This is a genomic window from Pseudomonas sp. NFPP24 (assembly GCF_900112095.1).
In the GTDB taxonomy this organism is placed as follows: Bacteria; Pseudomonadota; Gammaproteobacteria; order Pseudomonadales; family Pseudomonadaceae; genus Aquipseudomonas; species Aquipseudomonas extremorientalis.
Map to the genome: position 1 here is coordinate 377160 of NZ_FOKD01000005.1, position 56677 is coordinate 433836.

General features: G+C 62.3%; 51 protein-coding genes, 1 tRNA gene and 1 pseudogene (2 of these 53 only partly in view). 22 read left to right on the forward strand and 31 right to left on the reverse strand.

All coding sequences use genetic code 11. The annotated features are described in order from the left end of the window. Both BM026_RS13350 and BM026_RS13355 read right to left on the reverse strand, forming a co-directional pair. Positions 1–1218 carry the 5' portion of an aldehyde dehydrogenase family protein gene (locus tag BM026_RS13350; protein WP_093528945.1) on the reverse strand. The gene continues 273 nt to the left of window position 1, outside the view, so 1218 of the gene's 1491 nt are visible here — the first part of the coding sequence; it begins with the start codon at positions 1216–1218; the stop codon falls past the left edge of the window. 11 nt (positions 1219–1229) lie between these two features. After that, on the reverse strand, positions 1230–2771 hold the full coding sequence (locus BM026_RS13355; protein WP_092246169.1) for an acetolactate synthase large subunit: 1542 nt from the start codon (positions 2769–2771) through the stop codon (positions 1230–1232). 212 nt (positions 2772–2983) lie between these two features. Between BM026_RS13355 and BM026_RS13360 the strand changes: the two genes are divergently transcribed. After that, complete coding sequence (locus BM026_RS13360) at positions 2984–3742, forward strand: IclR family transcriptional regulator (protein ID WP_071491536.1); 759 nt, start codon at positions 2984–2986, stop codon at positions 3740–3742. Between the two features lie 27 nt (positions 3743–3769). Here BM026_RS13360 and BM026_RS13365 read toward each other — a convergent pair whose 3' ends face one another. From BM026_RS13365 to BM026_RS13380, 4 genes are all read right to left on the reverse strand, one after another. Then, complete coding sequence (locus BM026_RS13365; RefSeq protein WP_175507948.1) at positions 3770–5083, reverse strand: alginate export family protein; 1314 nt, start codon at positions 5081–5083, stop codon at positions 3770–3772. Positions 5084–5086: 3 nt separating this feature from the next. Then, entirely contained in the window at positions 5087–6511 is a 1425-nt protein-coding gene (locus BM026_RS13370) for an aldehyde dehydrogenase family protein (RefSeq protein ID WP_092246172.1), read from the reverse strand. 78 nt (positions 6512–6589) lie between these two features. Beyond that, entirely contained in the window at positions 6590–8038 is a 1449-nt protein-coding gene (locus tag BM026_RS13375) for an APC family permease (RefSeq protein ID WP_093127876.1), read from the reverse strand. A gap of 207 nt (positions 8039–8245) precedes the next feature. Continuing rightward, positions 8246–9220 carry a helix-turn-helix domain-containing protein gene (locus tag BM026_RS13380; RefSeq protein ID WP_071489614.1) on the reverse strand — a complete coding sequence of 325 codons (975 nt, stop codon included), beginning with the start codon at positions 9218–9220 and terminating at the stop codon, positions 8246–8248. 205 nt (positions 9221–9425) lie between these two features. On the opposite strand from BM026_RS13380, the gene BM026_RS13385 reads away from it, so the two are divergent. The 3 genes from BM026_RS13385 (at position 9426) to BM026_RS13395 (ending at position 12921) form a co-directional block, all read left to right on the forward strand. Beyond that, positions 9426–10802, forward strand: coding sequence for an aspartate aminotransferase family protein (locus BM026_RS13385; RefSeq protein ID WP_071489615.1), 1377 nt, complete (start codon positions 9426–9428; stop codon positions 10800–10802). A gap of 15 nt (positions 10803–10817) precedes the next feature. Further along, positions 10818–12272: an aldehyde dehydrogenase family protein gene (locus BM026_RS13390; RefSeq protein WP_092249855.1), complete on the forward strand. Its 1455-nt coding sequence runs from the start codon at positions 10818–10820 to the stop codon at positions 12270–12272. A gap of 85 nt (positions 12273–12357) precedes the next feature. Further along, positions 12358–12921, forward strand: coding sequence for a cytochrome b (locus BM026_RS13395; protein ID WP_092249831.1), 564 nt, complete (start codon positions 12358–12360; stop codon positions 12919–12921). 41 nt (positions 12922–12962) lie between these two features. Here BM026_RS13395 and BM026_RS13400 read toward each other — a convergent pair whose 3' ends face one another. After that, a complete protein-coding gene (locus tag BM026_RS13400) occupies positions 12963–14300 on the reverse strand; it encodes an alginate export family protein (RefSeq protein ID WP_092249828.1) in 1338 nt (445 codons plus the stop codon). A gap of 206 nt (positions 14301–14506) precedes the next feature. On the opposite strand from BM026_RS13400, the gene BM026_RS13405 reads away from it, so the two are divergent. The 12 genes from BM026_RS13405 to BM026_RS13460 all read left to right on the forward strand — a co-directional run bounded on the left by BM026_RS13405 (position 14507) and on the right by BM026_RS13460 (position 23571). Then, the gene (locus BM026_RS13405; protein ID WP_071489618.1) at positions 14507–14899 is read left to right on the forward strand and encodes a DUF6152 family protein; all 393 of its coding nucleotides are present in this window, start codon (positions 14507–14509) and stop codon (positions 14897–14899) included. Between the two features lie 61 nt (positions 14900–14960). Then, positions 14961–15707 (forward strand): hypothetical protein, encoded by a 747-nt coding sequence (locus tag BM026_RS13410; RefSeq protein WP_071489619.1) that lies wholly within the window; start codon positions 14961–14963, stop codon positions 15705–15707. Positions 15708–15717: 10 nt separating this feature from the next. Further along, positions 15718–17205: an alpha/beta hydrolase domain-containing protein gene (locus BM026_RS13415; RefSeq protein ID WP_092249825.1), complete on the forward strand. Its 1488-nt coding sequence runs from the start codon at positions 15718–15720 to the stop codon at positions 17203–17205. A 21-nt stretch (positions 17206–17226) separates the two neighbouring features. Beyond that, positions 17227–17703 (forward strand): DUF6644 family protein, encoded by a 477-nt coding sequence (locus tag BM026_RS13420; RefSeq protein ID WP_092249822.1) that lies wholly within the window; start codon positions 17227–17229, stop codon positions 17701–17703. A 32-nt stretch (positions 17704–17735) separates the two neighbouring features. Further along, entirely contained in the window at positions 17736–18224 is a 489-nt protein-coding gene (locus BM026_RS13425; RefSeq protein ID WP_071489621.1) for a DUF6644 family protein, read from the forward strand. Continuing rightward, positions 18224–18925 (forward strand): DUF6162 family protein, encoded by a 702-nt coding sequence (locus BM026_RS13430; protein ID WP_092249819.1) that lies wholly within the window; start codon positions 18224–18226, stop codon positions 18923–18925. Before BM026_RS13425 ends, BM026_RS13430 begins: the two co-directional genes overlap by 1 nt. Next, positions 18922–19869 (forward strand): metal ABC transporter solute-binding protein, Zn/Mn family, encoded by a 948-nt coding sequence (locus BM026_RS13435; protein ID WP_071489623.1) that lies wholly within the window; start codon positions 18922–18924, stop codon positions 19867–19869. The genes BM026_RS13430 and BM026_RS13435 overlap by 4 nt, the downstream gene beginning before the upstream one ends. Continuing rightward, a complete protein-coding gene (locus BM026_RS13440) occupies positions 19869–20537 on the forward strand; it encodes a metal ABC transporter ATP-binding protein (RefSeq protein WP_093513775.1) in 669 nt (222 codons plus the stop codon). The genes BM026_RS13435 and BM026_RS13440 overlap by 1 nt, the downstream gene beginning before the upstream one ends. Continuing rightward, the gene (locus BM026_RS13445; protein WP_092249810.1) at positions 20534–21439 is read left to right on the forward strand and encodes a metal ABC transporter permease; all 906 of its coding nucleotides are present in this window, start codon (positions 20534–20536) and stop codon (positions 21437–21439) included. Before BM026_RS13440 ends, BM026_RS13445 begins: the two co-directional genes overlap by 4 nt. Continuing rightward, entirely contained in the window at positions 21436–22374 is a 939-nt protein-coding gene (locus BM026_RS13450; RefSeq protein WP_256575521.1) for a metal ABC transporter solute-binding protein, Zn/Mn family, read from the forward strand. The genes BM026_RS13445 and BM026_RS13450 overlap by 4 nt, the downstream gene beginning before the upstream one ends. 13 nt (positions 22375–22387) lie before the next feature. Next, entirely contained in the window at positions 22388–22711 is a 324-nt protein-coding gene (locus BM026_RS13455) for a hypothetical protein (RefSeq protein ID WP_071489626.1), read from the forward strand. Positions 22712–22719: 8 nt separating this feature from the next. Then, positions 22720–23571, forward strand: a complete 852-nt coding sequence (locus tag BM026_RS13460; RefSeq protein ID WP_071489627.1) for a DUF4198 domain-containing protein — start codon at positions 22720–22722, stop codon at positions 23569–23571. On the opposite strand, the gene BM026_RS13465 is transcribed toward BM026_RS13460, so the two are convergent. Then, positions 23565–24314, reverse strand: a complete 750-nt coding sequence (locus BM026_RS13465; protein WP_093528948.1) for a creatininase family protein — start codon at positions 24312–24314, stop codon at positions 23565–23567. The two genes, BM026_RS13460 and BM026_RS13465, sit on opposite strands and share 7 nt — an antisense overlap. Positions 24315–24333: 19 nt before the next feature. Next, on the reverse strand, positions 24334–25665 hold the full coding sequence (locus BM026_RS13470; RefSeq protein ID WP_092249803.1) for an MFS transporter: 1332 nt from the start codon (positions 25663–25665) through the stop codon (positions 24334–24336). Between the two features lie 137 nt (positions 25666–25802). Here BM026_RS13470 and BM026_RS13475 point away from each other — a divergent pair, with 137 nt between their 5' ends. Then, a complete protein-coding gene (locus BM026_RS13475) occupies positions 25803–26735 on the forward strand; it encodes a LysR family transcriptional regulator (protein WP_093127843.1) in 933 nt (310 codons plus the stop codon). Here BM026_RS13475 and BM026_RS13480 read toward each other — a convergent pair. Both BM026_RS13480 and BM026_RS13485 read right to left on the reverse strand, forming a co-directional pair. Beyond that, positions 26720–28084, reverse strand: coding sequence for an ArnT family glycosyltransferase (locus BM026_RS13480; RefSeq protein ID WP_093528951.1), 1365 nt, complete (start codon positions 28082–28084; stop codon positions 26720–26722). The genes BM026_RS13475 and BM026_RS13480 overlap by 16 nt on opposite strands. A 404-nt stretch (positions 28085–28488) precedes the next feature. Further along, positions 28489–29439 carry a LysR family transcriptional regulator gene (locus BM026_RS13485; protein WP_093513780.1) on the reverse strand — a complete coding sequence of 317 codons (951 nt, stop codon included), beginning with the start codon at positions 29437–29439 and terminating at the stop codon, positions 28489–28491. Positions 29440–29537: 98 nt separating this feature from the next. Between BM026_RS13485 and BM026_RS13490 the strand changes: the two are divergent. Continuing rightward, positions 29538–30752, forward strand: a pseudogene (locus BM026_RS13490) (MFS transporter). A 187-nt stretch (positions 30753–30939) separates the two neighbouring features. Here BM026_RS13490 and BM026_RS13495 read toward each other — a convergent pair. The 5 genes from BM026_RS13495 to BM026_RS13515 all read right to left on the reverse strand — a co-directional run bounded on the left by BM026_RS13495 (position 30940) and on the right by BM026_RS13515 (position 34655). Then, positions 30940–31015 (reverse strand) — tRNA-Gly (locus BM026_RS13495). A gap of 63 nt (positions 31016–31078) precedes the next feature. Further along, complete coding sequence (gene pgsA / locus BM026_RS13500) at positions 31079–31639, reverse strand: CDP-diacylglycerol--glycerol-3-phosphate 3-phosphatidyltransferase (protein ID WP_003232771.1); 561 nt, start codon at positions 31637–31639, stop codon at positions 31079–31081. A 32-nt stretch (positions 31640–31671) separates the two neighbouring features. Further along, positions 31672–33495: an excinuclease ABC subunit UvrC gene (gene uvrC, locus BM026_RS13505; RefSeq protein ID WP_092249788.1), complete on the reverse strand. Its 1824-nt coding sequence runs from the start codon at positions 33493–33495 to the stop codon at positions 31672–31674. A gap of 1 nt (position 33496) precedes the next feature. Further along, entirely contained in the window at positions 33497–34138 is a 642-nt protein-coding gene (gene uvrY / locus BM026_RS13510) for a response regulator transcription factor GacA (protein ID WP_003190387.1), read from the reverse strand. Positions 34139–34289: 151 nt separating this feature from the next. Continuing rightward, complete coding sequence (locus BM026_RS13515) at positions 34290–34655, reverse strand: helix-turn-helix domain-containing protein (protein ID WP_092249785.1); 366 nt, start codon at positions 34653–34655, stop codon at positions 34290–34292. An 82-nt stretch (positions 34656–34737) separates the two neighbouring features. On the opposite strand from BM026_RS13515, the gene BM026_RS13520 reads away from it, so the two are divergent. Then, positions 34738–34977 carry a DNA-binding protein gene (locus BM026_RS13520; protein ID WP_071489635.1) on the forward strand — a complete coding sequence of 80 codons (240 nt, stop codon included), beginning with the start codon at positions 34738–34740 and terminating at the stop codon, positions 34975–34977. A 35-nt stretch (positions 34978–35012) separates the two neighbouring features. Here the strand turns inward: BM026_RS13520 and BM026_RS13525 are convergent, their stop codons facing one another. After that, positions 35013–35444, reverse strand: a complete 432-nt coding sequence (locus BM026_RS13525) for a GNAT family N-acetyltransferase (RefSeq protein WP_092249782.1) — start codon at positions 35442–35444, stop codon at positions 35013–35015. Beyond that, positions 35445–36194 (reverse strand): carbon-nitrogen hydrolase family protein, encoded by a 750-nt coding sequence (locus BM026_RS13530; RefSeq protein ID WP_092249779.1) that lies wholly within the window; start codon positions 36192–36194, stop codon positions 35445–35447. A gap of 608 nt (positions 36195–36802) precedes the next feature. On the opposite strand from BM026_RS13530, the gene BM026_RS13535 reads away from it, so the two are divergent. After that, positions 36803–37873, forward strand: a complete 1071-nt coding sequence (locus tag BM026_RS13535; protein ID WP_092249776.1) for a 3-deoxy-7-phosphoheptulonate synthase — start codon at positions 36803–36805, stop codon at positions 37871–37873. Between the two features lie 15 nt (positions 37874–37888). Here BM026_RS13535 and BM026_RS13540 read toward each other — a convergent pair whose 3' ends face one another. From BM026_RS13540 to BM026_RS13565, 6 genes are all read right to left on the reverse strand, one after another. Further along, positions 37889–38587: an NAD(P)H-dependent oxidoreductase gene (locus BM026_RS13540; protein ID WP_093127286.1), complete on the reverse strand. Its 699-nt coding sequence runs from the start codon at positions 38585–38587 to the stop codon at positions 37889–37891. A 9-nt stretch (positions 38588–38596) separates the two neighbouring features. Continuing rightward, on the reverse strand, positions 38597–40204 hold the full coding sequence (locus tag BM026_RS13545) for a 5-guanidino-2-oxopentanoate decarboxylase (RefSeq protein ID WP_092249770.1): 1608 nt from the start codon (positions 40202–40204) through the stop codon (positions 38597–38599). Then, complete coding sequence (locus BM026_RS13550; protein WP_093528954.1) at positions 40194–42302, reverse strand: acetate--CoA ligase family protein; 2109 nt, start codon at positions 42300–42302, stop codon at positions 40194–40196. The genes BM026_RS13545 and BM026_RS13550 overlap by 11 nt, the downstream gene beginning before the upstream one ends. An 18-nt stretch (positions 42303–42320) precedes the next feature. Then, a complete protein-coding gene (locus tag BM026_RS13555) occupies positions 42321–43481 on the reverse strand; it encodes an acyl-CoA dehydrogenase family protein (protein WP_093127277.1) in 1161 nt (386 codons plus the stop codon). Between the two features lie 27 nt (positions 43482–43508). Next, entirely contained in the window at positions 43509–44300 is a 792-nt protein-coding gene (locus BM026_RS13560) for an enoyl-CoA hydratase/isomerase family protein (protein ID WP_093528957.1), read from the reverse strand. Between the two features lie 150 nt (positions 44301–44450). After that, the gene (locus BM026_RS13565; RefSeq protein WP_092249758.1) at positions 44451–45089 is read right to left on the reverse strand and encodes a TetR family transcriptional regulator C-terminal domain-containing protein; all 639 of its coding nucleotides are present in this window, start codon (positions 45087–45089) and stop codon (positions 44451–44453) included. Between the two features lie 186 nt (positions 45090–45275). On the opposite strand from BM026_RS13565, the gene dkgB reads away from it, so the two are divergent. After that, positions 45276–46091 (forward strand): 2,5-didehydrogluconate reductase DkgB, encoded by an 816-nt coding sequence (dkgB, locus tag BM026_RS13570; protein WP_092249755.1) that lies wholly within the window; start codon positions 45276–45278, stop codon positions 46089–46091. Here dkgB and BM026_RS13575 read toward each other — a convergent pair. The 6 genes from BM026_RS13575 to BM026_RS13605 all read right to left on the reverse strand — a co-directional run bounded on the left by BM026_RS13575 (position 46088) and on the right by BM026_RS13605 (position 55418). Further along, positions 46088–46510, reverse strand: coding sequence for an ANTAR domain-containing protein (locus BM026_RS13575; protein WP_092249752.1), 423 nt, complete (start codon positions 46508–46510; stop codon positions 46088–46090). The genes dkgB and BM026_RS13575 overlap by 4 nt on opposite strands. A gap of 134 nt (positions 46511–46644) precedes the next feature. After that, positions 46645–50259 carry a transporter substrate-binding domain-containing protein gene (locus BM026_RS13580; RefSeq protein WP_093528960.1) on the reverse strand — a complete coding sequence of 1205 codons (3615 nt, stop codon included), beginning with the start codon at positions 50257–50259 and terminating at the stop codon, positions 46645–46647. A 1-nt stretch (position 50260) separates the two neighbouring features. Beyond that, positions 50261–50887 (reverse strand): response regulator transcription factor, encoded by a 627-nt coding sequence (locus BM026_RS13585; protein ID WP_092249746.1) that lies wholly within the window; start codon positions 50885–50887, stop codon positions 50261–50263. A gap of 301 nt (positions 50888–51188) precedes the next feature. Next, a complete protein-coding gene (locus BM026_RS13590; RefSeq protein WP_092249743.1) occupies positions 51189–51905 on the reverse strand; it encodes an MgtC/SapB family protein in 717 nt (238 codons plus the stop codon). A 16-nt stretch (positions 51906–51921) separates the two neighbouring features. After that, the gene (gene mgtA, locus BM026_RS13595; RefSeq protein WP_093528963.1) at positions 51922–54627 is read right to left on the reverse strand and encodes a magnesium-translocating P-type ATPase; all 2706 of its coding nucleotides are present in this window, start codon (positions 54625–54627) and stop codon (positions 51922–51924) included. Positions 54628–55073: 446 nt separating this feature from the next. Then, positions 55074–55418 (reverse strand): FKBP-type peptidyl-prolyl cis-trans isomerase, encoded by a 345-nt coding sequence (locus BM026_RS13605; RefSeq protein ID WP_093528966.1) that lies wholly within the window; start codon positions 55416–55418, stop codon positions 55074–55076. Between the two features lie 398 nt (positions 55419–55816). Between BM026_RS13605 and BM026_RS13610 the strand changes: the two genes are divergently transcribed. Continuing rightward, the gene (locus BM026_RS13610; protein WP_093528969.1) at positions 55817–56062 is read left to right on the forward strand and encodes a DUF6124 family protein; all 246 of its coding nucleotides are present in this window, start codon (positions 55817–55819) and stop codon (positions 56060–56062) included. Between the two features lie 170 nt (positions 56063–56232). Here the strand turns inward: BM026_RS13610 and BM026_RS13615 are convergent, their stop codons facing one another. Beyond that, positions 56233–56677 carry the 3' portion of a transglycosylase SLT domain-containing protein gene (locus tag BM026_RS13615; RefSeq protein WP_093528972.1) on the reverse strand. 176 nt of this gene lie beyond the right edge of the window, so 445 of the gene's 621 nt are visible here — the last part of the coding sequence; its start codon lies beyond the right edge, outside the window; its stop codon occupies positions 56233–56235.

Consider the following 56677-nt stretch of genomic DNA (forward strand, 5'->3'; position numbering starts at 1 on the left):
CGTCAGCACCGGGCCGAAGATTTCTTCGCGGGCGACGCAGGCCGCCTCGGCGCGATCCAGGAACACACTGGGCGCAATGAAGTGGCCACGCTCCAGGTGGGCCGGACGCCCGCCACCGCAGATCAGTTCGGCGCCCTCTTCCTGGCCGCGTTGCAGGTAGCCCTTGACCGTCGCCAGCTGGCGCCCGGAAACCAGCGGGCCCATGCTGCTGGCCGGGTCCAGGCCACTGCCGAGGACATGGGCGGCGGCGTGCCGTTCGAGTTCTTCGAGGACCTGGTCCAGCACGCTGGCGTGCACGTACAACCGCGAAGCGGCGGTGCACACCTGGCCCTGGTTGTAGAAAATGCCATCGGCGGCGCCTTTGGCGGCGCGCACGATATCGGCGTCGGGCAGGATGATGTTCGGCGACTTGCCGCCCAGTTCCAGCGAGACCTTTTTCATGTTGCGCGTGGCCGCTTGCGCGATCAGCCGGCCGACCTGGGTCGAGCCGGTAAAGGCGATCTTGTCCACATCGGGATGCTCCGCCAGCGGCGCACCGGTTTCGGCGCCAAGGCCGGTGACCAGGTTGACCACGCCGGCCGGGAACCCCGCCGCCTCGATCAACTGCACCAGGCGGATCGCAACCAGCGGCGTTTGTTCGGCAGGCTTGAGCACCGCGACGCAACCGGTGGCCAGCGCCGGGCCGAGCTTCCACACGCACATGTTCAGCGGGAAGTTCCACGGCACGATCAGCGCGCAGACCCCCACCGGTTCACGCAGGGTGTAGTTGAGCATCGGCGCGCCGCTGGCCGGTGAAACGGGCAAGGTGCTGCCTTCGATCTTGGTCGGCCAGCCGGCGAAGTAACGCAGGATGGTGGCGGCGCTGGCCGCTTCACCGCGCGCTGCAGCAATCGGCTTGCCGTTTTCCAGGGTGATCAGCTGCGCCAGTTCTTCGCGGTGCTGGTCCAACAGGTCCGCCAGGCGGAACAGCAGGAGGCCGCGCTGGGCCGGTGACTGCAACGACCAGGCGCCGTTGAACGCCGAACGCGCGGCGGCAACGGCGGCGTCCACGTCCCGTGCACCGCCCTGGGCCACTTCGGTCAGGGTGTCTTCGGTGGCCGGGTTTTCCACCGCAAAACGGCGGCCATCGGCAGCATCCTGCCAACTGCCACCGATAAACAGGCGCCCCGGCTGGGACAGAAAAGCCTGGACGGCGGGTAGTACTTCAAACAGCTTCATGGTCGACTCCTTCACAGCGCCATTTCGATCAGGCAAGGCCCGCCGTCGGCATTTGCATTGGCCAGCGCCCGTTGCAGTTCGGCATTGGTGTGCACCGTGCTGGCTGGCACGCCGTAGCCTTTGGCCAGGGCTTTCCAGTCAATGCGCGGGCTGTCGAGCACCGTCAGCTTCAGGGCTTCGGGTCCCAGTTCGGTCATGCCGAAACGACGCAACTCGTTCTGCAGAATCGCGTAGCGGTGGTTGGCGGCAATCAGGATCACCACTGGCAGTTGCTCGCGGGCAATGCTCCACAGGGTTTGAATGGTGTACTGGGCACTGCCGTCCGATTGCAGGCAGTACACGCGGTTGCCGCGCTCGGCCAGGGCGGCGCCGAAGCCCACCGGGATACCCTGGCCGATCGCGCCACCGGTGTTGGTCAGTACCCGGTGCCGAGCGGCGCGGGCCGAAGCGGTGAAGAACGGATAGCCGCAGGTGCCGCCTTCCACGGAGACAATGCTGTCGTCCGGCAGGGCGGCAGCCAGCAACTGGCCCACCGACTGTGGGGTCAGCTCGGCGTGACCGGGCGGCAGTTCGATGCCCTGGGGCGTCGGCACATAAGCGGGTGCATCCAGGGCGTCGGCCAATGCCGTCAGCGCGCCGGCCACATCGTCACCGACATCGGCCAACGCCAGCAGGCGCTCACGTTCGGCCAGGCGCGACGGGATGCCTTCGTAGCCGAAGTAGCTGATGGGCTCCGGCACGCCGGCGCACACCACCAGGTCGTATTGTTCGAGGATTTCAATCGCCACTTCCGGGAAGTACGGCAGGCGGTCCAGGTCCGGCAGGCCACCGCCACGGTAGCTCAGGCGTGGAAAGGTCTCGGCGAACAGACGCACGCCCGGCAGTTGCGCCAGGCGCCCCGCCGCTTCCAGGCCGGCAACCGACAAGCCTTCGTCGCCGACGATAAACACCAGGCGCAGGCCGTCACGCAGGGCCTTGGCCACGTTCTCGATGCGGTCGCCGGCAAAGCGCCGGACCGGCGGGCGGATCGGGGCGAATACACCGCTGTGGGTCACGGCATGGGCTTGCAGGTCCATGGGCAGGATCAAACTGGCGATCTGCCCCTTGGCCTGCCAGGCCGCGCGCATGGCTTCCTGCAGATCCTCGCCCACCCCCGACGCCGTGCGCGAGGTGCGCACCCAGCCGGAGACCGCGCCTGCCAGGGCCTGGATGTCACTGGCCAGCGGCGGGTCGTAGTTGACGTGCCAGGAGGCGTGATCGCCGATCACGTTGACGATGGGAGTGTTGGCGCGCCGTGCGTTGTGCAGGTTGGCGATGCCGTTGGCGAACCCGGGCCCCAGATGGGTCAGGGTCATGGCCGGTTTGCCGGCAATCCGGCCATAGCCGTCCGCCGCGCCGGTGCAGACCCCTTCAAACAACGACAACACCGGCTTGAGTGCAGGTGCGCTGGCCATCGCCGCCACCAATGGAATTTCGGTGGTTCCGGGATTGGCGAAGCAGTACTCGATACCGCTTGCCGCAGCCGCATTCACTATCAGTTGCGCACCATTCATTTTCAGCCCTCTTGCTTGAGCGTTTGCAGTGATGAGATTTATCACACACAAAAATTCAATCAACAAGCATTTTATTTTGATTTGTCTCATTTAGTGAGATTTATGTGATTTTTTTGCGACCTCAAAAGCACAAAAGATTGCGTTTTTCTTTCACTGCGGTAGTGTTGCGCCAGCGGAACGCAGCACGTGCCCCTCCCCTTTTTAGGAACGAAATGAGCAGCCTGAGCAAATTGCTGAGCGTCCTGGACCTGTTCGGCCCACAGACATTGAAGATCGACCCCGACACCATCGCCGAGCGCATGGGCCTGTCACGGGCCACCGTGTACCGCTACGTCAAGGACTTGTGCGATGCCGGCCTGCTGACCCGCGTGGATGCCGGCAGCTACGGCCTGGGCCCACGGGTGATCGAGCTGGACTGGAAGATGCGCCAGTACGACCCGATCCTGCTCGCCGGGCGCGAGCTGATGCACGAGTTGTCCGCGCAAACGGGCCTGGCGGTGTTTGCCAGCGTGTTTTATGACGGGCGCATCATCAACACCTACATCGCCGAGCCCACCGACACCTATCACTTTGCGTTCGGGCGTGGGCAACCGTTGCCGTTCTTTCGCGGCGCGCAGTCGAAGGTGTTGATCGCCTACCAGAAAGGCCGTCGCCTGCAACGCCTGTTCGACGAGCACCTGGCCAACGACCCCGCCAGCCCCTACGACTGGGCGGGGTTCAACAAGGCCGCGAAAAAGATCCGCAAGGACGGCTACTGCCTGACCCACGATGAGCTCAACCTGGGCCTGACCGGTATCGCCGCGCCCATCATCCAGACCGACCTGGACGAAGTGGTCGGCAGCCTGTCGGCCGTCGGCAGCACGCAAAGCTTCAAGCTGCTGCGCCAGGAAACCGTGATAGAGATGGTCATGGACACCACGCGACGGATCGCCGACAACATGCGCAACCCGCCTACCACCAGAACGGCATAGGTATCCCAACGCCGTACCCAGCCATGCTCAGAACGGCACGGCCACGGTCACCTGGCTGTACACATTGGTGCCATTGCCCCCCACCTGATTACCGCCCGTGGTCGCGTCCTTCTCGGGCTTGTACAGGCCAACCAGCGGGGTGACGATCAGGTGCGGGTTGACCGCCCATTCGGCATACAGGTCCAGTTCCCGGGCAGTGAGGTTGATTGCATCGCGCTTGCGCACGGTGTCGAAATCGAAGAACAGCGCGCCCAGGGTCAGGGTTTCCAGCGGGGTCGCCTTCAACCCGACATGCTGGACCCGTGTATTGCTGTTGAACGGCCCCGAGTAGTTGCTGGCGACTTCGCCTTGCAGCCAGGTGCCGTACCCCAGGCTCTGGCCGGTGAACAACGAGTCCCACTTCTGTGAGTAGCGCGCATAACGGTACGTGAGTTTGGGCGACCAGGCGCTATCGGCAAAAGTGTAGCCTGCCTCGCCGTACCAGGCGTTTTGCGGGCCGGCGTCCTTGTCCTGCCAGGCGTACTCGAATGCCAGGCTGACGTTCTTGACGCCCGCATCGCCCTCACCGCGCACGCTGTAGACATTCATGCCCTTGCGCTGGCGCTGGAAGTCACTGGCCCATTGATCGTTCAGGTTGATGCCGTGGATCCAGGTCAGCCCGATCGTCCCCGGCTGGGCGGTGTAGTCCAGCGTACCGGCGGCCAGTTCGGTTTCGGCCTGGGCGCGGTTGTCGGACTTCAACCACAGCAGGCTGCCATGCAGGCCGTCCTGCCCACCCAGGCGCACATACGCGGTCTGGTCGAACGCATGCCGCGCCGCCAGGTAGAACGCCCCCCCGCGGTTCAGCTTGCCATCGGCGGGGCCCTTGCCCAGGTTCGGCCCGTCATCGTTGATCAGGAACCCACGACCCAGCTTGACCACCTGGCGCCCAGCGGAAATATCCACGCCGTTCTTGCCCAGCGCCGGGAACAGATCGTCGGACCGCCAGCCGAGGTACGCGTCTTCAATCTTGGTGGTGCGCTCGGTGCCCAGGGTGTTGCCTGCCGGGTCGCCATCGCCCCAGGTAGCGGAACTGAGCAGTGCAAAGGCACCGTACGCGGTGCCGTTGCCGGCGAGGGCCTGGTCGCCACTCAAGCCATACTTGATAAAACCCTCGCGCCAGGTAGAACCGCCGGGAGTGCCGTCGTAGTTCTTGCGGCTGTTGAATTGCCCGAACACCGCGGTCATGTCGGCGTTGAGGTGACGACTGTCATCGCTGTACAGCTCATAGGCATGCGCGGACGGGAAGGCGCAAAGCACCAGGGTGCACGCCAGCGCGGGGCCGATAAGTGGAGGGTGCATGGCTCAGGCTCCTTGTGCTGGCTTGCGAACAAACAGCAATTGCTGACCGGTGAACTCCAGCAGGCCTTCCAGGCCGAACTCGACGCCAAACCCGGACATCTTGCTGCCGCCAAACGGCGTGTTCGGCTGGATCTGCGCATGACAGTTGACCCACGCCACCCCACTCTCCAGGCGGCTGGCCAGGAGCTGGGCCTGTTCGACATCCGGCCCCCACACCGAGCCGCCCAGGCCCATGTCACCGGCATTGGCGCGCCGCAGCACGTCTTCCACGTCGCGGTAGGCGATCAGCGGCAGCACGGGGCCGAACTGTTCTTCGTCGACCAGGCGCTGACCGTCGGTGACGTCGGCCACCAGGGTGGGGGGATAGAAAAAACCGGGGTGATCCAGGCGTGCGCCGCCGCACAGCACCCGCCCGCCGTTGGCCCGTGCGTCGTCGACCAGGGCTTCCACCAGCGCCAGCTGTTCCAGGTTCTGCACCGGACCGAAGGTGACCCCGGCCTCCAGGCCATCCCCCACCACCTGGCGCGCCGCGATCTGCGTCAGCGCCTCGGCGAAGGCCTGGTATTGCGACTCGTGGATATACAGGCGCTTGAGGGCGGCGCAGGTCTGCCCCATGTTGAGAAACGCCGCCTGGAAGATCGCCTCGGCCACCTCTTGCACCGGCGTGCCCGGCAGGATGATCGCCGCGTCGTTGCCGCCCAGCTCCAGGGTCAGGCGCTTGAGGTTACTGGCAGCGCCGCGCATCACGCTTTGCCCGGTGGCAGTGGAGCCGGTGAAGACAATCTTCTGGATGCCTGGATGCGCCGTGATCGCGCTGCCGAAGCCTTGCTCGCCCGTCACGCAATTGATCACGCCGTGGGGCACATGGCGGGCGATGATGTCGACCAGGCCCAGGGTGCTCAGCGGCGTCAGGCTCGACGGTTTGCTGATCACGCAATTACCGGCCCGCAATGCCGGCATGATGTGCCACACGGCGATCATGAACGGCCAGTTCCACGGCGTGATCGAGGCCACTATGCCCAAGGGTTTGCGGTGCAACTCGATGCGTTGGGTGGGGGTGTCTTCCACCAGCTCCACGGCAATGTCTTGCCCCGCCGCGTAGCGGGTCCAGGCGGCCGCGCCCATGACTTCGGAAAACGCCAGTTCCAGCGGTTTGCCTTGTTCCTGCACGATCAGCCGGGCCAGTGCATCGGCCTCCCGTTCGATATCCGCCGCAATCGCCAGCAGGCGTGCGCTGCGGTCGGCGTGGCTGCTGTGGCGCCAGCTTTTGAACGCCACCTGCGCGGCCTCCACCGCCTGGTCGAGTTGCCCCAAAGAACCTGCCGGGCAGTGGGCGAACACCGCCCCGGTGGCCGGGTTGACCACTTCGAACCGCCCCTGCTCACCGGCCACCAGGGCCCCGTTGATAAGCATCTTGTAGTTGTGCATTTGCAACCTTCCTTTCACACGCTGGCGGGCCTGGCCGAAGGACGGCAGGCCGGTTTTATCTGGATGATCGGGTGTGGCTCAGAGCTTGTGGCTGCCCAACGCGTGGAAGCGCTGCGGCGAGAGTTTGCGCAAGCGTGCGGCGAGGTAAACCCCGATGATCAGGGCCACGGGGATGATCGCGCACAGGCCATAGGACAGGAGCTTGCTGGCCCCGGTCAGCACGTCGAAGTGCACCACCGCCAGCACCAGCACCGACACCAGGGCCAGGCTGGAGAAAACGGGGAGGATACGCCCACGCCAGAGCCCGACGTTCAGTTCGGGATGACGCTGGAAGTACACGCACACCGCCACCGACGTCAGCGCCATCAGCAGGATGACGCACAGCGTCGCCAGGTTGGACAGCCAGGCGAACAGTTGCAGGATCGGATCGGCATCCATGGCGGCAAAAATCAGCACCACCACTGCTGCGATCAGGCTCTGCAAGGCCGAGCCCATGTGCGGGCTCTGGTGTACGCGATGGGTGGTGCCCAGCAGGCTGTGCAGCAACCCATCGCGGCCAATCGCATAGAAGTAACGCGCGGCGGCGTTGTGGAACGCCAGCAGTCCGGCATAGATACTCACCATGAACAGCACGCGGATGACCTGGGTCAGCTGCGGACCGACAAAATGGTCGGACATGCCGTAGATAAAGGTCGTCGGATCCTGCAAGGACTGCAACAGCGGCACGATCTTGTCCGCGCCGACGCCCACCACCATCGACCATACCGACAACGCGTAGAACCCGCCGATCAGCAGCACCGAACAGTAGGTGGCAATCGGAATGGTGCGTTGCGGGTTCTTCGCCTCTTCGCCGTAGATGGTCGTGGCCTCGAAGCCGATGAACGCCGCGAAGCAGAACAGCAGGCCAATGGACGGCGTGCCGCTGAATACGTGATGGCTGCTGAACGACGCCAGGTTGACGCCACTGTCTCCGCCTGACCTGAGGATCGCGAAATCCAGGATCAGGATCGCCAGGTACTCGGCAATCACCACCACCGACAACACCCGCGCCGACAGGTCGATCTTGCGATAGCCCAGTATCGCCACGCTGGCCATCGCCAGCAGCGAGTACGCCCACCACGGCAACTCCAGGCCGAACACACTGGCCATGGTGCCGCTGACCACCCCGCCGAACATGCCATACAAGCCGACCTGCAAGATGTTGTAGGCAAACATCGCCAGCACCCCCGCCGCCCCGCCGGCCAAGCCACCCAGGCCACGGGAGGTAAAGGCATAAAAGCCGCCTGCATTGGTCAGGTGCTTGGACATGGTGGTGTAACCCACCGAGAACGCCAGCAGCACCAGCAGGGCCAGGATCAGCAATGCCGGGGTACCGGCGCCGTTGCCGAGCATGATGCCAATCGGGAAGCCACCGGCGATCACGCTCAACGGGCTCGCCGCCGAAACCACAAAGAAAATGATGAAGCCCACGCCCAGGGCGCCACGCTTGAGCTCCGTGGAGGGGGTGACCGGGAGAGATACGCTCATGTTGTTGACCTTATTGTATGAGGCAGTCGCTGTTGGATCGGCGCAGTCAACCGCTCACCGTCACCGAGTCGCTTATCGTTGTTGTTGCACGCTGGAATCGATCCTATGCCTGCCAACGAACGTCGCGGTAGCCCAAATCGGTCACGCACGTCCTCACCTTGCGCAAGCAGCGAAGGTGCTCTCAGGTCGTTCAAAATCGGTGAAGGTTCAGCCGCGCGCAAAACCGCTGATGGCGGCGCGGGCCGTCTGGGACGGCAGCTCGGCGAACAGTTCCTGGTACTCCGCGGCAAAATGGCTCAGGTGGTAAAAACCCCACTGGGCAGCGGCATCGCCGATGGAGAGGTCGCAGGCACGGGTCGACATCAAGGCCCGGCGCACGCCGTTGAGCCGCACCGAGCGCAGGTAGTTCAGCGGCGTGGTCTCGGCCACCGCACGGAAGCTGTTCTGCACGGTGCGCCGACTCACCTGGAGCCGCTGGCACAACTCGATCACGCTGGGCACGTTGATCATTTCCGTGGTGGTCAGGCGGTGGCATTTCTCGACAATGAAACTGCGCGTAGAGCTGGGGCTGCGCTGCTGCTTGTCACAGGCCGGGTCGGTCATCAGTTGCAGCAGCTCACCGAGCATCGCCTGTTCCAGCACCATCTCTCGCTCCCGATCGCGCGTGCTGTCGAGGTCATCGTCGGCCAGGGCCTGGGAGAACAACGCGAGCAATCGGCGGCGAGCCTGGGCGAAACGCTGGGGCGACACCTTGATCACCGGCTGGCGCAGCAGCAGGTTGAGTTCCTTCGCCGACGCGGTCTGCTCCAGCGCCTGCTCGAACAGCTCACGCTCGAAGGTGATGGACAGCAGCTCCATGCCCATCGGCATGTGGAACATGAACTCCTCGCCACCGTGCAGGAAGAACAGGCTGCTGTCGTCCACGTCGCGCCCCTGCATGCGGATCGAACCGGGCACGTTGATCGGCACCGCGAAGCACATCTTGCCCCGAGGGGCCACGCCGTTCTGCACCACACGCTGGTTGATCTGTTCGAGGAACAAGTGGCAGCCGGCGGTCGTCAGCTGCATCAGTGTGCTTTCGGCGGAGCCGGCGGTCAGCTGGCTGTAGTCCTGGCTCCACTGCTGGACGGTGGCTGCATGCACATGGATATCGCGAAAATGGCTGATCGTCTGATTTTTCATGGAGTCGCAAGCCTCTGCCAGAAATTCTTGTTTTTTGATCGCCGCTGCGCTCGATAGTCGCACATAGCACACGTCCTGCAAATCGTTTATGGGACAGCCGGCGGGCTGGAGCAGGCACGTGTATAGGTGCCGATTCGGGATACCGGTCTGGAACGCGCACCGGAGATGATCGGCACACGTAAATCGACCTGTCAGAGAGACCGTCATGAGTGAAGCCACACTAGAATCCCTGCACTTCGCGGATGCCCCGCGCATCCTCTCCAGCGCCCTGCCCGGCCCCAAGGCCAGCGAAGCCCTGGCGTTGTCGGCGCGCACCGAGTCGATGGCCCGTGGCGGCGGGCGCATGCCGGTGGCCATGGACCGTGCGTTCGGCGCAACCTTCAAGGACCCGGACGGCAATACCTACATTGACCTGTCCGCCGGTGTCGGCGTCAGCAGCGTGGGCCGTTGCCACCCCAAAGTGGTGCAGGCCATCCGCGAACAGTCCGAAGTGCTGATGCATGCCCTGGAAATCAACAGCACCCGGCGCACCGAGCTGGCCGCCAAGATGTCCGAGATCGCGCCGGACGGCTTGCGTGGCGACTGCATCACCTTTTTCACCCAAAGCGGCAGCGATGCACTGGAAGCCGCGATCAAGTTCGCCAAGCGCATCACCGGGCGGCACCAGATCATTGCTTTCCACGGCGGCTACCACGGCGTGTGGAACGCGTCGGGCGCGCTGACCACCGGCACTGCCTACCGCAAAGGCTACGGCGCGCAGATGGGCGGTGTGATTCACGCGCCCTACCCGTATGCCTACCGCTTCCCGTTCGACACCACCCACAAGAGCGCCGAGCAGATCGCCGGCGACTACGTGGACTACCTGCTGAACACGCCCTACACCGCCGCCGATGATGTGGCCGCAGTGATCGTGGAACCGGTACAGGGCGAAGGCGGCTACGTGCCGCCTTCGCCGGAGTTCCTGCAACTGCTGCGCAAGGCCTGCGACCGCAGCGGCACCTTGCTGATCGTCGATGAAGTGCAATCCGGCGCCGGGCGCACCGGCAAGATGTGGGCGGTGGAACACTCGGGCGTGAAACCGGACATGCTCACCTTCGGCAAAGGCATCGGCAGCGATCTGCCGATGGCCGGCCTGATCATGCGCTCGGACCTGGCGGCAAAGATTCCCGATGGCTCGATGCCCAACACGTTCGCCGCCAACTCGCTGTCGGCGGCCGTGGCGCTGACCAACATCAGCATCCTGCAGGACCCGGAACTGGACCTGCTCAACCGTGCCCATGCGCTGGGCCTGGAAGCCCAGGCCTACATTCGCGGCTTCAACAGCCCACTGGTCGGCGAAGTGCGCGGGCGCGGCCTGATGATCGGTATCGAATTGGTCGAAGACCCAGTCACCAAGGCGCCCCTGGCGGGTGAAAAGATCGGCCAGCTCATGGGCTACCTGCTCAACCACGGCGTGCTGATGATTCCCTGCGGTCGCTACAGCAACGTGATGCGCGTGATGCCGTCGCTGACCATCTCCCGTTCGCTGTTCTTCAAGGCACTGGACATCTTCGGCGACGCCCTGGCCGCCCTCAAGGCATGACTCATGGAGCGCAACATGACTGAACACTTGAATCACTTCATCGCCGGCGCGTCGCTTGAAGCCTCCGATGGACGCCGCATCGACCTTATCGATCCGGTCACGGAACAGGTCTACGCCCGTTCGGCACGCGGCACGGCCGACGACGTCAACCGCGCCGTGGGTGCTGCGCTCGAGCAACTCGAACGGGGCGCCTGGAGCCAACTCGACGGCGCCCAGCGTGGCCGGCTGCTGTCGAAACTGGCGGATCTGGTAGAGCGCGACAGCGAACGGCTCGCCGACCTTGACGCCAACGCCATCGGCCGCTCCCCCATCGAGCCGCGCCGCATGGACCTGCCCAATGCGATCGCCCACCTGCGCGCCGCTGCCGGCTGGGCCAACCAGCTCGAAGGACGCACCATCCCCACCGGCGGCTACTTCGGCACCCGCACCCTCTCGTACACCGTACGCGAGCCGGTGGGCGTGGTCGGCGCCATCGTGCCGTGGAACTCGCCATTGATGATCACGGTCTGGAAGCTCGCCGCGTTGCTGGCGGCAGGCTGCACCGTGGTGGTCAAGCCATCGGAAGAGACCCCGCAGTCGGCCTTGCACCTGGCGGCGCTGGCGCAGGAAGCGGGTTTCCCGGACGGTGTGATCAATGTGGTCACAGGCTACGGCGCCGAAGTGGGCCGCGCCCTGTGCGAACACCCACACGTCGCCAAGATCAGCTTCACCGGCAGCCCCGAGGCCGGCCGCGAGATCCAGCGCACTGCCGGCGTGCTGTTCAAGCGCGTGGCCCTGGAACTGGGCGGCAAGAGCCCGCAGATTGTCTTCGACGACGCCTCCTTCGATGACGCCTTGCGCGGTTGTGCCCTTGGCCTGTTCGCCAACCAGGGCCAGGTGTGTGCGGCCGGTTCGCGCATCCTCGTCCAGCGCAGCCTCGCCGAGCGCTTCGGCGCGGCGCTGGCCGAAGCGGCCCAGGCGGTCAACGTGGGCGACCCGCGCCAGCCCGGCGTACAGATGGGGCCGGTGGCCAAGAAAGCGCAGTTCGATCGCGTCAACCGCTACATCCAGCTGGGCATCGACCAGGGCGCTACGCTGCTGGCCGGCGGCGTGTCCACCCCTGCACGCGGCTGGTTCGTGCGCCCGACGATCTTCGCCAACGCCCGCAACGACATGGCGATTGCCCAGGACGAGATCTTCGGCCCGGTGGGCACGCTGATCCCCTTCGACACGGAAGACGAGGCCATCGCGCTGGCCAACGACTCCACCTATGGCCTCGCCGCCACGGTGTGGACCACCGACCTGGTGCGTGCGCACCGTGTCGCCGCAGCGGTGAAAGCCGGCGCGGTGGGCATCAACTGCTGGAGCCCGCTGGACGCCAACCTGCCCTGGGGCGGCGTCAAGACCAGCGGGATCGGACGTGAAGGCGGCTTCAGTGGCGCGCTGGCCTACACCGAAGAGAAGGTGATCACCGTACTGATGCCCGGCTGAGCCAGCGCACTGAGCGAGCCACCCTCGATATCGCCAGGGTGGCTCACTCAAAGGTGCATTTTTGATGATCGTTGGAGAGACCGCGATGAACCCAGAAAACCCCACCATAATCGATCGTTATCCAACATCCCTGCGCCTGCTGCACTGGGTGCGCGCTGTGCTCGTCGTCGGCCTGCTGTGGGCCGGCTGGCACATGACCGGTATGAATGATGAAGTGGCGAGCAAATTCGAGCTCTATTACCCCTGGCACAAATCCTTTGGGGTGCTGGCGTTCCTGCTGGTGTTGACCCAGATCGCCGTGCGCTTGCGCACTCCGAATATTCCGCAACCGCTGCAAACCCTGGAACGCTACGAACAGGTGTTATCCCGGCTGACCCAACGTGCGATGTATGCGCTGCTGGTGATCGTGCCGCTGATGGGCTACTCCATGTCGAGCACCTTCACCATGAGCGACGGTGTGTTCTTTTTCGGGGTCAACCTGCCCGAGTTGTTGCCGAAGAATGACGACTGGTTCGTGGTGTTCCAATGGCTGCACAAAACACTCGCCTATACCCTGCTGGTGCTGATCGTGTTGCACATCGCAGGGGCGCTCAAGCACCGCTTCTACGACAAAGACCCGCGCAACGACGTGCTGCGCCGCATGCTCTGAAACAACCAGGCGTCGGCGCCAGGCGCCGACGCCCTTCCCTTCTAGAACGTCACCCAGACAATGAACTGCATGTAGGTGTTGGTCGACGCACTGCCACTTTGCAGACCGCCATTGCCCAACCACTTCTCGGGTTTGTAGAAGCCGATCAGCGGTGACAGCGTGATGTTATCCGTCACCATCCAGTCCAGGAACAGGTCGACCTCGCGGGCGCTGAAATCCCGGTCCTGCTTGCGGGAAAGCTGGTGGTAATCGAAGGCCATCGCATTGAGGGTCAATTTATCGGTGGGCCGGACGGAGAGCAGCACATCGTTGATCCGCATGTTCGAGGTCACGGAACCGGCGTAATTCGTCGCTATCTCACCTTGGTAGCGTTTGCGGTAGCCACCCTGGAACAGGAAATCCCAGCCTTCGGAATAACGCGAATAGCGATAACTCACGGTCGGCTGCCATTTGACGTCGGCGAAGGTATAGCCCGCGTCGAAGAACATCGCCCGCTGCGAGCCGGAACGTTTTTCCTGGCGCGCCACTTCGAAGGCGAAGTCGGCATTCTCGATCCCGGCATTACCCTGCCCGCGCAGGCTGTAGATGTTCATGCCCTTGCGCTCGAGCCGATCACCGAAGGCGTAGCGCTCCTCCACATCCAGACCGCGAACGTAGGTAGAGCCGATGGAGCCGAGGGGTGTGGTGTAGTCAACCGTGGCGGCCGCCACTTCGGTCTTGGACTGTCCGGGGTTATCCGATTTCAGCCAGATCAGGCTGCCGTGAAGGCCATCCTTGCCACCCAACTTGAGCACCGCCGTGTTGCCGAACGCCAGGCGCTGGCCCAGGTAGAACGCGCCGCCACGGTTGAAGCGCCCGTCACGCACCCCCTCGATGGGACTGAAGGCATTGCCGGGGTTGAAGCCATCGTCGGTGATCAGGAAACCGTCCACCGTCACCAGCTGGCGGCCGAAGGAAAAGTCGACGCCGTCCTGGCCCAGGGCGGGCACCAGGTCACCTGAGCGCCAGCCCAGGAAGGCATCTTCCACCGCGGTGCGGCGCTCGTTGCCGGCAGTGATCGCACCGGTGTCGCCATCGCCCCAGGTGCCGGAGCTGAGCAGGCTGAACCCGCCGTAGACCGACCCGGCGATGAGCTTGTCCGTCGAGCCGTTGAGGCCATATTTGGCATAGCCTTCCTGCCAACGCATGCTGCCGGGCGCCTTCTGCGGGTCGCCGAGGTAGTTGCGGGTGCTGCCGAACCAGCCAAAGCCGGCGCCCAGTTCCGCGTTCAACAGCGTGCCGCCGTCGTCTTCGTTATAGAGCGTGTAGGCGTGGGCCTGCGGCTCGAAGGCACAGAGTGCAACCAGCGAAAGCAGGGGGGCATAGGGGGGTGTGCGCATGACGTCTCTCCTGTTTTTATATTTATGAGGCGAGACACGAGTGTTCCGATTGCGGCGTGCAGGCGGTAACCCAAATCAGCATGTGCGAGGCTGCTCAAAACATTCCCCCCTCCTCCCTCATTGGTTGCCGTTTTGGGCTACGGCCCGAGAACGCCATCCCCCTATGCTGGGCCCATAAGAACCATAAAAAAACCGAGGCACCCGTCATGAGCGTTTCATCCCCCTCCCCGCTGTTCCGTCAGGCGCTGTGTCTGCTGACTCTCACTGCCTGCAGCGTGCTGTCGTCGGTCGCCACCGCCCACCATTCGTTCGCCTTGTTCGACCAGACCCGCACGGTCACGGTCAAGGGCGTGGTGGAGCGCTTCGCCTGGACCAACCCCCACATCACCCTTTACCTCGATGCCGACGGGCCACCGCCCCAGCGCTACAAGATCGAGACCGGCAGCGTCAACGCCTTGCAACGCACCGGCTGGAGCGCGGACTCGATCAAGGCCGGCGACATTGCCGAGGTGTCCTTCAAGCCCCTGAAAAACGGTGAACCCGGCGGGCTCCTTGTCGAGATCAAGATCGGCGACGTGGTGCTCTCGGGCGGCGGATAGATCGCCCCTGCCCTGCGCCACGACATCCGAACTGCATCGATCCGCCGCGTGGAGACACCCCATGAAACCGACACGAACCTTGCTCGCCCTGGCCGTGGTCCTTGTGACCTGCGCCGGCATCGGCAACGCCGCGACAACACCGAATAAACACCGCCCCGACATCAGCGGCACCTGGGAAAGAACCCCGGACGACTGGTTCGGCGAGAACCCGGACGACCCTGTGCACCCGGGCGGGCCGATGGACCTCAAGGCGCCCTACGCCGCCGAATACGCCGCACTCAAGAAGAAACAGGCGGCGGCCAACGAAGCCGGGACGCCGCTGGCCACCACCAGCTCGCGGTGCCTGCCCGAGGGCATGCCGACACTGATGGCGGCGCTGTTCCCGATCCAGATCATCCACGACGACCAGGACGTGATCGTGCTCGGCGAGTACCTGCAACAGGTCCGCCGCATCCGCTTGAACCAGGCCATGCCGCCCAAGGAAAAGCTCGACCCGCTCTACCAGGGCCATTCCCGTGGGCACTGGGAAGGCGACACCCTGGTGGTGGAGACCCAGCGGGTGCGTACGGATGTGCGGTTCTATGACGTGCCCCACGGCCCGGACATGAAGATCACCGAACGCATCCGCCTGCGCGGGCCGGACCGCCTGGAAGACCAGGTGCTGATCGAAGACCCGCAGGTGCTTGCCACGCCCTATCGCTTCACCTTCGAGTACAAACGCTCCAGCTACGCCATCCAGGAGTACGTCTGCGAAAACAACCAGATCGTGATCGACAGCGAGGGCAAGGCGTCCCTCAGCCTTGAGTGAGGTTGACCGCATGGAACGCTCGATAATCCTCGGCGGCATGCTGCTATCGCTGGCCCTCACGGCAAACGCGTGGGCAGAAGTGCCACGCATGCCCACGGCGATTGCCATCCCGCCGTCGGGCCAGTTGCCGCTGTCGTCGGCCAGGCGTCCCGGCACCGAATACAGCGACCTCGACAGGTACGGCTACACCGAGGAAGAGTTTTACCTGCAAGGCGTCGCCCCGGCCATTACCGCAGCGGGTCAAACCCTGCTGGAGGCGCCTTACACCACGCGCATCCTGGTGCGTAAGCCAACGGACCCGGCGCGGTTCAACGGCACCGTGGTGATCGAGCCATTCAGTTGGTTCGGCGAGCGCGGTGCCGGCTGGATCCTGACCCGTGACTACCTGCTGCGGCGCGGCTATGCGTTTGTCGGGTACACCCTGAACCTCAACCAGCCGGCCGTTGATCCGAAGTTCATTGCGGACACCCCGGCGGCCGAGGCCGATGGGATTACCCAGTACGGGCGGATCGTGAACTTCGAGTTCATGCGCCGCTTCGACTTCGCACGGTACGCACCGCTGGGTACCTATTACGACCCGCAACGTTTCACCCGGGGCAACGCGCCCGACCCGTTCGTGCCGCAATCCCAGGGCATCGGCGCGCAACTCGCGTTGCTGCTCAAGACCCCGGCGACACAAGGTCCACTGGCCGGCTTCGCCGTACAGCGCGTGTATGTGAACAGCTGGGCGGTGACCGCCCAGGTCTGGATGGACTACCTCGACCAGGGCCGCCACCAGCAATGGCGCATGCCCGACGACACACCACTGATCGATGCCTACATGACCGGCCGCATGGCCTATGGCGAAGTCGGTGGCGACGTGATCCGGCTGCCACGCCGGATGCCCGAGGGCGTGCCGTTCGTGACCGTCTACAGCCAGTCCGAACTGATGCATGACGTGCTCGAAGGCATCCCCCTGCCGCCGGACACCGACAGCCCGCAGGTGCGCTACTACGAAGTCACCGGCATGCCCCACCTGCGCCTGGCCGACCTCGGCACGCAGCATACCGAACGGTTCGCCGCCGATGTCGGCAAGGGCGACGACCCACGTTGCCAGACGCTGTACGACGAACCGGTGGAACTGGTGGTGTCGGCGCTGTTCGAGCGCATGGATCAATGGGTGCGCGAGGGCACCCCCATGCCCCGTGCGTCCCGGGTGGTGCGTGACGGCAAAGCCGCTGCGCGCGCGCCCTCCACCGGCAACCTGCTGGGCGGCGTGCGCCCGCCGTGGGTGCAGGTGCCCAGCGCGACTTACCTCACCGACCAGGAGACCGGCTGCGGGCTGATCTACGACACCAAGGTGCCTTATGCGAAGGACGTGCTTGGCCGGCGCTATGGAAACTTCAACCGCTACGCCCAGAAATTCGAAGAGGCCAAGGCCCAGTCGGTCAAGGAAGGCTACCTGCTTCCAGACGATGCGGCGGGCCTGCGCCCGATCGCCACGCCCCAAGACTTCTAACCCCACGAGGAAGGTACGCCGATGTCATCGTCACTCATCATTGCCTGGCTCTATGCGACGCCCTTGAGCACCGCCATCCGTGACGTCCTCTGGGTCATCCCCACGGTCCAGAGCATTCATATCATCGCCATCACCGTGCTGTTCGGCTCGGCGCTGGTCAGCGACCTGCGCCTGGCCGGGGTGCTCGCCACGGACGAGCCCTTGCGGGGTGTGGTGCGCCGCTACTACCCGTGGATGCGCAACGCCCTCATGGTCCTGCTCTTCACCGGGCTGATCATGATCATCGCCGAGCCCGACCGGGTACTCGTCAACACCACGTTCTGGCTGAAGATGGTCCTGGTGGTGACGGCGTTCACCCTGACGTTACTCCTGCGGCGCCCACTGCTGCGAGCCCCCGATGAACGCGAAACGCGCCCCATCAAGGCACTGGCCTGGCTGTCGATCGGCCTGTGGTGCGCGGTGATCATTTGCGGTCGCTGGATCGCCTACACGATCTAAGCGTTTTCAACCCAAGCCTTGAGGTACTCGCCATGGACATCCAACCGCTGCTGCAAACCCTCCAGGACACTCCCGTCGCCGCGTTCATCCGTGAGTCGGGCTCGGTCTTCCCATTGCTTGAATCGGTGCATGTGATCGGCATCGCCATCGTCTACGGCACCATCGCCGTGGTGGACCTGCGCCTGCTGGGCGTGGCCTCCCATCGGCGCAGTGCGCTGAAGCTGATCCAGGATCTGCTGCCCTACACCTGGGTCGCGTTCGTGGTGTGCGTGATGACCGGCCTGCTGATGTTCTGCGCCAATGGCACGACCTATGTGCAGAACACCGCGTTCCTGTGGAAGATGGGCCTGCTGGTGCTGGCCGGGCTGAACATGGGGGTGTTCCACCTGGGCGCCTTTCGCCGCATCGGCGAATGGGACACCACGCTACCGCCGCCCAGCCAGGCACGCGTGGCGGGTTTCAGTTCACTGGCGCTGTGGGCAGGGGTGATTTTCCTCGGCCGCTGGATTGCGTTTCTCTGATGGCCAGCCTGAGCGATGCAATCACGGTGGTGCGCCCGCGCTCCGGGCGCTGGGAGTCGCTGGCGCTGCTGCTGGCGACCCTGGCCGTGATCGCCGGCGTGGCCGGCTATGTGACCCTGCGCCCGCAGAAAGCCGGCCCGCCCATCCCCTTGAGCTGGCAGGTGCGCTCCTTCGACGGTCTGGGCGCAGTCGACCAGGCGATCCATAGCGCGCTGTTGCCGGCCGGCGAGGAAATCATCTGGTTCAACAACGACACGGGCGGCTGGATCACCTTGGAGCATGCGCAAAAGCTGCTGTTGCCGCCCTTCTACCGCGACGGTTTCTGGAAGACCCATGGCGAGGTGCAATGGCAGTTGATTTTGCCGGGTACCCACCAGGCCCACGGGCTTTCCGGCGACGCCCATGCACCGGCGGATCCGAGCGCCAACCAGGTGTCGCAAGCCACCCAGGGCCAGGGTGCCACGGTGTACTACGGCGTTGGCGGCCGCGCCACGGGCCAGAGCGCCTACCTGCTGGTCATCGGTCACGCCCACGCCGGTGTGATGTGGGCCAACCAAGCGACGATCTGGGTCCATCCCGACCCGAACGCGCCCTACCCTGGCATCGTCAAGCCCGAGTCGCTGGTCGGCGATGGCTGGCGCCAGGTCATTCCATACGACGGCGCCAGCGAAGTCGAACGTGTCAAAGGAACCCAGCCATGACTACCGCTACCCAACGCCCGTCACGGTGGCGCAGATGCCTTGCGCTGTTGATGCTGATGCCTGTGGTTGCACTCGCAGGCACCGCGACCGCCTCGGGCAAACCGCTCAGGATCGGCGTCACGCTCCACCCCTACTACAGTTTCGTGGCGAACATCGTCGGTGACCGGGCGCAGGTCATTGCGCTGATCCCGCCCGAGGCGAACCCGCACAACTACCAGCCGCAACCCGACGACATCACCCGGGCGATGAACCTGGATGTGCTGGTGGTCAACGGCATCGGCCACGATGAATGGGCTTTCCAGATCGTAAAGGCCGCCGGGCGCACGGCGACGTTGCCGATCATCCAGGCCAATGCATCGGTGGCCCTGATTCCCATCGCGGGCGACCAGAGCGGGGTCAAGGTGGTCAACCCACACACGTTCGTGTCCACCACCGCGGCGATCCAGCAGGTGTTCGAGATCGCCCGCCGGCTGGGCGAACTGGACCCGGACAACGCAGCGACGTACCGCCACAACGCCCTGGCGTATGCCGCGCGGATCCGCGAGTTGCGCGCGCGCTTCATGACCCGCTTCGCCGCGCTGGACCTCTCGGCGTTCCGTTGCGCGACCACCCATGCCGGCTACGACTACCTGATGCAGGAGTTCGGCCTGTTCGTCAGCGCGGTGATTGAACCACGCCATGGCGTGGCCCCGACGGCACGCCAGTTGGCCAACACCATCGAGGCCATCAAGCGCGCCAACGTGCGCGTACTGTTTGCCGAGAAGAACTTCTCCCTCGACCTGGCCAAGCCGATCGAAGCCGCCACCGGCGTGAAGGTCTTCGCGCTGTCGCACATCACCGGCAACGCCTATAGCGCGGACGAGTTCGAGGTGGCCATGGCCGAGAACCTCGAAACCCTGGCCCAGGCCATTGAGTTCACCCAGCCAGCCAGGAGCACCCCGTGATGCGTGGACCTGCCATCGTGTTTGACAACGTGTCCCTGCAACTGGGCGGCACCCGGGTGCTCGATGCCGTGAGTTTCCGGGTCGAGGCCGGCGCCCTGCATTGCCTGGTCGGCCCCAACGGCGGCGGCAAGACTTCACTGGTGCGCACACTGCTGGGCCAGATGCCGCATTCGGGGTCGGTACGGCTGGAGGGCGAGATCACCACGCCACTGGGCTATGTCCCGCAGCTGCTGGACTTCGACCGCAATGTGCCGATGACCGTCAACGACGTGATGGCCATGCTCGGCCAACGCCGACCGGCCTTCCTGGGTTCCAGCCGCGCAGCCAAGGCACTCAGGGCTGCGGCCCTCGCGCGTACCGGCGTGGCGGCGATGGGCGCGAAGCCCTTCGGCAGTCTGTCCGGAGGCCAGCGCCAGCGTGTGTTGCTGGCCCAGGCGATCAGCCCGGTGCCTTGGCTCTTGATCCTCGACGAGCCGACCGCCGGCATCGATGAACCCGGCGTGCGCCTGGTGGAGGCGTTGGTCGCCGAACTGCACGACCGAGGCGTCACCATCCTGTGGATCAACCACGACCTGGAACAAGTGAGGCGCGTTGCGCAATCGGTCACGGTGATCAATCAACGGGTGTCGTTCCATGGCAGCCCCGCCCAATGGGAGAACGTGCGATGAACGCGCTGTACGACTTCATTCGCGAGCACCTCCAGGCGCTCGCTGCGACGGGCGTGCTGCCGCAACCCTTCGAGTACGAGTTCGTGATCAACGCATTGCTCTGCGCGGTGCTGATCGGGCCGCTGCTGGGCGTGCTCGGCTCGATGGTAATGATCAAGCGCATGGCGTTCTTCAGCCAATCGGTGGGCAACGCAGCGATGACCGGCGTGGCCATTGGCGTGCTGATCGGCGAGTCCTACACCTCGCCTTACTTTTCGATGTTCGGCTTCTGCCTGCTGTTCGCCCTGACGCTCAAGTACACCCAGCATCGCACCACGCTGGCCAATGACACGCTGATCGGCGTGTTCCTGTCGATCTCGCTGGCAATGGGCGCCTCGCTGCTGCTGTTCGTGTCGGCGAAGATCAACACCCATGTGATGGAGAGCGTGCTGTTCGGCTCCATCCTGGCGGTGGACCACACCGACATGAACGTGTTGCTGGTAGTCACCGCGATCTGCGCGCTGATCGGGCTGCCGCTGTACAACGGCATGCTGCTGGCCAGCCTCAACCCAAGCCTGGCCCATGCGCGCGGCGTGCGGGTGCGCAGTGTCGACTACCTGTTCGTGGTGCTGGTCACCCTGGTCACAGTGGCCTGCCTGAAAATCATCGGCGCCGTGCTCGTCGAAGCGCTGTTGCTGATACCGGCAGCGGCGGCCCGCAACATCAGCCATTCACTGCCGGCACTGGTAACCCGCGCCGTGTTGATCGCGACGTTTTCCTGCGTGGTCGGCATCCTGGCGCCGATGCAGTTCCACATTCCCGTGCCCACGGGCGGCGCCATCGTGATCGTTGCGGCACTGGTGTTCGTCGTCACCACCGTCATTCGGGCGACCACGGCCCGGTTCAGAGGGGCCAGCGTATGAAATGGCTGAATGCTACGTGCCGCCCAAGACTGGCGCTGTTGGCGGTACTGCTGGGCAGCCCGTTGCTGGCCCAGGCGGACCAGGTGCTGGTGGCGTTGCCGGCGCTGTATGCACTCACCTCGGCACTCGGCGACGGCACTCGCCTTGAGGTGGTGCGTGTGCCGCCCGATGCGGCGGTGTCCCTGCAAAGCCAGGCCAATGCGCTGTCACGCCTGGACGCCAGTGTGTTCGAGCAGGCGACGGCGGTGGTCACCTTGAGCAGCCTGTGGCGTGCCGATCCTTTGTATGCCGCGGCCCGTCGCCACAACCTGCGGATCGTCGAGATCGACGCGTCACATTCCTGGGACGCCATCAAGCCCGGCGTGGCCGTGGCCCGCGTGCCGCCAAACGACGTGCCCTGGGCGGGCGCGCAAGTGGCCGACGACGGCCTGTCACCCTATGCCTGGCTCGGCCCCGTCAACGCCATGCGCATGTCGGCGCTGATCGCGGCCGACCTGGAACGCTTGTCTCCCGTAGACGCGCCACGCATAGAGCGCAACCTCACCGCACTCGACAGCCGCTTGCGCCGACTGAAGGCCGACTACGGCGCCCGGCTGCTGGCGGTGCCGGACCTGCGCGTGCTGTCGTTGGCCGACGAATTCATCTACCTGTTCGGCGAGTTCGGCATTTATGTCGACGGCTGGTTCGTGCGGCAGGACATCGATTGGAGCGACGCTGACTGTGCTGCGCTGACCCGCTACCTGCGCGAGCGTGACATTCGCGTCGTCGTGCACAAGTGGGCGCCGGACACCAGGATCGCCAAGGCCATCGAAGACGGTGGCGCACGCCTGGTGCTCCTGGACACCGGCGCCGATGCAAGCAACGGCTACGAGGCCCTGCTGAGTTCGAACCTGGACGCCCTGCTGGCGGCCTTCGCCCCCCTGCAACACCCTTGACTGTGGAGCGCTCATGAAACCCTTGGGTCCAACCCGTTTGATACTGATGACAGCAGCCCTGTCGTGCTGCCAGGCGGCCTTCGCCCATGGCCCGGTGTTCGACTGCTACCTCGAACACGATGACCAGGTGAAATGCGAGGCCGGCTACACCGACGGCAGCTCCGCCGTCGGGAGAAAAATCCGTGTCCAGGATGCCCGCAACAAGCTGCTGCTCGAAGGCAGCATCGGCGCGGACAACACCTATACGTTCCAGGCCCCCGCAGGCGACTACACCGTGTTGTTCCTGGGTGGCGACAACCATGACGCGACGATCCAGTCCGCCGACATTTCCAGGTGAAACAGACCATGACCTTCACACGACGACTGTTCCAAACCCTCGCCGGCGCCACTTTCGGCTGCGTGGCCTGTGCCGCCCAGGCCCACTTCCAGATGCTCTACGTCGAAGACACGGCGCCACAGCGCGGCGATAAGCTGGAGTTTGCGCTGGTGTTCACCCACCCCTTTTCCGGTGGTCCCACCCTGGTGATGGACAAGCCCCGGGCGTTCAGCCAGGTGAGCGCCCACGGCAGCAAGACCATCGACCTGCGCCAATACCTGCGGCCGGTGCAGTGGCAGAGCCGCGACAACCAGGCGACGGCCTATCGTGCTTCAATCCCGCGGGAGTTGATGCGCTCGCTGGGCGACCATATTTTCGTCCTCGAACCCGAACCTTACCTGGAAGCCGAGGAAGGCCTGTACATCCAACAGTTCACCAAGCTGATCGTCAACGTCGGCGGCGTCCCCGGCGACTGGGCCGAGCCGCAGGGCTTGCCGGTGGAGATCCAGCCGCTGAGCAAACCCTACGCAAACTGGACGGGTGGCGTGTTCCGCGCCGTGGTACTGGCCGATGGAAAACCGGTGCCGTTCGCCGAAGTCGAAATCGAATACCTCAACCATGCCGTCGATATCGAGCAGAATAGCTTCGGCCAGGCAGCCTACGTCACCGCGCCGCAAGCTTCATTCAACGCTCAGAGCACCTACGCGGACGCCCAGGGCATCGTGACCCTGGGCCTGCCCCGCGCCGGTTGGTGGGGCATTGCCGCGCTCGACATCGGCGCGACCAAGACCCACAAGGGCAAGCCGCTGTCGCAGGATGCGGTGTTGTGGGTGCAGGCCAGGGACATGGTGCCCGGCAAGGACTCAGGTATCGCTCATTGAGCTATTGGCTCGCAACTGAACGCCTCGACTTCGCGAATCAAGCCCTGTGCCGCCATCATCACCAGGTCTCGCCCTTTCTCCGGCGAGGCCTGCGCCGGGTCCGAGCCCATGCGCCCATCGACGTGGCGGGCGCGGAAATCGAAGGCCTCGCGGATCGGCCCCCACGGCGCGATCCGGGGTGAGTAGTCGGCGGTTTTGATCGAGTCCGGGTAGGCCCATTGGGTCACGGCGATCTCGGACGGCGTGGCATGGATGCCGTGGCCGGTGGGGAACTGCGCCTTGGCCAGTTCGCCCACGCCTTCCAGGTCCCACCAGTTGCATAACTTCAGGGCGAACCCCGCCGGGCGACGGGCAAAGCTGGCTTCGGCATACAGCTCGGAAAACGCCGCTTCAATGGACGCGACGTTGCCGCCATGGCCATTGAGAAACAGGATCTTTTCAAAGCCATGGGCCGCCAGCGAATGCACCCAATCGCTGATCGCGGCAATGAACGTCGAGGGCCGCAATGAGATCGTGCCGGGGAAGCCGATATGGTGCTGCGCCATGCCGATATTGAAGGTCGGCGCGATCAGGATATCGGCGTTTTTTTGCGCCTGGCACGCAATGATCTCGGGGCACATCCAGTCGGTGCCGAGCAGCCCGGTCGGCCCGTGCTGTTCGTTGGAGCCGATGGGGATGACGATGGTGCGGCTGCGCTCGAGAAATTGGCCGATCTCGGCCCAGGTCGACAGGTATAGAAGCATCTTGGGTTCCTCAGGGTTTTCAATGATGGCGGGCCACTCGACCCGCGCTGTATTCGCCCGCCGAGCCGGTGCGCGTTCGCGGTTTGGTCGCGATGATCACGAACGCCGCGCACAGGAACACGCAGCCCACGGCAACGACCCCCGTGTTCAAGCTGCCCGTGGCGGTTTTGGCCCAGCCGATCATGGCCGGGCCCCAGAAACCACCGGACAGGCCGATGGTGTTGATCAAGGCAATGCCGCCTGCGGCCGCGTCGCCCTTGATGTGCTCGGAGGGCATCGCCCACAACACGGTGTAGGCCATGAACATCATGCTGATCGACAGGGTCAGCACGATCATCGACCCCACCAGGTGGCCGCCCGCCAGGGGATAGAGCATCAGCAGGAGCGCACCGGTGGCCGCCGGGACGGCGCAGTGCAGCCGGCGCTCGCCCAGGCGGTCCGAGCGGCGCCCGATCCAGTACATGCCCAGTGCCGCCCCGACATAGGGCATGGCGGCATACCAGCCCACTTGCTGGGTGTCTTGCAGGCCCAGGGTCTTGATGATCGCCGGCAGCCAGAAACTCATGGCGTAGATCGAGAAGATGATGCAGAAGTACGCCGAGGCCAGGACATACAGCTTAGGGTCGCGCAGTACCGCACGGAACGAATGGCTGCGGGCATTCGCCGTGCCCAGTTCGGTTTCCAACAGCTGTTTTTCCGCCTCATTCAGCCAAGGCGCATCGGCGGGCCGGTCGGACAGCACGACGTACATGAGCACGCCGAGCAATACACAGGGCAAGCCTTCAATCAAAAACATCCATTGCCAGCCGGCCAGACCGCCGACACCGGCAAGCGTGGTGATGAGCCAGGCCGACAAGGGTCCGCCCAGAATGCCGCCCATGGGACCGGCGATAAACACAATGGCAATCGCCCGCGCCATGCGGTTCGGGCCGTACCAACGCGACAGGTAATAGATCATGCCGGGAGCGAACCCGGCTTCGAATACGCCGAGCAGAAAACGCATCGCATAGAACGTCGGCACGTCCCGTACAAACAACATGCACGCCGAGGTGATGCCCCACAGCACAAGGATCCTGCTAAAGGTTTTACGCGCACCGATGCGGGGCAGCATCAGGGTGCTGGGCAGTTCGAACAGCACGTAGCCGATAAAGAAAATCCCCGCGCCGGCGCCGTAGGCAGCATCGGACAAGCCCAGGTCGCTTTGCATCTGCAGCTTGGCAAAGCCCACGTTGATGCGGTCCAGGTACGCAAAGACATAGCCGATGAACAACAGCGGCAACAGCCGCCAGTTGAGCTTGTGGTAGAGGGCAGAAATGGCTGCACTTTCTGCCGGTGCCAGGGAGGTTGGCATACGAGTCTCCAGTTGTTTTTGTGGGTCTGCGTACTTGCCAATTCAGGGTGCGCCGGCCCACGATAAGCAGCAAGAGCAACTAAGTTCACTTAGCGTTGCTCTGCAGGCAACACAACTTCTGGAGCGGGTCATCCTTCATGCGTGAGATCAATCAACAACGTCTTCGCTACTTCCACGAAGTGCTGGTGCACGGTTCGATCAGGGGGGCGGCGGACAGCATCAACACCTCGCCCTCGGTGATCACCCGCCAGATCAAGCTGCTGGAAGAGGAATTGGGCGCCAAGCTGTTCGAGCGCCAGGCCCGTGGCGTTCAGCCCACCGAGGCGGCGGCGCATCTGCTGGAGTTCTGGCGCGGCTATCGCTCGCACCAGGAAAAACTCGAAGACCAGTTGCAAGCCATCAAGGGCCTGCAGCAAGGCCATGTGCGGGTGGTGATCAGCGAAGGCTATGTGGATGCGCTGGTCGACAACGTGCTCGCGCCTTTCAGCAAGCAATACCCCAGGCTTGAAGTCACCCTGGACATCCTGCCGGTGGACGATGTGCTCAACGAAGTCGCCGAAAACCGTGCGCATATCGGCCTGGCCTACAACCCGCCGCCCCATCCACACATCGACTACCGCGCCGCCTCGCTGCAGCCGGTGATGTTGCTGGTGCGTCCCGATCATCCGCTGGCAGTGCGCGGCACCTTGGCGACCGTGACGGAGGTGTTGGAATGCCCATTGGTGCTGACGCCGACCACATTTGGTATTGGCCATGCCATCACCCTGCTGGAATACGCCGAGAAGATCGAAGTACGCCCGACCCTGGTCAGCAACTCCCTGGCGGCACTCAAGCGCCTGGTTGCCACTGGCGGCTTTGCCTCGCTGGCCGGGGAGTTCGCGGCCTATCGAGAAATTGAAAACGGCGAGCTGGCGTCGGTGCTGATCGACCATCCGCTGTTGCTGGGGGTGGAGGCCAAGCTGTTGGTGAAGGCCTCAAGACCGCTGGCGGCGCCCGCTCAGGAATTGTTGACGTGGATGCTGGAGCGGTTGCCGATGTTTTGCATGCCCACTGTTCACCAGAACCAATAAGGCAGGAATTTAGGCGTCGGCTCATGGGCCAACTCCAGATGGTAAGTAACGCAATTGAAGAAAAACATATCCAGTATGAGAAAGGTGACAGCCCCGAAAGAAAAGATGACGAACTCACGATTGGGATGCCCGTGAAAACGTGATTCCAACCAGGGCCGCACGGCGACTAGCGTAATCAGACCCAGGCAGGCACCGAGGTAGTTGGGCTGCAGCGGGGTCACCGCATACGAACTGTACCCATAGGCAAGTAACAGCATAACGAGGCCTATCAGCGGCAACTCCAGGCAGAACCCAAGCAGTTTTTTCCGGGTGTTTGCAAACATTTCACTGCGGTCCACGAAGACATAGGCCGCCAACAACGAAATAGCTGGCGTGATCGACAGTATGTAACGCGCCTTTTTCGAACTTGGAATCGTGAACAGCACAATGATCACAAGGAGCCAGCCGGTGAGGTACAGGAGCATGTTCGTGGCGGCATGAGGCGTACTGTCGAAAAAGTGTTTGCCCTTCCTGATGATCACACTCACTGCAATCAAGGCGGTGACACCGTAGGTCAGCAAGCCTGCCGAAAAGTAGAAGTAATAACGGGGCGCGTGATCACTGCCGAACCGCCCGAGTCCTTGCATGATCAAAACCTCTTGCAGAAAAGCAACGCCGCCCTGCACATAGGCCGCCCAGGTCAGCACCGCGATACCCGTGGCCAGGACCAGGCCCGCCAATAATGAGAACACCACCAGCATGCGCCACTGCCGGCTCAACAGGTAATAAGAGGCGACGACACTGGCAGGTCCGATCAGGCCGATCGGGCCACGAAACGCAAAGCCCAGTGCCAGGCCCGCGAGTACCAGCGGCAACCGATAACGCTGTTGGTGCACCTCGCCCGCGTAGGCCAGGTAAAAGCACACCACCGTAAAAAGTGCCGGGTACACATCCAGCGCCAGGGAGTTCACGCCGTCCAGGAATGACCAGGTGAACAGCGCAAACACCACCCCGTAGGCGCCCCACTTCTTCTCATGCAAAGCCCCCAATTTATAAATGAACACCAACATCAACGCGGCAGCGACGCAAAAAGGCACGCCCATCGACAGAATGGAGACACGGCCAAACGGCAAGGACACCAGATAAACCAGGAGTGTATTGATCACCGTGTAATCGGGGTAAGGCTGCAGATCTTCGGCGATTGGAAACAGCGTGACGCCGTGCGCAAGCATATATTGGGCAAAGTCGACAAAGCGCGTGGTGTAATTGAGCACGGCGGGCTTGTATTGCAGGACAGCCAATACAATAAACGCGACCACAAAAATAAATGAACAGGGCTTTTTTACAGCCACTTCCTTTAGCTTATTCATGCGACCTTGCCGTCCCTGAAAAAAGCGCAGACTAGCACTTTGCTTTTCAGGCGTTCCAGATTGGAAAAGTGAAGAGTTGTAAAGGCCGCACACTGTATTCATTCAACCCGGCAACTCGCCGTGGCATTCTGAACATTCGCTGAACATGCGTTAAAAAAATGCGAAGTCAGCCTAAGAAAAACTTCAACTGAATTTAATTTAGCGCCTTGTTGTGTGCGTCATGTGAAGAGGCACCAAGGAATAGTTTTATAAACAATCCGGTCACCTTGAAAAATAAGCAGTCCGTGCAAAAATTCGGAACAAGAGCAAAAAGCAAGGGTAGACACCCGGTGGTACATCAATCAGTTATCCGCACATCAACTCCCTGTTCTCCCCCTCAATCCCTCCTCGTAAGATCGCGTGGCTTACAGCCTCCTGGCATCAGGCATTTCAAGGCCTGACAACAACTGATCGGTTGCGCAATCGAACTGTTCGATAAGGAAGTCCAGCAATACACGCACGCGGGGAACCCGGTAACGGTTGCCATGTAGCACCGCGTAGACGCCGGCCTCTGGGACACAAAAGTCAGGCAACAGGACGTTCAGTCGTCCAGCACAGATATCGGCTGCCGCATCCCAGATGGTCTTGCGTGCAATGCCATGCCCGGCCAACGCCCATGCGCGCGCGAGTGCGCCATCATTGGTTTCCCATGCCTGGCTCATAGGTACGGTGTAGTTCCATGCCTGACCGTCCACCACAAAGTGAAAGGTGTTCAAGGGCCCTGCGCCAGTCACCAGCACGATGAACTTGTGGTTCACCAGGTCAGCAGGGGTCTGCGGTTCGCCGTATCGCGCCAGATAGTCAGGCGAAGCGCACAGTACTCGCCAGTTGGGCGCCAACTGCCTGGCGATCATCGAGCTTTCATGTGGCTGCCCAAACCGGATTGCCAGATCAATATCGTCCTGCAGCAGATTCGACACCGAATCCGACAACGTCAGCGCAACGGACAGTTCCGGGTGCAACTTACTGAATGCCTCAAGCCAGTCATTCAAAAGATTGCGGCCAAAATCGGCAGACGCGGATATCCGTACCTTGCCACGCACCTCAGTTTGACTGGCTTGAAGCCCCGCTTCCGCCTCATCAATAGCCCGCAATGCGACCCAGCACTGCTGCAAGTAAAACCGACCTTCTTCCGTAAGGCGCAACTGACGCGTTGTGCGATCAAACAATTTGGTGCGCAGCGCCGCCTCAAGCTTGATAAGGCGCGCGCTGGCCGCGGCTGGCGACAGCGCCAGTTTGCGCCCTGCGGCAGACAGGCTGCCGAGTGCTGCCGCCTCGACAAACAAACGCATATCACCCAATCGGTCAGTGGCCATATTCAATTCAAATTTGATAGCTCATCAAATGTTAAGCCAATTATCAAATCGTAGGCAATTCATCACACTCATGCCTCCTCTCCCATTGAGCACAAGTCATGACCGGCAAATCACAGGTTGAAAATGGCTCTTTCACAACATCGAGCAATATCGAACACCTCACTACCGAGGGTCTCCCACTGACGGCCCTGTTGGCGCTGACATTGGGTAGCTTTATCGCCACCGCCAACTAAACGGTGCCGGCAGGACTTTTGCCGCAAATCGCCGAAGCATTTGGTGTGTCGCAAGCATGGGCCGGTCAGATGGTGACACTGTGTGCACTGGGCTCAGGGTTGGCGGCTATTCCTTTGACGCTCGCGTTGCAGGGTTGGCGTCGGCGCGGGGTGCTGTTACTGGCGGTCGGGGTGTTTTGCGCCTGCAATGCGGTGACCGCCCTGTCGCCCTGGTTTGCATTGACGCTGGCGGCTCGCTTCATGGTGGGTATTGCAACCGGTCTGGCCTGGAGCCTGCTGGCCGGCTACGCCAGACGGTTGGTCACCCCACCACTGCAAGGTCGCGCTATGGCGCTGGCCATGCTCGGCATCCCTCTGGCACTTGCCCTGGGCGTACCGCTGGGTGCCTGGCTCGGCAAACTGCTGGGATGGCGATGCGTGTTCGGGACGCTCTCAGGACTCAGCCTTTTGCTGATGGCCTGGATCTATCTGAAAGTGCCTGATTACCCCGGACAACGCGCCGATCGACGCCTGCCGCTGCGCAGGGTCTTGCAAACCCCGGGGGTGCGGCCGGTACTGGCGGTGGTCATGGTCTGGATCCTGGCCCATTACACCTTCTATACCTATATTGCTGCGTTCCTGGCTTCTGTTGGCTTGGCCGATCAGGTTGATCAGGGCCTCCTTGCATTCGGTATTGCGGCCTTGTTCGGTCTATGGATGATCGGCACGCTGATTCATGGCAGGCTTCGTAGCCTGGTACTGCTCAGCCTGACAGCATTCACCCTGGTGTCGTTTGTCCTTGGGCTGGGTGACCTGCCCGCCAGTGCGATCTACATCAGCATGGTCTTGTGGGGGATGAGCTTCGGTGGCGCGCCAACCTTACTGCAAACCGCCTTAGCTGAAGTTGCCGGAGACGGCGCTGACATTGCGCAATCGATACTGGTCACCGTCTTTAACCTGGCGTTTGCAGGCAGCGGTGTGATCGGTGGCGTTCTCTTGGAAACCTGGGGGGCAAGCGCTATTCCCTGGGTAGCGCTGGCGTTGTTGCTGCCGGCGCTGATGATGGTCTCGGTGGCCAAGAGGCATGCTTTCAGGCGTTGACCGTTGAGCTGTGCTAACAATCGGCAATCGAGACTGGCCGAATGGCGGACACAACTCTGCACCAAATGAGTCCATTTGCCCGTGCACGTCGATAAAAATCAAAGTCACGAAAAAAGAGGACGAAGCGCCCACCCAGTAAATTGCAGGCAAAAAAAAGCCACTCGTTAGAGTGGCTTTTTTTTGTGTTTGGAGCGGGAAACGAGACTCGAACTCGCGACCCCGACCTTGGCAAGGTCGTGCTCTACCAACTGAGCTATTCCCGCGTCTTGGTGATGCGCATTCTATAGAATTATCAGAACCGGTCAACCCCTTGATTCGAAAATGTTTTATTTCTTTTCAACGGTGGTGCGCAGATGCGGCCAGGCAGCGCGCAGGTACTGGAGCATGGACCACAAGGTCAGGCCGGCGGCGATGAGCAGCAGGGCGTAGCCGGTCAACACCCAAAAGGAGAAGTCCGACGGGTTGGCCAGCAGGATCACCAGCGCGAGCATCTGAGCGGCGGTTTTCCATTTGCCCATGTTGGAGACAGCGACATGGGCGCGGGCACCGATTTCGGCCATCCATTCGCGCAGTGCGGACACCACGATTTCGCGGCCGATGATCACGGCGGCCGGCAGGGTCAGCCACAGGTTGCCGTGTTCCTGCACCAGCAGGACCAGGGCGACGGCCACCATGAGTTTGTCCGCTACCGGGTCGAGGAACGCGCCGAACGGCGTGCTCTGTTCCAGGCGACGGGCCAGGTAGCCGTCGAGCCAGTCGGTGGCAGCCGCGAAGGCAAAGACGGAGCTGGAGGCCGCATAGCTCCATTCGTACGGCAAATAAAACAACAGGATGAAAATAGGAATAAGCAGGACGCGTAGAACGGTGATCAGATTAGGGATATTCATCGGCACAACTGGCTACGAGGTGGAAAGGCATTCTATTCGCTGTGCAGATTCGCATAAATCAACTCAGCGAGCTTTTTACTGATACCGGGAGCTTTGGCTATTTCGTCAATGCTGGCACGGGATAGCTCCTGCAAGCCACCAAAATGTTTAAGCAAGTCGCGTCGCCGTGTCGGCCCGACGCCCGCCACCCCCTCCAGGGTTGAGGTTCGACGGGTTTTGCCGCGTCGGGCGCGGTGACCGGTAATGGCGAAACGGTGCGCCTCATCGCGGATCTGCTGGATCAGGTGCAACGCCGGTGAGTCGCCCTTCAAAGTGAACTCATGGGCGGCATCATTCAAGTACAACGTCTCGAAACCGGCCTTGCGCGTAGCGCCCTTGGCTACGCCGAGCAGGATCAGGTCGGGCACCGCCAGTTCGTTGAGCACGTCGCGGGCCATGGACAGCTGGCCCTTGCCACCGTCCACCAGGAGTATATCCGGCAGTTTGCCCTCGCCGTCCTTCAACTTGCTGAAACGCCGGGTCAGGGCCTGGTGCATGGCCGCATAGTCATCGCCGGCGGTGACGCCTTCGATGTTGTAGCGACGGTAATCGGCTTTGATCGGCCCTTCCGGCCCGAACACTACGCAGGACGCCACCGTGGCTTCGCCACTGGAGTGGCTGATGTCGTAACACTCCAGGCGTTGCGGCGGCTCGTCCAGGTTGAGGACTTCGGCCAGGGCGTCGAAGCGTGCGGCGACGTGCTGTCGATTGGCCAGGCGTGCGCCCAGGGCCTGCTCGGCATTGGTCACGGCCAGTTGCTGCCAACGGGCTCGCGTGCCGCGTACGCGATGGCTGATGTCCAGCTCGCGGCCGCGCAATTCGTGGATCGCCTCGATCAGCGTGGGGAAGTCTTCGTGCACCACGTTGACGATCAGCTCCGACGGCAAATCGCGCTCCGGGCTGCTCACGTAGTACTGGCCCAGGAAGGCCGCCATGACCTCAGCCACGTCTTCGTCGATACCGGTCTGCGGGAAGAAGTTCTTGCTGCCCAACACCCGCCCGCCCCGCACGCTGATAAGGTGCACGCAGGCACCGCCCGGGTTGACGAAGGCGGCGATCACATCGACGTCACCGGTACCGCCTTCCATGCTCTGCTGGTCCTGCACGCGGCGCAGCAGGGAGATCTGGTCGCGCAGTTCGGCGGCCTTTTCGAAATCCAGGGTGCTGGCCGCCTGCTCCATGGCGCCGGAGAGTTCGTCGGTGAGGGCATTGCTGCGCCCTTCGAGAAACATCACCGAGTGACGCACATCCTCGGCGTACTCGGCCGGCTCCACCAGGCCCACACAGGGTGCCTTGCAGCGCTTGATCTGGTATTGCAGGCACGGCCGGGTGCGGTTCTTGTAGAAGCTGTCTTCGCACTGGCGCACAAAAAAGGTCTTTTGCAGCAGGCTCAGGCTTTCGCGGATCGCGCCGGCGCTGGGATAGGGCCCGAAATACTTGCCCTTCTGCTTCTTCGCGCCCCGGTGAATGCTCAGGCGTGGGAAGTTGCCGTCGGATAAAAACACGTAGGGGTAGGACTTATCATCGCGCAGCAGAATGTTGTAAGGCGGCCGCCATTCCTTGATCAGCGTCTGCTCAAGCAGCAGTGCTTCGGTTTCATTGGCGGTGATGGTGGTTTCGACCTGGGCGATGCGCGCCACCAGCGCGGCGGTTTTCGGCGCGAGACCGCTCTTGCGAAAGTAGCTCGCCAGGCGGTTCTTCAGGTTCTTGGCTTTGCCGACATACAGCAGGCGCGCCTCGCTGTCGAACATGCGGTACACGCCGGGGCGGCCACTGCAGGTCGAGAGGAAGGCACTGGGATCAAACGGTGTGGTCATGTCAGGCGCTGGCGTCCACCATGCCGTGGCGCACCGCGAGCAGGGTCAATTCAACATCACTGCTGATGGCGAGCTTCTCGAAAATGCGATAACGGTAGGTGTTGACGGTCTTGGGCGACAGGCACAACTTGTCGGAGATCGTCTGCACCTTCTGGCAGCCGACGATCATCAGGGCGATCTGGATTTCCCGCTCCGACAGCGCATCGAACGGCGAGTCGCTGGTGGGCTGGAAAGATTTGATGGCCAGTTGCTGGGCGATCTGCGGGCTGATGTAACGCTGCCCGGCAAACACCAGGCGAATGGCTTGCACCATCTCGGCCAGACCGGCACCCTTGGTCAGGTAACCGGCCGCGCCGGCCTGCAACAGGCGCGTCGGGAACGGGTCTTCTTCACACACGGTCACCACCACGACCTTGATGTCCGGGTGGCTGCGCAACAATTTGGTCGTGGCGCCAAGACCACCGATACCGGGCATCTTGACGTCCATCAGTACCACATCGGGTTTCAACTCCCGGGCCTTGATCAGGGACTCTTCCCCGGACTCGGCCTGACCGACTACTTGCAGGCCATCGATGTCAGCCAGCATTCGTGTAATGCCTGTACGAACGAGATCATGGTCATCGACTACTAGCACCCTAATCAAGCAGACACCTCGCGATATGGTCTTATAGGTTGCTGAACACCTTAGCAAAAAACCAAGGCGCAGACCTAGCTGCAAGCGTCATATATATAGAGTTTGAATACACAGCAGCCGTCCACCCTGCGGTGGACGGCTCTATTTGTTGGGCAGCAGGTCAGGATTCCTGGGGCTGCGGTCTGCTTTTTCCATTCAGTGACACGGAGTGCTCGGCCAGGCTTGACGTCAAGCGACGGATTGCAGCCTGGTCTTCCTTGAACATCGCGCGGTAGTCACCCAATACTTTTTCTTCAACCTGGCTCAGGTTGTCCAGTTGAATCGGGGTAGGCGTACCGGTCAACACGTACAGCACATCCACACCTTTCTCGGCGACACGCGACAGGTAGTCCGCTTTAGGCGCCCGTCCTCCACTTTCGTATTTACCTTGTGCGTTGGCTTCAACGCCGCCTATTTCACCAAAAACTTTTTGCGACAAGCCAAGTCGCTCCCTTTCTTGCCTCAAACGCGAACCGATTCCACTCATTTGGATGTATGATCCTGGTTGGGACACCCCAAGAGGTGACACACTCATCATTTTGCTGAACAAACTTGAACGGTTTTGAACTATGCCCGGAATCCGTACTGCCGCACAAGCCAAGGCCTGGCTGGAACATCAAGGAAAGTCAGTTCAAGCGTTCGCCCGTGAACATGGCGTTGATCCGGCAACCACCTATCAAGTGCTCGCTGGGCGCAAAAAGGGACGACGTGGAGAGGCCCATAAGGTAGCGGTCCTCCTGGGCATGAAAGAAGGGATCATCCATTCTGAGGCTGATGCTCAAAAAAACGATCAGGAGGTCATTTCCTGAAGCCAGTATGCGCTTATTAGAATTGGGTGCGTGGTTTAGCTTGATGGACAGAGACGTTCCATGCGCCAGAAGCAGTTTTCTTCACCGACGATACTCAGCCCCATGCGCTGATAGAGCCTTCGGGCCGGATTGGTCTTGAACACGGTCAGACGCAGCAACCCCAGGGCCTGAGCCTTGAGCGCCATCTGCTCCAAGACCCAACTGCCCGCGCCCTGCCCACGACATGCCGCAAGCATATGCAGCTCACGGATATAGAGTGCGCGGCTGTCGCGGCTCAAACTGATAAAGCCCAACACGGTCTCGTCGTTGCAGATCAGCCAGTTTTCGCGGCCCGCCCAAGCCACATCGAAGCCGTCGTTGGACCACACCAGATCGTATTGCAGGTAATAGCGACTCATGGCCTCAAAGGTCAGGGTTCGGGCGAACGGCAAGTCCTGGTCCGTCGCAGCGCGCAGGTGAAACGCCATTTACAGCGCTACCACTTGGCCAGCCCACACGGCGCCATCACGACGGGCGATTACCAGCGCATCACCCAGGCCCGACGCAGCAGCCAGTAAACGGCCATCTGCGGCCCAAATGGCGCTGCTACCGGCACACACATAGCCACCCGATGGCCCGCCATGGTTGGCTACCAGCACCACCAGGCCATGCTCGGCCGCATACCCCTGGAGCAACGCGCTGTCGGCTGCGTAGCCGCCTTCGCTGATCAACACACCGGCGGCATAGACAGTGGCGCCCATCTGGGCCGCCTGGCGCGGGTGACTGGCGCGGGAGAAATCCGCGCACACCGCCAGCGCAATCCGCTCATCGCCGATGTCAAGCGCCGCTCCCCCCTGCCCTGGGGCAAACACCGCTTCTTCGCCTGGATGCAGATGCTGCTTGGTGTACACCGCAAGAGAACCGTCTGCCCCCAACACCAGCGCGCCGATCAGCACACCTGCCCCAGGTGCCAGGCGAATCGGCATGCCGACCACCGCCGTCAAGCCCCACTCCCGTGCCATTTCGCGCAGCGGTGCCAGCAGCGCGTCTTCGGGAGCAATCGCCAATGCGGCCGCCAGTGACGGCTCATAGCCGGTCAACGACAGTTCCGGAAACACCAGCACGTGCACGCCATGTTCGGCCGCCGCGTGCATGAGGGCCAAGTGCCGTTCGATATTGGCCGGCACGTCGCCCGCGATGGAAACAGATTGAGCAGCAGCAAGGGTCAGGGCAGTCATGGTCGCGTCCAGGCAATCATCCAAGGTGTGACAAGCATATCGCGGTCGATAGCGGTCAGTACCCCTGCGCAATAGAAATTACTGATTGAATCCACCTGCGTGCCTCTAGTAAGCTCCCCCCATCATTTGGAGACACACCATGTTGCAACTCACCACCCCTCAGGTCTGCCCTGTTGCCAGCGCCCCGCGCTCGGTATCGGCTACCCGTGTGAACGGTTCGAGCGCACTGGTCAGCTTTTATTTTGGGTATTGGTTTAGCCACTGGCGCGCCTGATACCTGAAATCGGCGCCCACTACTCAAGGGGTCGCCTACCAGAGAAATCCAAACCCCCGGTCGGCTCCCCGACCGGGGGTTTTGTTTTTTCAGGCCCCAATATTTTTTGATGAACACTTAAAGGACACACGACATGAACTACGCCACCTATTACCGCTACGACACTTCCACTGCATGGCGATTTAGCCAGCTCCGCTCGGGACAGCCTGCCGCCTCCGATCGGTCACCTATGGGTGGCAAGCCAACACACACAGCCAGTACGGCCCACTGTCGAACACCCCAGTAGGGCCAGGCGCGCGGGAACAGCCCGCCGCTTGCCCAGGAAGCCTTGAATATGAACTCTGCCACCGCCGCTCTGCCCGTTTCTGCCCTGACCAGCGCCAATGAAGCCCTGACCCAGCGCTTGCCCAGCGCGCTTGATTTAAAGCTCAAGCTGCCGCTCAGCCCGTTCCTCAATGAACAAGTCCACGCCCATCGCCACGCCGTGCGCGCCATCCTCAATGGCCAGGATTCACGTTTGCTGGTGATCGTCGGCCCGTGCTCGATCCACGACCCGGAGTCGGCCATGGAATACGCACGCAACCTGAGGAAACTCGCACTCGAAGTGAGCGACCAGATGCTGCTGGTGATCCGCGCCTACGTCGAAAAACCGCGCACCACCATCGGCTGGAAAGGCCTGGCCTACGACCCGCACCTGGACGGCAGCGACGATATGGCCGCCGGCCTCAGCCTGTCCCGCGAACTGATGCGCGAAATGCTGCGCCTGGGCCTGCCGGTCGCCACTGAGCTGCTGCAACCGATGGCCGCCGGCTACTTCGATGACCTGCTCAGTTGGGTCGCGATTGGCGCACGCACCACCGAATCGCAGATCCACCGCGAAATGGCCAGCGGCCTGGGCATGCCCGTGGGCTTCAAGAACGGCACCGACGGCGGCGTGGCGATTGCCTGCGACGCGATGCGCTCGGCGTCCCACCCGCACCGTCACTTCGGCGTCGACAGCCAGGGGCACCCGGCGATCATCCAGACCCCGGGCAACCCCGACACCCACCTGGTGCTGCGCGGCGGCCACCGTGGGCCGAACTACGATGCGCAAAGCGTGGCGCAGGTGAAACACGACCTGGCCAAGTCCAAGGTGGCGGCGCGGATCATGGTCGATTGCAGCCATGCCAACAGCGGCAAAGACCCGCTGCGTCAACCGGCGGTGTTCAACGACGTGCTGGAGCAGCGCTTGCAGGGCGACACGTCGCTGATCGGCATGATGCTCGAAAGCCACCTGTTCGAAGGCTGCCAGCCGTTGAGCACATCGATGAAGTACGGCGTGTCGGTGACCGATGGCTGCCTGGGCTGGGATGCCACCGAGCAGTTGTTGCGTAGCGCCGCCGAGCGCTTGCGCGCACAAGGCTGAACGACCAAGGCGCTGCTACAGCGGGTACAGCGCCTCATCAAATTGCTCAAGTTTCGGAAATACCAAGGGCTGCTCATCCGCCAGCCCTTGCAGCCGTTGCTCATACTCCACCAGGAAATCCTGCCGCGCCTCAGCACTGATATACGGCACATGCCACGCCACAAACGGCGCCAGCACCTCATAGCCCACATACGCCAGCGTGCCGCGCAGGATCGGGCGCAACATATCCTCCAGCGGCCCATGAATCGCGCCCTCGCCGAACATATGCTCGCGCCCGCCCAGGGTCACGGTGACCAGCGCCCGCTTCCCCGCCAACCCACCCTGATCGTAAAAGCGCTTGCCGCCGTAACACACGCCCGACACCAGCACCCGGTCAATCCAGCCCTTGAGTATGGCCGGCGCCGAGAACCAGAAGATCGGAAAGTTGAGGACCAACAGATCGGCCCACAGCAGCTTGTCCAACTCAGCCTGAATATCCGCCGCTATCGACTGTTTCCTCACTCCCAGGCGTTGCTCCAGCGCATACACCAGGTAATCGGGGTTTTCCCGCATGGAAAAATCCGCCGCCGACGCCACCGGGTTCCACTGCATGGCGTACAAATCACTGACCTTGACGGTGTGTCCCCGGCCTTGCAGCGTGACGAGCGCCTGGTCACGCAGTGCCGCCGTGAACGACTGTGGCTCGGGATGGGCGTGAACAATCAAAACCTTCATGTGAGTTCCTCAAACAGCGCAGGCCTGTTTCAGTTCGATCAGGGTTACGCCATTGCGTTGGAAAGCGTTGCGCAGGTGCGTCTGCAATTCATCCAGGTTGTGGGGCTGGTTCACGGTGCAGCCGAACGCCTGGGCGAACAGCCCAAAGTCGGGGTTGCGCGGCAGCACGCCGACGGGTTCGATGTCGAGGTTGAGCATGTCGTCGCGGATCTGGCCAAGTGCGTCGTTGTTCCACAACAGCACCACCAGCGGGCTGTCCAATTCCTCCACGGCGGTGGCCAGTTCCTGGGCGGTGTAGAGAAAACCACCGTCACCGACCAGCACCAGGCCTGGCCGCTGCGGTGCGCCGAACTTGGCACCGATGGCCGCCGGCAGGCCGTAACCCAAGGTGCCGTAGCCGGTGGGGTGCAGCCAACTGCGCGGGGCGCGACTGCGATAGGCGTAATTGCCGGTGTAGGCCAGTTGGGTCATGTCGCTGCTGATGAATGCATTGGCGGGCAGTTCGGCTTCGATGCGGTCAAGAATGGCACGGTGGATGGACTGCAACGGGCCGTGTCCCCGCTCGACGGCCTGGTGTAATGCCGCAACACGCTTGGCTGCCGTTTCCGCGTCAGCCGACACGGTTGGCAAACGCTCCAGCAACGCCAGCACCGTCTGATTGGCATCGCCACGCAGCGCCACGGCACTGGGGTAGAAATCATTGAATTTGCGCGGGTCGATATCCACCCGCAGCAGCTCACCGTTGAGGGGCAGACGCTCGCACCAATAGTCGGTGTCGGCCATTTCCGTGCCCACCGCCAGCACCACATCGGCCTCGCTGATCAGTTGCCAGCCGGGCTCGACGCACAGGGTGGAACCGGCATTCAACGGGTGATCGATCGGCAGCAACCCCTTGCCGGCCACGCTGGTGAAAAACGGCGCGGCCAACTGCGTGCTCAAACGCTGCAACGCCTCGCCTGCCGCCAGTGCACCGCCCCCGGCGATAATCATGGGCCGTTGGGCCGCTGCGAGCTTGGCCACCGCCTGGCCCAAGACGTCAGCCGACGGCACGCCGCGACCCGGGCGGCGCACCACGTCATCGCTCCAGTCGCGCTTGATCGGTGCCGCCAACACATCCAGCGGCACCGAGATATGCACCGGCCGAGGCCGCTCGCTGTCGAACACCGCATAGGCGCGGGCGATCAGTTCGGGCAAATCCTCGGCACTGAGTGCGACCGCCGAAAACGCCGTGATCGGTGCGGTGATGGCCCGCTGGTCCTGGGTCTCGTGCAGGCTGCCCCAGCCCTTGCCAAGGCTGGCGGTGCTGTTGACGCTGGAGATCACCAGCAGCGGAATCGAGTCGGCATACGCCTGGCCGATCGCGGTGGCGGCATTGGTCACTCCCGGCCCGGTGATCACAAAGCACACCCCTGGCTTGCCGCTGACCCGCGCATACCCGTCGGCCATGAAACCGGCGCCTTGCTCGTGGCGCGTAAGCACATGGCGAATGCCGCTGCCGGGCAGGCCGCGATACAGCTCCAGCGTATGCACACCGGGAATGCCGAACACGGTGTCCACCCCATAATGGGCCAGCAACCGCACCAGGGCCTGGCCGCCGGTCATCACCTTATCGTGCATGCTCATCTCCTAGACGTATCAATGCATCGACCGCCGTAGCGCCCTGGGCACTGACCAACAATGGGTTCACATCCAGCTCCAGCAACTGCTCGGCGTTGGCGCAGGCGTAGTCGGCCACCGCCCGAATGGCCGCGACCAATACATGCATATCCGCCGCGTCACGGCCGCGATAACCTTGCAGCAACGGGGCGCTGCGCAGGCTGAGCAGAGCATTGCAAATGGCGCTGTCGGTGGTGGGCAGCAGCAGGCTGCGACTGTCCTTGAGCAGCTCTACCAGGATGCCACCGGTACCGATGACCAGTGCCAGGCCAAACTCGTTTTCTCGCTTGATGCCCACGATCAACTCCGCCAAAGGCGGCGCAGCCATGGCCTCCAGCAGCAGTTGATCGAACGCGACATCCGGCGCATAAGCGGCGATGTGCTCGCGCATCTGCTCAAGTGCAGTGGTCAGCGCCATACCGTTTTTCAGGTTCAGCACCACTGCACCGGCTTCGGTTTTATGCGGCAACTGCGCGCTGACCGCTTTGAGCACCAGGGGATAGCCAACCACCGCGGCATCGCTGATCGCCCTGGCCGGAGTACTCAATACCCCGGTTGGCGTGGCCAGGCCGAACGCGCGCAAGGCTTGTTTGGAAGCCCATTCGTCGAGGGCCTCGCCGCTGCCTTGCAGGGCCTTCGGGCACAGCGGTTCGAGGATCGATTCGCCGCGCTCCAGCAGCACGCGGCGATTGCCCGGGTAACCGGCAATCCGTCCCCACGCCGCCAATGCGTCTTCCACGCCTTGCAGCGCTGCGATGCCTTGAGCATGCAGGCGCTCGCGGGCATGGGCCGGCAGCAACTCGGGAAAGGCCGAGGTGACAAACCCCGTCTTGCCATGCCGGCCAAGCGCGTTGCAGAACAACTCCAGCAGCAGGTCACACTCCTTGCGCTCACCCGTGGACTCGGCCGGGTAATCCAGCACCAACAGGGCGGCATCGGCTTCGGTGCGCAGGGCGGTGTCGAGCATGGCATCGAGGGCCGCACGGTTGCCCCAGATGGCCGTGGTGAAATCCAGCGGATTGACCAGGTTGGCGTAGCTGGGCAGCACCTGCGCCAGTTCACGGCGCTGGCCTGCGTCGAGCGTTGGCAAGGCCAGGTGATTGCGTTCGGCATAGTCGGCAATCAGCCCCGCATCGCCCCCGGAACAGGCCAGCGCGATCAGGCGGTTACCCGCAGGAAGGTTGCCGCATGCCGCAGCTTTGAGGGTTTCGACAAAACTCACCGGTCCGCTCACGCGAATCACGCCCAAGCGTGCAAACAGGCTGTCGTACAGCGCATCGGAGCCGGACAGCGAACTGGTGTGACTCAAGGCCAGCTCGGCGCCGATCTGCGACACGCCGGTTTTCAGCGCAATGATCGGAATGCCTTTTTCTAGGGCCTTGTGGGCGGCACGGGCAAACCCCGGCACATTTTTCAACCCTTCCAGGTGCAGGCCGATGGCGGTGACGCGCGGTTCATCGAGCAGCACCTCCATCAATTCGGCAACACCCAATTGCGCCTGGTTACCCACCGACGCCATGTAGGCTACCGGCAGCGAACGGTCGCTCATCGACAGGTTGTAGGCGAAGTTGCCGCTCTGGGTCAGCACCGCCACGCCCTTCTCCACCGCCTTGCCGCCATGAGCCACCGGCCACAGCGCTGCGCCGTGCAGGTAATCCAGCAGGCCGTAGCAGTTGGGGCCAAGCAAGGCCATCTCACCCGCCGCCTTTAATAGCTGCTGTTGCAGGACGGCACCGTCGGCCCCGGTCTCGGCAAACCCTGAGGCGTAGCAAATCGCGCCACCCGTGCCGATGGCCGCGAGTTCGGCGACGCAGGCCAACGTGAGTTCGCGGTTGGTGGCGATAAACACCGCGTCCGGCCCGCACGGTAAATCCGCCACACGGCGTACACAAGGGATGCCGTCGAGGCGGTCATGCTGCGGGTTGACCAGCCACATCGGCCCGTTAAAACCACCTTCGGCGCAGCGCTTGAGCGCACGGGCCATGCTGCGGCCGCCGACGAATGCCAGGTGCCGGGGCGCCAGCAGGCGCTTGAGGTTGTCGCGAATAGCCTGAGACATAAGCGTTCTCCGCGCCGATCAGCGCAACAGCGGCCGCAACAGTTCACGGGCGATGATATGGCGCTGGATTTCCGAGGTGCCTTCCCAGATCCGCTCGATCCGTGCGTTGCGCCAGATGCGCTCCACCGGCCCTTCCTCCATCAGGCCCATGCCGCCGAAAATCTGCACCGCCTCGTCGGCGACCTTGCCCAGGGTTTCACTGGCAAACAGCTTGGCCATGCCGGCCTCACCATCGGTCATGCTGCCCTGGTCCATCTTCCAGGCGGTGTGCAGGGTCAGCAGTTCTGCTGCGCGGATCTGTGTGGCCATGTCCGCCAGCTTGAAGCTCACGCCTTGATAAGTGCCGATGGGCTGGCCGAACTGCTTGCGGTCCGCCGCCCATTGCAGCGACACATCCAGCGCGCGCTGGGCCTGGCCGACGCAGTTGGCGGCCACCATCACACGGCCGGCGGTAAGCCAGGCGTTGGCCACGTCCCAGCCCTTGCCCACTTCGCCCAGTACCTTGGAAGCCGGTACGCGGCAGTCGTCGAAGAACAGTTCATAGGTGTGATAACCCCGGTTGCTCACGCATTTGGGGCCACGGCGGATGGTCATGCCGGGCGTGCCGCGATCCACCAGGAGCGCGGTCACGGCGTTGCGCTGCCGACCGTTGTGTTCATAGGTGTCGGTGACCGCAAACACGATGGCGAAATCGGCGTGCCCGGCATGGCTGATAAAGTGCTTGCTGCCGTTGATCACGAACTCATCGCCACGTTGTACGGCGCGGGTCTTGATGGCATTGGCGTCGGAGCCGGCGCCGGGTTCGGTGAGGGCGAAACAGTCGATTTTCTTGCCCTGCACACACGGCAGCAGGTAGTCGCCAATCTGTGCTCCCGTACACGCCATGAGGATCTTGGACGGCCGCGCAACAAACACATGCAGCGCCCACGACACCTTGGACAATTCCCGCTCGATCAGGGCCTGGGACAGATAGTCCAGGCCACCGCCCCCCACCGCCTCCGGCATGTTGAAGGCGTAGAAGCCAGCAGCGATGGCCTTGTCGCGGATCTGCGCGGCCAGCTCGGGAGAGACCTCATCGGCACGGTCCACCGCCGCCTCATGGGGCAACAATTCCTTGGCTACAAAACTGCGTACCGCGTCCACCAACATGTCTTGTTCTTGGCTGAGTTGGAAATGCATGGCGCTACCTGCTCGGAGGTGGTGGTGTTATTGGCCGTAAAAAGTCGGCAGGCGTTTTTCCACGGACGCGCGCAAGGCCTCGGCGCCATCGGCACTGCGCCCGCACAACAGGCCGGCCGCCCGTTCGGCCTGCAACTGTTCGGGCAGGCTGCGCCCGGCACCTTCACGCAGCAGGGTCTTGGTCTGGGCGAAGGCGAAGGTCGGGCCGTTGGCCAGGCGTGTGGCGAGTTCGGTGGTGTAGGCATTGAGCTGGTCATCGGCGACGACTTCACCGACCAATCCCGCGGCCAAGGCACGCTCGGCACTCCACAGCTCGTCGAGAAACAACAGGCGCTTGGCCTGTTCGCTGCCAATCAGGCGCGGCAAGTGCCAACTGGCGCCCGCGTCCGGCGAGTAGGCCATGCGGGTGTAACCAGCCTTGAAGCGCGCCGATTGGGCCGCTATGCGCAGGTCGCAGCATAAGGTCAGGTCCATGCCCGCACCGACGGCGGTGCCGTTGATCGCGGCAATCGTGGGTTTATCGAGAGTGTGCAGGCGCGTCATCAGCGCGTGGGCGGTTTCGGTCCAGCCGTAGGTTTCGAGGGCACCGCGAGCTTCGGCATCCGCCCACTCGGCCAGGTCGGCACCGGCGCAGAAGCTTCGCTCAGTACCGGTCAATACCACCGCGCGCGCAGCGACGTCTGTATTGAAGGCATCGAGCAAGGCATGCAGGTGCTTGAGGGTGGGGATGTCCAGAGCGTTGCGCTGCGGACCACGGTTGAGGGTGATCCAGGCAACACCAGCTTCTACATGAGTGAGCACGGGCGATTCGGCAGTCATGGCGTCCTCGAATTGTTTTATTTGACCTGAGGGGTGCGACATGAGGCGATACTAAACAAGTGTTCAGCAAGAAGGCAATCAGCCAACAGCAAATTTTTTCAGGAGGGAAACGGCCTGCCTGAACCTGGCGTTCAGGTGGCTGGAGAAGGCTCAGGGTTTGAGCTGGTAACGCTGGCGACCGCCAGCCTGCAGGCCATCCACCCAGGCTTCGCAGATTTGGATGCCCTGTTCGGGCGTAAACGTACCGGGGTTGAGCCCCGACTCCAGCCACAACCCATCGAGCAATGCGCTCAGGCCGATGGCGGCGAGGTCGGCGTCGAAGTGCTTCCAGCCCTCCTCCCTGGCCATGTCGGTCAGGGCGGAGCGCATGATGGTGCGGTACTCGCCGTAGGAATGCTCGTGCGCCAGGTTGATCGCCGGTGCGGTCTTTACCGCGCCCCAGAACACCAGCCACGCGTCCAGCAGGTGCGGGTCGAGCAGTTCGGCGGAAAACGAGCCCTGGAACAACGCCGACAGGCGCTCCCGAGGGTTCGGCGGCGCCTTGGCCATGGTCGCGCGCAACAGGCCCATGACCTGGTCGGTGATGGTGCGATAGGCCTCGGCCACCAGCTCATCCTTGCCCGAATAGTGATGGCTGATCAGCCCCACCGACACCCCGGCCTCGGCACTGATCTTGCGAATCGACGCACCCTGGAAACCATCGCGCTTGAGACAGGTGAGCGTGGCCTGGACCAGATGGGCCTTGCGCACTTCCGGGTCCATCCGGGAGAAACGGGATTCCTGGGTCATGCGGCGATTTCCTTGGGTTGAGTCGGCAGCACGACTCTACATCAGTCGCGGTAGCCCGGCGACACCCATCCCCCCCAGTAAATTCGTGATCTGCGGTAAAGAGTCCTTTTCGGATTCGACGGTTTTTCCGAAGGAACGACAGGCGGATACTCGACTCCATTGTTCACCCCCCTTCAGGAGTTACTGATGTCCACTACGCAAAACGTTCCGGCCTTTGGCCTCGGCACCTTCCGTCTGCAAGGCCAGGTGGTGATCGATTCCGTCAGCACCGGCCTCGAGCTGGGCTACCGCGTCATCGACACCGCGCAAATCTATGAGAACGAAGCCGATGTTGGCCAGGCCATTGCCGACAGTGGCATCCCGCGCGATGAGCTGTTCATCACCAGCAAGATCTGGATCGCCAACTTCGCCGAAGGCCAGTTGATTCCCAGCCTGCGCGAGAGCCTGCGCAAACTGAAAACCGATTACCTTGACCTCACCCTGATCCACTGGCCCTCGCCGGAAGACCAGGTGCCTGTCGCCGAATTCATGGGCCAGTTGCTGGAGGCCAAGCGCCTGGGCCTGACCCGCCGGATCGGCATTTCCAACTTTACCGTCGACCTGATGAAACAAGCGATTGCGGCAGTAGGTGCGGAGAATATCGCCACCAACCAGATCGAGCTGCACCCCTACCTGCAAAACCGCAAGGTCGTGGACTTCGCCACCGCCAACGGTATCCAGATCACGTCCTACATGACCCTGGCCTACGGCGAAGTGCTCAAGGACCCGGTGATCCGACAAATCGCCGAGCGCCATCAGGCGACCCCGGCGCAAGTGACACTGGCCTGGGCGATGCAACTGGGTTATGCAGTCATCCCTTCGTCGACCAAACGCGCCAACCTGGAAAGCAACCTCAAGGCCCTGCAACTGACCTTGAGCCCTGCCGACATGGCGCAGATGGCCGAGCTGGAACGCGGCCATCGCCTCACCAGCCCCAAGGGTATCGCCCCCCAGTGGGACTAAACCCCGGCCACAGGCGTGCGGGATAATTCCCGCAGCCACGGCAGTACGCGCAGGCCCGTAGCGGCTGCGGGTGGGTCGATGATGTCCATGAAGTGTTCGAGATTGACGTTGTCCGGCACACCAGGCAGGCGTACCAGCACCGCCGGCGTTGCGTCGGCAGACAGGCCCAGGTCCAGGTGGTCATAGACCAGCACATGATGCACCTGGGGTTGAGGACCGCAAGTGTGGATCGCCAGCCCCGCGTTGATGATCAGCACATCGAAAGGCTGTGCCGGAATGGCGGTGAGCAGTTGGACCTCTTCGAAGGTCTGCACCGGTACGATGCGGTGATAACCCAACTGGTTGAGCATTTTTTCGATGTACAGGCGTTGCAGGTGTTGCTCATCGGCAATCAGGATGGTCAGTGCTTTGTTTGGCATGGCGAACCCCTGGGCAGGCAGTGCTCGTCAGTGAGCGAGGCCCATTCTCCAGACATATACCGACGACAAAATCAGGCTTGTTCCCGTTCCATGTAGGAGTTCTCCCAAATTCGCCGAACGGTTGCCCGCTTCGGTCAAGCCTGCTTGCAGTACTGGCTCAGGTCATGATGCAAACCATCGATAGCCACGCTCAATGCCGCAACCGCCACCGCCACCGCATCGCCGTCGCGCCTTTCGCACGCATCCTCCAAAGCCTCGCAACAGGTGATCAGCGCCTGGGCCTTGACCATGCGCGCACCGCCTTTGACACGATGGGCCAGGTCATACAACTTGGCGAAATCGGCCCGGTCCTGCAGGGTCGACAGCATTCGGAGGTCCTCTGCAAGGCTAATGAGCAAGGGTGCCAGCAACTCGTTGAGCACGGCCGCGTCGTCGCCTGTCAGCATCACCAGCGAGCTCAAATCAAATTGCGCTTTGGCTTCTCCCGTTACAGCGCTGGCCGTGCGCGACGCCAAGGCCGCACGTAGATCGTCAAGCCCCGTCGGCTTGAACAGGCAACCGTCCATACCGGCCTGTCGACAGCGCTCGACCTCCTCCGGCTGGGCATTGGCGGTGAATCCCAGCAGAAGGCAGGGCACAAGGCCACGTTGCCGTTCCTGGGCACGAATATCACGCGCCAACGTGTAGCCGTCCATGACAGGCATATTGCAGTCGGTGATCACCCCATCAAAATGCCCGGTTTGCCAACGTGCAAAGCCTTCGGCGCCATCCTCGGCTGTAACGATCTGATGCCCCAGGAAGGTCAACTGTCGAGCCAGAAGCAAGCGGTTGGCCGGATAATCATCGACCACCAGAAGCTGCAATGCCTGCGTGGCAGGAACACAGGGGACCGGTGAGCCAACCGGTGCTGCCGTGGTCAACGCCAGTGCCAGTGTCACATCCACCCGCGTCCCCTTGCCCAGCACGCTGCTCAGGTGCAGTTGGCCGCCCATCATCTCGCACAGGTTACGGCTGATCACCAGCCCCAGGCCCGAGCCGCTGCGTGCCGATTGCTCGTTATTGCTGCCTTGGATAAACGGGTTGAACAAACGCTGCTGATCTTCGGCACTGATGCCAATCCCCTCATCTTCCACGCAGAGCCGCAGGTTCAAATGCTCACCGGCCAACACCGATGCGGCTTGGGCACACAGGCGTATCTGGCCAGAGTAGGTAAATTTGATCGCATTGCCTAACAGGTTCGACACCACTTGCTTGAAGCGCAACGGATCGATCAGTACCAGTCGGTCGATCATCGGGTCGAGCTCTACGTTCAGCGACAGGCCTTTATCCCGCGCCAGCCCTTCGAACACCCGCGCCACAGAGGCCAACAGCTCGTGCAGGTTGGCCGGCTCCAGAGTCAGGGACAAGTGACCGGTTTCGATTCGCGCAATGTCCAGGATATCGCCGATCAACTCCAGCAAACTGCGCGAGGCCATCGATGCCACTTCCAGCGCATCTCGATCGACGTGCCCCTGCTCAGCATTTTTCTGCGCCAGTTCGATCATGCCGATCACTGCGTTCATCGGCGTTCGGATCTCATGACTCATCGTCGCCAGGAACGTGGTCTTGGCACGGTTGGCGGCGTCCGCGTCTTCCTTCGCCTCCCGCAACTGACCCAACAGGCGCTGGCGCTCGCTCACGTCCACCCAGCCGGCAATCATGCCCACCACGTTGCCGTTGCTATCACGGTACGGCAGCATCCACTGGTAAATCGTCAGCACACCGCCACCGGGCACCTTCAGCACTCGGTCATGAATCTGTGGCTCACCGCGCTCCATCAAGTCCAGGTAGTCCGCATGGAACGACTGGGCCTGGGGCGGGTTGCCCGTATCGGTCTCCACAACAGTCTTGCCGATCACGTCCTCCAGCTTGAAGCCGAACACGTCAAGGTACGCGTTGTTGCACGCCATCAAGCGCCCCTGGCGGTCGCGCACATAAATCGGGTGAGGCGTGCCGTCGATCAGAACGCTCATAAAGCGCATCTGGTCGCTCAAGGCGCGTTCGGCCTGGGCACGCTTGTGAATCAGGTTGCGCAGGTAGAACACCCAGCCCAGGGTGATCAGCAACAACAGCGCGGCCAGGCCAAACCCCTGGATAATCACGTTGCGATGACTGACCCAGTAGCTGTCTTCAATAATGATTTCACTGCGCCAATGATTGGTCAGTTCGTCCATCTCTTCCGGCGTAATGCTCAACAACGCCTTCTCGAGGATCGAATACAACTCCAACTGGCTGCGGTTGACGCCGAAGGCAATCCGCGCCGGTTCCGTACCCACCGTGCTGGTGATACGCAGCCGATCGCGATAGTTGCGCGTGATCATGTAGCGTGCGCTGATCAATGAAATGACTGTCGCGTCGGCACTCCCCTTGGCCACCCATTCCATGGCCTGCTCCGGGTTCTCGACGTCGACAAACTCGATCCCTGGATAGTCCCGGGCGATCTGCGCGGCGAGGCTGTTGCCGCCAATGAACGCCAGGCGTTTGCCAGGCATGTCCTCCAGAGTCAGCAGACGCTCGTCGCCAGCGCGCACCACCAGCACATAGGGATTGGACAGGTAGGGCCGGGTAAAGCGCACCTTTTCGGAACGCTCGACACTGGGCGTAATCACCGCCAGCATGTCCATCTGGCCGGCGCTGACCTCGTCGACTTGCCGAGGCAGCGAACTGCCCTGCACCACTTCGAACTTCAAGCCCGTGCGTAAGCTGATCCGCGACAATACCTCGTCACTCAACCCCATGAACTGCCCTTGCTCATTGAAAAATGACAGCGGCACGAACTTATCCAGTACTGCCACTCTCACCCGGGGATGCTTCTCCAGCCAACGCTGCTCGCTGTCACTCAAGCGTAATCGGTCAGCCTCCAGGAACCCACTGCCGCCGGCACTCCAGCGACGCAGGATTTCCATCTGCTGGCTGGCCGGGATAACAGCCAGCGCGGCATTGATGATCGTCAACAGACGCTGGTTGTCGGCAGTAAACGCGAACCCGAACGGGTTGACCTCCAGCGCGGAAAAGTCTGCCATGCGCACGTTATTAAGGTGGTTCTTGTTGATCAGATAGCGGGCGCTGATGGCATCGCCCAGGTAGACATCCGCCTGGCCGAAAGCCACGGCGCCGATAGCCTGATGAGTCGAACCGTACAACAACAGTTGCGCCTGGGGGTAAAAGGCCTGGACAGCTTCGGGTTGCATATAGTGGTAGAGCATCGCCACGCGCTTGCCGGCCAGGTCGGCGCTCAAGGAATGGCTTTCACCCGTGCGGGTCACCAGCACCGGTTGATCATTGGCGTAGGAACGCGACAGTACCAACGCCTTGTCGGCCGCCTCATAACCATTGGCCGACCCCACCAGATCCACCTCGCCCAGCTTGAGCGCCTCGATCACTTCATCACGGGTGTCGTAGCGCCGAACCTCGATAGGTACATTCAAGATCAGGCTGATCAGCCACGTGTAGTCAGCCGTGATGCCTTCAAAATCGTTGTCGTTGCTCAGGTCGAACGGTGCGTAGTCGGGTGCCGACACGCCCATCACCAACCTGCGGCGCTCGCGCAACCACTGCCAGTCGCTGTCATCCAGCGCTACTGTTGGGTGCTCCAGGGTGGAATGGCCGAGCAGTCGAAGGGCATGCGGTTCGTCCAGGGCCATCGCTGCACAGGGCAACAGCCCCATCAGCAGGATGGCCGTGAATGTCACCAGCCGGGAGGTGGTCATTTCAGATCAGATGATTGCGCTGGGCAAACTTGGAAAGGTGCACCACCGAGGACATGCGCAGCTTCTCTTTGAGGCGGGTCTTGTAGGTGCTGATGGTCTTGTGGCTCAACAGCATATCCTCTGCGATTTCCTTGTTGCCCAGGCCCAGCGCCAGTTTTTGCAGTACCGTCAATTCGCGGTCGGACAGCGCCTCCACCAACTCCTGTTCGGTGGTCTGCAAATCGTCGCGGCGAACTGAACTGGTGGCCGTGCTCGGGAAGCAACTGTAACCGGCCCTGATGGCTCTGATCGCCTTTTGCAATTCGTCCAGTTCACCGGTCTTGGCAACAAAGCCCATGGCCCCGGCACGCATGCAGCGAGTTGAGAAAAATACCGCCAGGTAGGACGTGAGCACCAGGATCTTGCAGGGCAGTCCCAGCGCCTTTATCCGGCTGATCACCTCCAGCCCACCAAGCTTTGGCATTGCCAGATCGAGGATAACCAGATCCGGGCGCTCCTCCCGAGCAATCTGCATGGCGTCGGCGCCGTTGCCCGCTTCAAAGATGGTATCGAAGCCCTCCTGCTTCAACAGGTACTTCACGGTGGCGCGGATAAAAGGGTGATCGTCCACAATTAAAGCTTTGCTCATAAGACTCCCCGAGGGATCAGTACGCTTACATATCACACGGGACCTATCTACCTGTGAAAAGTAACAGTTCCGACAAACGGTACTGATTACTCTGCATGACACCTCAGGCAGTACAGACCCCTCCTTTTGATAGAACACGCTAAACACGTAGAGCTGCGCCCTGCCTCCTGGGAAGACGCAAGCGCGCAACCTTAACAACGGCGTGTCCGGTCAAATGAAGGGATAGTCTCCAATGCTTGTAGGACTTTTCCTAGTCATAGCATGACCAGCTGAGCGCGGGGCAAGGCCTGACAGGCGGGGACTACTCGGTGGTACTGGGGCTCCAGAACGCTTGCACCACCAGGGTCGACATCGAGATTCGCGCCACCAGGGCGTCCAGCTCATCACCGTCTACCGAGGTCACGGCCAGGGTGGCTTCGATTTCCACTTCTTCCGTGCCAAAAGGCCGCACATCCACATCGCTGGCCGGGTAGTTACAGCGCGCCAGCTCGGCCTCCAGCAAAGCCAGAACGGCCTTTTGCTGGGTACGCCGGGCAACCACGTACAAGATGTTGGTGACTTCCGCCGACACCACGTCCAGTGGCTGACGGTTGATGTTATTGACGATGGGACGCAGCAAGGTGTTGGCCGCCAGCACAAACAGCGTGCCCAGCAGCGCTTCGAGGACCAGGTCGGCACCCGCGCAAGCGCCCACCGCCGCCGACGCCCAGAGGGTGGCCGCCGTGTTGAGCCCGCGCACATTGCCTTCTTCGCGCATGATCACGCCGGCACCTAGAAAGCCGATGCCCGACACCACATAGGCCACCACCCGCACCGCACCTTCCGCACCGCCGAGCCGGCTGGCCATGTCGACAAAAATCGCCGCGCCCACCGCCACCAGCACGTTGGTGCGCAGGCCCGCCGTGCGCTGGCGGTACTGACGCTCAAAACCGATCAGGCCACCCAGGATGAAGGCTGCGGTGAGGCTGACCAGGGTGTCGACCAGGGATTCGAGGTTGATGTTGTTGATTGCTTGCATAGGAAATCTTCCCTGTTCATTGCCAGCCAAACTTACGGATGTAGTACCCCTTCACCGCCTGGGTCAGCGCCATGTATGCCAGCAGGATCACCGGCAGGAACACGAAGTACAGCGACGGCAGCGCCTGCAATTTGAAGTAGTGCGCCAGTGGCCCCATCGGCAGAAAAATCCCCACCGCCATGATCACGCCGGTCATCGCCATCAACGGCATCGCCGCGCGGCTTTGCAGGAACGGAATCTTCGGGGTGCGAATCATGTGCACGATCAGCGTCTGGGTCAGCAGCCCCACCACGAACCAGCCGGACTGGAACAGGGTCTGGTGGTCGGGGGTGTTGGCATCGAAGACATACCACATGAGTGCGAACGTGGTGATGTCAAAGATTGAACTGATCGGCCCGAAAAACAGCATGAAACGGCCGACATCTCCCGGTTGCCAGCGTTGAGGTTTGCTCAGCATCTCGTCATCGACGTTATCGAACGGGATCGCAATCTGCGAAATGTCATACAGCAGGTTCTGCACCAGCAAATGCATCGGCAGCATCGGCAGGAACGGGATGAACGCACTGGCCACCAGCACCGAAAACACATTGCCGAAGTTGGAACTGGCGGTCATCTTGATGTACTTGAGCATGTTGGCGAAGGTGCGCCGGCCTTCCAGCACGCCCTCCTCCAGGATCATCAGGCTCTTTTCCAACAGGATGATGTCGGCTGCTTCCTTGGCGATGTCCACCGCACTGTCCACCGAAATACCGATGTCGGCAGTACGCAGTGCTGGCGCATCATTGATGCCATCCCCCATGAAGCCCACCACATGCCCATTGGCCTTGAGCAGGCGCACGATGCGCTCCTTGTGGCTTGGCGTCAGCTTGGCGAACACATTGGTGGTTTCCACGGCCTTGGCCAGTTCGGCGTCAGTCATGTCCTCGATGTCGTTGCCCATCAGCAGGCCTTGTTGCTCCAGGCCCACTTCGCGGCAGATCTTGGCGGTGACCAGTTCGTTGTCACCGGTCAGCACTTTCACGGCGACGCCGTGGGCTTTCAGCGCCTTGAGCGCGGGCGCGGTGCTTTCCTTCGGTGGATCGAGGAAGGCAACGTAGCCGATCAGCGTGAGGTTTTTCTCATCCGCCAGGCTGTAGGTATCGCGCCCTGGTGCCATCGGCTGTGCGGCCACGGCGACCACGCGCAGGCCTTCTTCGTTGAACGCTGCCGTCACCTGACGAATGCGCGCCAGCAACTCTTCAGTCAGCGCCTCATTGGTTTCACCATGGCGCACGTTGTTGCACACCGAGAGGATTTCCTCCACGGCGCCCTTGCAGATCAGCAGGTGCGGTTGACCCTGTTCGGCGACCACCACCGACATGCGGCGGCGGTTGAAGTCGAACGGGATCTCATCAATTTTCTGGAACGCGGTGCCGACCTTCAACTCGCGATGCACCTCCACGTGCTCCAGCACCGCTACATCCAACAGGTTTTTCAGGCCGGTCTGGTAGTAGCTGTTGAGGTAGGCCATTTCCAGCACGTCATCGGACTCTTCGCCCCACACGTCCACATGGCGCGCCAGGAAGATCTTGTCCTGGGTCAGGGTGCCGGTCTTGTCGGTGCACAGCACGTCCATGGCGCCGAAGTTCTGGATCGCGTCCAGGCGCTTGACGATGACTTTTTTGCGCGACAGGAACACCGCGCCTTTGGCCAGGGTGGAGGTCACGATCATCGGCAGCATTTCCGGGGTCAGGCCCACGGCAATCGACAGCGCAAACAACAGCGCTTCGGTCCAGTCACCCTTGGTGAAGCCGTTGATGAACAGCACCAGCGGCGCCATCACGAACATGAAGCGGATCAGCAACCAGCTGACCTTGTTGACGCCGTGCTGGAACGAGGTGGTTGCACGGTCGGTGGCGGTTACACGTTGGGCCAGCGCCCCGAAATAGGTGCTGTTGCCGGTGGTCAGGATCACCGCCGTCGCCGCGCCGGACACCACGTTGGTGCCCATGAACAGGATGTTCTCCAGGTCCAGCGGGTTGTGGGTCTTGGCGTCCTGCTGCTGGGCGAACTTTTCCACCGGCATCGATTCGCCGGTCATCGCCGCTTGGCTGACGAACAGGTCCTTGGCACTGAGCACGCGGCAATCGGCGGGGATCATGTCACCGGCGGACAGCACGATCAGGTCGCCCGGCACCAATTGCTTGATCGGCAGTTCGATGCGCTTGGCTTCATCGCGACGCAGCACGGTGGCGGTGTTGCTCACCATCGCCTTGAGGGCATCGGCAGCCTTGTTGGACTTGGCCTCCTGCCAGAAACGCAGCAGCGTCGACAGCACCACCATGGAGAAAATCACCGTGGCGGCCTTCATGTCTTCGGTCAGCCACGAGATCACCGCCAGCAACGTCAGCAGCAGGTTGAACGGGTTCTTGTAGCAGTGCCACAGGTGCACCCACCAAGGCAGCGGCTGCTCATGCTCGACTTCGTTGAGGCCGTATTGCACGCGCAGGGCGTCGGCTTCCTGGGTATTCAACCCCTCGGCGTGACTGCCCAGGGTACCGAGCAATTGCACGGCACTGCTGTTGGCCGAGACCACCAGGGTTTGCGCCAGGGTCGGCGGCACTTCGCGGCTGACGCTGGCGTCGGTCACGGTTTCGAGCATCGCCAGGCGGCGGAAATGCCGGGCGATGTGCCGGGTCCGCAGGAAGCCGGCAAAGAACTCTTTGAGCAGAGTGAGGTTCATGGTGTTACTCCTGCGCGAGGAAAAAACCGTCGTGCAGGTACTGCCCTGTGCGCCGCGCCCTGTTTACAGGCACAGCCACTTTGGCCCGCCTGCCGCAAAGGACAGGCGCGTCTGTAGCATCCCGAGGTGAACCGGGTGCTGGTCAGCGTCGATGAGAGGGATTCGGGCAGGTGCCAGGACTGGCCGCTGCCGGGATGCCGCTTCTCGCTTTTAGTGGCGAGACAACGGCATCGGAAAAATGCGCGTTACCTTGCCAAGCCTGTGCCGGTTACTGAAACCGGCCGACTACTGTCACTCGAACAAGTACCCACTGAGGGTCTCCGCTATTGATGAAAACGCGCGAAGCTTACGCCCCGATGATGGGAGAGTAAACCGTAGGAAAGTTTCCGTATGGTGAATAAGAAGATTCTTCAGGGAGGGTTCAGGAAGTGTTTATTCAGGAGGTCTCAATCATCCCGCGTCAGTACTTCCAGCAACTCAATCTCAAAACGCAGGTTGCTGTTGGGTTTGATATGCGCGCCCATCGACCGCTCGCCATAGGCCAGATGCGCCGGCACGAACAAGGTCCGAACACCGCCGACCTGCATGCCCATCAAGCCCTGGTCCCAGCCCTTGATCACACGCCCGGTGCCGATCACACACTGGAACGGCTTGCCGCGTTCCCAGGACGAATCGAACACCGTGCCATCTTCCAGGGTGCCGGTGTATTGGGTGGTGATCAGCGCGCCCTTGACCACGGCTTTACCGGTGCCGGGGCGGATGTCGGTGATTTGGAGTTCTTCGGTGTTCATGGGGCGCTCGTTGACGATACAAGGGGTGGGGTTTTCCCAGAATCGAGTGGGTTTGGCAAGTGTAGAAAGAGTCGCTTCGACGACATTTCCCTTTAACTCGCAGGACGTTTCCGAGAGAATCCCAACCGCTTGCGCCGCTCAAGTCACGTGGCTAGTCTTCGTCGGTCACTGCCAATTCAGTGACTCGGGGTTTGGTAGACCACGAGTGATTAGGCGCTAAGCGCCCCCTTATGCAAGGCGCTTTTTTTTTGGCCCTGCGTTATGGTGGCCGTGCGCAGGGCACCTTCGGGTGCACCGGGTCCTAATCACCGGTCTACCAATCTGCGTACGGTCACCACCTTAAAAATCGTTTGGTAGCGATGGTGGTGACATTCCAACTTTGATTAGGAGTTGAACCTATGGACAAACCTGTCCCCGCCCCACCCGCCTCAGACCTGAAACTCTTCACCACCACCCCCGACCTCAGCTTCGAAGACGCCCTGGCCCACGCCAGCAGCGTGTTGCGTTGTGCCGCCGTTGCTGCGCAGACGGCAGGGGATCAACTGGACGGGACGTCACGCACATTGGTGCTGTCGGTCATGCACTTGGTGGACATGGCAAGCGTGATGGTGGATCGGTCGCTGGAGTGTATGCAGCCCAGCTAAACCCAGTGGCGAGCGGGCTTGCCCCGCGTTGGGCTGCGCAGCGGCCCCAATAAGAGCGAATGCGGTATTCAAATGCTTCGCGGAGGCTGTTGGGAGCTGCTGTGCAGCCCAACGCGGGGCAAGCCCGCTCGCCACACAAGCAACCTCACCACCAGGGTTAAATCACTGCATCACAACCACCGCCAGAACCGACTCCAGAACCCCCGCCCCAAGTCATCCTTGCACCGCGCATATTGCGCCGCATACATCTGCGACCGCGCCTGTACCTTGCTGGCTACCGGTGGCAGCCAGGCCTTGGCGGCGTAGGTGCGCTGGCGATAGCCGCCCCAGCCTTCGTGGTAGTTCAGGTACTGGCCGTAGGCGTCGTATTTGTAGACGCCGTTGATGGTGTAGGTCTTGTCCATGTACCAGCCGACAAAGTCGATGGCGTCGTCGAAGTCCTGGCGGCTGGCGCCGCTGCGGCCGGTGCTCTTGCGGTAGTCGTTCCACACCTCGTCCTTGGCCTGGGCGTAGCCGGCGGCGGTGGAGACGCGGCCCCAGGGAATGATCCACAGCAGGTATTTACGCGGGGCCAAGGCGTCCTGATGGAAGCCGGACTCCTGATACATGATCGCG

Excerpts from the sequence above, each read along its gene's own strand:
- BM026_RS13475 (WP_093127843.1), top strand. The coding sequence starts at position 25,803 with ATGCGTGAGATCAATCAACAACGTCTTCGCTACTTCCACGAAGTGCTG.
- BM026_RS13425 (WP_071489621.1), top strand. The coding sequence starts at position 17,736 with ATGGACATCCAACCGCTGCTGCAAACCCTCCAGGACACTCCCGTCGCC.
- BM026_RS13470 (WP_092249803.1), bottom strand. The coding sequence starts at position 25,665 with ATGCCAACCTCCCTGGCACCGGCAGAAAGTGCAGCCATTTCTGCCCTC.
- BM026_RS13540 (WP_093127286.1), bottom strand. The coding sequence starts at position 38,587 with ATGAAGGTTTTGATTGTTCACGCCCATCCCGAGCCACAGTCGTTCACG.
- BM026_RS13515 (WP_092249785.1), bottom strand. The coding sequence starts at position 34,655 with ATGAGTGGAATCGGTTCGCGTTTGAGGCAAGAAAGGGAGCGACTTGGC.
- BM026_RS13450 (WP_256575521.1), top strand. The coding sequence starts at position 21,436 with ATGAAATGGCTGAATGCTACGTGCCGCCCAAGACTGGCGCTGTTGGCG.
- BM026_RS13530 (WP_092249779.1), bottom strand. The coding sequence starts at position 36,194 with ATGACTGCCCTGACCCTTGCTGCTGCTCAATCTGTTTCCATCGCGGGC.
- BM026_RS13410 (WP_071489619.1), top strand. The coding sequence starts at position 14,961 with ATGAAACCGACACGAACCTTGCTCGCCCTGGCCGTGGTCCTTGTGACC.
- BM026_RS13605 (WP_093528966.1), bottom strand. The coding sequence starts at position 55,418 with ATGAACACCGAAGAACTCCAAATCACCGACATCCGCCCCGGCACCGGT.
- BM026_RS13445 (WP_092249810.1), top strand. The coding sequence starts at position 20,534 with ATGAACGCGCTGTACGACTTCATTCGCGAGCACCTCCAGGCGCTCGCT.
- BM026_RS13380 (WP_071489614.1), bottom strand. The coding sequence starts at position 9,220 with ATGAAAAATCAGACGATCAGCCATTTTCGCGATATCCATGTGCATGCA.
- pgsA (WP_003232771.1), bottom strand. The coding sequence starts at position 31,639 with ATGAATATCCCTAATCTGATCACCGTTCTACGCGTCCTGCTTATTCCT.
- BM026_RS13390 (WP_092249855.1), top strand. The coding sequence starts at position 10,818 with ATGACTGAACACTTGAATCACTTCATCGCCGGCGCGTCGCTTGAAGCC.
- BM026_RS13610 (WP_093528969.1), top strand. The coding sequence starts at position 55,817 with ATGGACAAACCTGTCCCCGCCCCACCCGCCTCAGACCTGAAACTCTTC.
- BM026_RS13400 (WP_092249828.1), bottom strand. The coding sequence starts at position 14,300 with ATGCGCACACCCCCCTATGCCCCCCTGCTTTCGCTGGTTGCACTCTGT.
- BM026_RS13520 (WP_071489635.1), top strand. The coding sequence starts at position 34,738 with ATGCCCGGAATCCGTACTGCCGCACAAGCCAAGGCCTGGCTGGAACAT.
- BM026_RS13590 (WP_092249743.1), bottom strand. The coding sequence starts at position 51,905 with ATGCAAGCAATCAACAACATCAACCTCGAATCCCTGGTCGACACCCTG.
- BM026_RS13550 (WP_093528954.1), bottom strand. The coding sequence starts at position 42,302 with ATGTCTCAGGCTATTCGCGACAACCTCAAGCGCCTGCTGGCGCCCCGG.
- BM026_RS13370 (WP_092246172.1), bottom strand. The coding sequence starts at position 6,511 with ATGCACAACTACAAGATGCTTATCAACGGGGCCCTGGTGGCCGGTGAG.
- BM026_RS13575 (WP_092249752.1), bottom strand. The coding sequence starts at position 46,510 with ATGCCAAACAAAGCACTGACCATCCTGATTGCCGATGAGCAACACCTG.
- BM026_RS13375 (WP_093127876.1), bottom strand. The coding sequence starts at position 8,038 with ATGAGCGTATCTCTCCCGGTCACCCCCTCCACGGAGCTCAAGCGTGGC.
- BM026_RS13430 (WP_092249819.1), top strand. The coding sequence starts at position 18,224 with ATGGCCAGCCTGAGCGATGCAATCACGGTGGTGCGCCCGCGCTCCGGG.
- BM026_RS13465 (WP_093528948.1), bottom strand. The coding sequence starts at position 24,314 with ATGCTTCTATACCTGTCGACCTGGGCCGAGATCGGCCAATTTCTCGAG.
- BM026_RS13415 (WP_092249825.1), top strand. The coding sequence starts at position 15,718 with ATGGAACGCTCGATAATCCTCGGCGGCATGCTGCTATCGCTGGCCCTC.
- BM026_RS13385 (WP_071489615.1), top strand. The coding sequence starts at position 9,426 with ATGAGTGAAGCCACACTAGAATCCCTGCACTTCGCGGATGCCCCGCGC.
- BM026_RS13420 (WP_092249822.1), top strand. The coding sequence starts at position 17,227 with ATGTCATCGTCACTCATCATTGCCTGGCTCTATGCGACGCCCTTGAGC.
- BM026_RS13555 (WP_093127277.1), bottom strand. The coding sequence starts at position 43,481 with ATGCATTTCCAACTCAGCCAAGAACAAGACATGTTGGTGGACGCGGTA.
- BM026_RS13485 (WP_093513780.1), bottom strand. The coding sequence starts at position 29,439 with ATGGCCACTGACCGATTGGGTGATATGCGTTTGTTTGTCGAGGCGGCA.
- BM026_RS13580 (WP_093528960.1), bottom strand. The coding sequence starts at position 50,259 with ATGACCACCTCCCGGCTGGTGACATTCACGGCCATCCTGCTGATGGGG.
- BM026_RS13435 (WP_071489623.1), top strand. The coding sequence starts at position 18,922 with ATGACTACCGCTACCCAACGCCCGTCACGGTGGCGCAGATGCCTTGCG.
- uvrC (WP_092249788.1), bottom strand. The coding sequence starts at position 33,495 with ATGACCACACCGTTTGATCCCAGTGCCTTCCTCTCGACCTGCAGTGGC.
- BM026_RS13565 (WP_092249758.1), bottom strand. The coding sequence starts at position 45,089 with ATGACCCAGGAATCCCGTTTCTCCCGGATGGACCCGGAAGTGCGCAAG.
- BM026_RS13560 (WP_093528957.1), bottom strand. The coding sequence starts at position 44,300 with ATGACTGCCGAATCGCCCGTGCTCACTCATGTAGAAGCTGGTGTTGCC.
- BM026_RS13455 (WP_071489626.1), top strand. The coding sequence starts at position 22,388 with ATGAAACCCTTGGGTCCAACCCGTTTGATACTGATGACAGCAGCCCTG.
- BM026_RS13480 (WP_093528951.1), bottom strand. The coding sequence starts at position 28,084 with ATGAATAAGCTAAAGGAAGTGGCTGTAAAAAAGCCCTGTTCATTTATT.
- BM026_RS13405 (WP_071489618.1), top strand. The coding sequence starts at position 14,507 with ATGAGCGTTTCATCCCCCTCCCCGCTGTTCCGTCAGGCGCTGTGTCTG.
- mgtA (WP_093528963.1), bottom strand. The coding sequence starts at position 54,627 with ATGAACCTCACTCTGCTCAAAGAGTTCTTTGCCGGCTTCCTGCGGACC.
- BM026_RS13360 (WP_071491536.1), top strand. The coding sequence starts at position 2,984 with ATGAGCAGCCTGAGCAAATTGCTGAGCGTCCTGGACCTGTTCGGCCCA.
- BM026_RS13355 (WP_092246169.1), bottom strand. The coding sequence starts at position 2,771 with ATGAATGGTGCGCAACTGATAGTGAATGCGGCTGCGGCAAGCGGTATC.
- BM026_RS13440 (WP_093513775.1), top strand. The coding sequence starts at position 19,869 with ATGCGTGGACCTGCCATCGTGTTTGACAACGTGTCCCTGCAACTGGGC.
- dkgB (WP_092249755.1), top strand. The coding sequence starts at position 45,276 with ATGTCCACTACGCAAAACGTTCCGGCCTTTGGCCTCGGCACCTTCCGT.
- BM026_RS13535 (WP_092249776.1), top strand. The coding sequence starts at position 36,803 with ATGAACTCTGCCACCGCCGCTCTGCCCGTTTCTGCCCTGACCAGCGCC.
- BM026_RS13525 (WP_092249782.1), bottom strand. The coding sequence starts at position 35,444 with ATGGCGTTTCACCTGCGCGCTGCGACGGACCAGGACTTGCCGTTCGCC.
- BM026_RS13395 (WP_092249831.1), top strand. The coding sequence starts at position 12,358 with ATGAACCCAGAAAACCCCACCATAATCGATCGTTATCCAACATCCCTG.
- BM026_RS13545 (WP_092249770.1), bottom strand. The coding sequence starts at position 40,204 with ATGCACGATAAGGTGATGACCGGCGGCCAGGCCCTGGTGCGGTTGCTG.
- BM026_RS13365 (WP_175507948.1), bottom strand. The coding sequence starts at position 5,083 with ATGCACCCTCCACTTATCGGCCCCGCGCTGGCGTGCACCCTGGTGCTT.
- BM026_RS13585 (WP_092249746.1), bottom strand. The coding sequence starts at position 50,887 with ATGAGCAAAGCTTTAATTGTGGACGATCACCCTTTTATCCGCGCCACC.
- BM026_RS13460 (WP_071489627.1), top strand. The coding sequence starts at position 22,720 with ATGACCTTCACACGACGACTGTTCCAAACCCTCGCCGGCGCCACTTTC.